The 56,334-nt window shown below is 61.8% G+C and carries 54 protein-coding genes and 1 pseudogene (1 of these 55 only partly in view); 29 read left to right on the top strand and 26 right to left on the bottom strand.

Features of this window, described 5'->3' with window-relative positions; genetic code table 11:
• Positions 1-182 (bottom strand): IS1634 family transposase N-terminal domain-related protein (locus BUB04_RS20405; protein ID WP_492215219.1); only part of this gene is annotated, 182 nt, incomplete at its 3' end.
• Positions 183-423: 241 nt separating this feature from the next.
• Here BUB04_RS20405 and BUB04_RS12450 point away from each other — a divergent pair.
• Positions 424-1,509, top strand: coding sequence for a serine/threonine-protein kinase (locus BUB04_RS12450; RefSeq protein WP_143156472.1), 1,086 nt, complete (start codon positions 424-426; stop codon positions 1,507-1,509).
• A 111-nt stretch (positions 1,510-1,620) separates the two neighbouring features.
• Here BUB04_RS12450 and BUB04_RS12455 read toward each other — a convergent pair whose 3' ends face one another.
• From BUB04_RS12455 to BUB04_RS12465, 3 genes are read right to left on the bottom strand one after another with little or no spacing between them, the layout of a single operon-like run.
• On the bottom strand, positions 1,621-2,184 hold the full coding sequence (locus tag BUB04_RS12455) for a GNAT family N-acetyltransferase (RefSeq protein WP_073039993.1): 564 nt from the start codon (positions 2,182-2,184) through the stop codon (positions 1,621-1,623).
• 50 nt (positions 2,185-2,234) lie between these two features.
• Positions 2,235-2,984: a metallophosphoesterase family protein gene (locus BUB04_RS12460; RefSeq protein WP_084076463.1), complete on the bottom strand. Its 750-nt coding sequence runs from the start codon at positions 2,982-2,984 to the stop codon at positions 2,235-2,237.
• Between the two features lie 12 nt (positions 2,985-2,996).
• A complete protein-coding gene (locus tag BUB04_RS12465; protein ID WP_143156473.1) occupies positions 2,997-5,711 on the bottom strand; it encodes a DEAD/DEAH box helicase in 2,715 nt (904 codons plus the stop codon).
• Between the two features lie 385 nt (positions 5,712-6,096).
• On the opposite strand from BUB04_RS12465, the gene BUB04_RS12470 reads away from it, so the two are divergent.
• Positions 6,097-6,543, top strand: coding sequence for an acyl-CoA thioesterase (locus BUB04_RS12470; protein WP_073039997.1), 447 nt, complete (start codon positions 6,097-6,099; stop codon positions 6,541-6,543).
• 488 nt (positions 6,544-7,031) lie between these two features.
• Here the strand turns inward: BUB04_RS12470 and BUB04_RS12475 are convergent, their stop codons facing one another.
• Complete coding sequence (locus BUB04_RS12475; RefSeq protein WP_073039999.1) at positions 7,032-7,781, bottom strand: hypothetical protein; 750 nt, start codon at positions 7,779-7,781, stop codon at positions 7,032-7,034.
• Between the two features lie 217 nt (positions 7,782-7,998).
• Here BUB04_RS12475 and BUB04_RS12480 point away from each other — a divergent pair, with 217 nt between their 5' ends.
• Entirely contained in the window at positions 7,999-9,474 is a 1,476-nt protein-coding gene (locus BUB04_RS12480; RefSeq protein WP_218588446.1) for a DEAD/DEAH box helicase, read from the top strand.
• A gap of 13 nt (positions 9,475-9,487) precedes the next feature.
• The gene (locus BUB04_RS12485; protein ID WP_073040101.1) at positions 9,488-10,450 is read left to right on the top strand and encodes a carbohydrate kinase family protein; all 963 of its coding nucleotides are present in this window, start codon (positions 9,488-9,490) and stop codon (positions 10,448-10,450) included.
• 487 nt (positions 10,451-10,937) lie between these two features.
• On the opposite strand, the gene uvrB is transcribed toward BUB04_RS12485, so the two are convergent.
• Complete coding sequence (gene uvrB, locus BUB04_RS12490) at positions 10,938-12,941, bottom strand: excinuclease ABC subunit UvrB (RefSeq protein ID WP_073040001.1); 2,004 nt, start codon at positions 12,939-12,941, stop codon at positions 10,938-10,940.
• A gap of 251 nt (positions 12,942-13,192) precedes the next feature.
• Between uvrB and BUB04_RS12495 the strand changes: the two genes are divergently transcribed.
• From BUB04_RS12495 to BUB04_RS12535, 9 genes are all read left to right on the top strand, one after another.
• The gene (locus tag BUB04_RS12495; protein WP_073040003.1) at positions 13,193-13,702 is read left to right on the top strand and encodes a type 1 glutamine amidotransferase domain-containing protein; all 510 of its coding nucleotides are present in this window, start codon (positions 13,193-13,195) and stop codon (positions 13,700-13,702) included.
• A 284-nt stretch (positions 13,703-13,986) separates the two neighbouring features.
• Entirely contained in the window at positions 13,987-14,817 is an 831-nt protein-coding gene (locus BUB04_RS12500; protein WP_073040005.1) for a 4Fe-4S dicluster domain-containing protein, read from the top strand.
• A 90-nt stretch (positions 14,818-14,907) separates the two neighbouring features.
• The gene (locus tag BUB04_RS12505) at positions 14,908-15,240 is read left to right on the top strand and encodes a hypothetical protein (protein WP_073040008.1); all 333 of its coding nucleotides are present in this window, start codon (positions 14,908-14,910) and stop codon (positions 15,238-15,240) included.
• A gap of 336 nt (positions 15,241-15,576) precedes the next feature.
• Positions 15,577-16,038, top strand: coding sequence for a MucR family transcriptional regulator (locus BUB04_RS12510; protein WP_073040010.1), 462 nt, complete (start codon positions 15,577-15,579; stop codon positions 16,036-16,038).
• Between the two features lie 55 nt (positions 16,039-16,093).
• A complete protein-coding gene (gene nth / locus BUB04_RS12515) occupies positions 16,094-16,729 on the top strand; it encodes an endonuclease III (protein ID WP_073040012.1) in 636 nt (211 codons plus the stop codon).
• A gap of 73 nt (positions 16,730-16,802) precedes the next feature.
• Positions 16,803-17,225 (top strand): (deoxy)nucleoside triphosphate pyrophosphohydrolase, encoded by a 423-nt coding sequence (locus BUB04_RS12520; protein ID WP_073040014.1) that lies wholly within the window; start codon positions 16,803-16,805, stop codon positions 17,223-17,225.
• A gap of 82 nt (positions 17,226-17,307) precedes the next feature.
• The gene (locus BUB04_RS12525; RefSeq protein WP_073040016.1) at positions 17,308-17,736 is read left to right on the top strand and encodes a cytochrome c3 family protein; all 429 of its coding nucleotides are present in this window, start codon (positions 17,308-17,310) and stop codon (positions 17,734-17,736) included.
• Positions 17,737-17,827: 91 nt separating this feature from the next.
• Positions 17,828-18,262, top strand: coding sequence for a hypothetical protein (locus tag BUB04_RS12530; RefSeq protein ID WP_073040018.1), 435 nt, complete (start codon positions 17,828-17,830; stop codon positions 18,260-18,262).
• Positions 18,263-18,370: 108 nt separating this feature from the next.
• A complete protein-coding gene (locus BUB04_RS12535; protein WP_073040021.1) occupies positions 18,371-19,036 on the top strand; it encodes a lysophospholipid acyltransferase family protein in 666 nt (221 codons plus the stop codon).
• 15 nt (positions 19,037-19,051) lie between these two features.
• Here the strand turns inward: BUB04_RS12535 and BUB04_RS12540 are convergent, their stop codons facing one another.
• A complete protein-coding gene (locus BUB04_RS12540) occupies positions 19,052-19,345 on the bottom strand; it encodes a hypothetical protein (RefSeq protein ID WP_073040023.1) in 294 nt (97 codons plus the stop codon).
• 234 nt (positions 19,346-19,579) lie between these two features.
• On the opposite strand from BUB04_RS12540, the gene BUB04_RS12545 reads away from it, so the two are divergent.
• From BUB04_RS12545 to BUB04_RS12555, 3 genes are read left to right on the top strand one after another with little or no spacing between them, the layout of a single operon-like run.
• The gene (locus tag BUB04_RS12545) at positions 19,580-20,161 is read left to right on the top strand and encodes a YkgJ family cysteine cluster protein (RefSeq protein ID WP_073040025.1); all 582 of its coding nucleotides are present in this window, start codon (positions 19,580-19,582) and stop codon (positions 20,159-20,161) included.
• A 2-nt stretch (positions 20,162-20,163) separates the two neighbouring features.
• Positions 20,164-20,385, top strand: coding sequence for a hypothetical protein (locus BUB04_RS12550; RefSeq protein ID WP_073040027.1), 222 nt, complete (start codon positions 20,164-20,166; stop codon positions 20,383-20,385).
• Between the two features lie 37 nt (positions 20,386-20,422).
• Positions 20,423-21,145, top strand: coding sequence for a hypothetical protein (locus BUB04_RS12555; protein WP_073040029.1), 723 nt, complete (start codon positions 20,423-20,425; stop codon positions 21,143-21,145).
• Positions 21,146-21,384: 239 nt separating this feature from the next.
• Here the strand turns inward: BUB04_RS12555 and BUB04_RS12560 are convergent, their stop codons facing one another.
• Entirely contained in the window at positions 21,385-22,245 is an 861-nt protein-coding gene (locus BUB04_RS12560; protein ID WP_073040031.1) for an HDOD domain-containing protein, read from the bottom strand.
• Positions 22,246-22,280: 35 nt separating this feature from the next.
• Positions 22,281-22,760 (bottom strand): hypothetical protein, encoded by a 480-nt coding sequence (locus BUB04_RS12565; RefSeq protein WP_073040033.1) that lies wholly within the window; start codon positions 22,758-22,760, stop codon positions 22,281-22,283.
• 191 nt (positions 22,761-22,951) lie between these two features.
• On the opposite strand from BUB04_RS12565, the gene BUB04_RS12570 reads away from it, so the two are divergent.
• Positions 22,952-23,314, top strand: a complete 363-nt coding sequence (locus tag BUB04_RS12570; RefSeq protein ID WP_073040036.1) for a DVU0772 family protein — start codon at positions 22,952-22,954, stop codon at positions 23,312-23,314.
• Positions 23,315-23,331: 17 nt separating this feature from the next.
• Here BUB04_RS12570 and BUB04_RS12575 read toward each other — a convergent pair whose 3' ends face one another.
• Positions 23,332-24,189 (bottom strand): aldo/keto reductase, encoded by an 858-nt coding sequence (locus BUB04_RS12575; protein WP_073040038.1) that lies wholly within the window; start codon positions 24,187-24,189, stop codon positions 23,332-23,334.
• 849 nt (positions 24,190-25,038) lie between these two features.
• Positions 25,039-25,488, bottom strand: coding sequence for a helix-turn-helix domain-containing protein (locus BUB04_RS12580; protein WP_143156474.1), 450 nt, complete (start codon positions 25,486-25,488; stop codon positions 25,039-25,041).
• A gap of 177 nt (positions 25,489-25,665) precedes the next feature.
• Here BUB04_RS12580 and BUB04_RS12585 point away from each other — a divergent pair, with 177 nt between their 5' ends.
• The 7 genes from BUB04_RS12585 (at position 25,666) to BUB04_RS12615 (ending at position 36,299) form a co-directional block, all read left to right on the top strand.
• Positions 25,666-26,481, top strand: a complete 816-nt coding sequence (locus BUB04_RS12585) for a CheR family methyltransferase (protein ID WP_073040042.1) — start codon at positions 25,666-25,668, stop codon at positions 26,479-26,481.
• Positions 26,482-26,489: 8 nt separating this feature from the next.
• The gene (locus BUB04_RS20120; RefSeq protein WP_073040045.1) at positions 26,490-30,173 is read left to right on the top strand and encodes a response regulator; all 3,684 of its coding nucleotides are present in this window, start codon (positions 26,490-26,492) and stop codon (positions 30,171-30,173) included.
• A gap of 450 nt (positions 30,174-30,623) precedes the next feature.
• Complete coding sequence (locus tag BUB04_RS12595) at positions 30,624-33,161, top strand: response regulator (protein ID WP_073040047.1); 2,538 nt, start codon at positions 30,624-30,626, stop codon at positions 33,159-33,161.
• A 320-nt stretch (positions 33,162-33,481) separates the two neighbouring features.
• Positions 33,482-34,411: a DUF1269 domain-containing protein gene (locus BUB04_RS18810; protein WP_178371984.1), complete on the top strand. Its 930-nt coding sequence runs from the start codon at positions 33,482-33,484 to the stop codon at positions 34,409-34,411.
• A gap of 28 nt (positions 34,412-34,439) precedes the next feature.
• Entirely contained in the window at positions 34,440-34,844 is a 405-nt protein-coding gene (locus BUB04_RS12605; RefSeq protein ID WP_073040049.1) for a hypothetical protein, read from the top strand.
• Complete coding sequence (locus BUB04_RS12610) at positions 34,838-36,055, top strand: ArsA family ATPase (RefSeq protein WP_218588447.1); 1,218 nt, start codon at positions 34,838-34,840, stop codon at positions 36,053-36,055. Before BUB04_RS12605 ends, BUB04_RS12610 begins: the two co-directional genes overlap by 7 nt.
• Complete coding sequence (locus tag BUB04_RS12615; RefSeq protein WP_073040051.1) at positions 36,042-36,299, top strand: hypothetical protein; 258 nt, start codon at positions 36,042-36,044, stop codon at positions 36,297-36,299. Before BUB04_RS12610 ends, BUB04_RS12615 begins: the two co-directional genes overlap by 14 nt.
• 24 nt (positions 36,300-36,323) lie before the next feature.
• Here BUB04_RS12615 and BUB04_RS12620 read toward each other — a convergent pair whose 3' ends face one another.
• The 7 genes from BUB04_RS12620 to iadA all read right to left on the bottom strand — a co-directional run bounded on the left by BUB04_RS12620 (position 36,324) and on the right by iadA (position 44,257).
• Entirely contained in the window at positions 36,324-36,887 is a 564-nt protein-coding gene (locus tag BUB04_RS12620) for a Uma2 family endonuclease (RefSeq protein WP_073040053.1), read from the bottom strand.
• 613 nt (positions 36,888-37,500) lie between these two features.
• Complete coding sequence (locus tag BUB04_RS12625; protein ID WP_073040055.1) at positions 37,501-38,382, bottom strand: ABC transporter permease; 882 nt, start codon at positions 38,380-38,382, stop codon at positions 37,501-37,503.
• Positions 38,375-39,340 carry an ABC transporter permease gene (locus BUB04_RS12630; RefSeq protein WP_073040057.1) on the bottom strand — a complete coding sequence of 322 codons (966 nt, stop codon included), beginning with the start codon at positions 39,338-39,340 and terminating at the stop codon, positions 38,375-38,377. The genes BUB04_RS12625 and BUB04_RS12630 overlap by 8 nt, the downstream gene beginning before the upstream one ends.
• Positions 39,341-39,398: 58 nt before the next feature.
• Entirely contained in the window at positions 39,399-40,931 is a 1,533-nt protein-coding gene (locus BUB04_RS12635) for an ABC transporter substrate-binding protein (RefSeq protein WP_073040059.1), read from the bottom strand.
• Positions 40,932-41,027: 96 nt separating this feature from the next.
• On the bottom strand, positions 41,028-41,993 hold the full coding sequence (locus BUB04_RS12640) for an ABC transporter ATP-binding protein (RefSeq protein ID WP_073040062.1): 966 nt from the start codon (positions 41,991-41,993) through the stop codon (positions 41,028-41,030).
• A gap of 15 nt (positions 41,994-42,008) precedes the next feature.
• Entirely contained in the window at positions 42,009-42,998 is a 990-nt protein-coding gene (locus tag BUB04_RS12645; protein ID WP_073040064.1) for an ABC transporter ATP-binding protein, read from the bottom strand.
• Positions 42,999-43,096: 98 nt separating this feature from the next.
• Complete coding sequence (gene iadA / locus BUB04_RS12650) at positions 43,097-44,257, bottom strand: beta-aspartyl-peptidase (RefSeq protein WP_073040066.1); 1,161 nt, start codon at positions 44,255-44,257, stop codon at positions 43,097-43,099.
• Positions 44,258-45,007: 750 nt separating this feature from the next.
• Between iadA and BUB04_RS12655 the strand changes: the two genes are divergently transcribed.
• On the top strand, positions 45,008-46,939 hold the full coding sequence (locus tag BUB04_RS12655) for a propionyl-CoA synthetase (RefSeq protein ID WP_073040069.1): 1,932 nt from the start codon (positions 45,008-45,010) through the stop codon (positions 46,937-46,939).
• 356 nt (positions 46,940-47,295) lie between these two features.
• On the opposite strand, the gene BUB04_RS12660 is transcribed toward BUB04_RS12655, so the two are convergent.
• Positions 47,296-48,480, bottom strand: a complete 1,185-nt coding sequence (locus BUB04_RS12660; RefSeq protein WP_073040071.1) for an MFS transporter — start codon at positions 48,478-48,480, stop codon at positions 47,296-47,298.
• Between the two features lie 226 nt (positions 48,481-48,706).
• Here BUB04_RS12660 and BUB04_RS12665 point away from each other — a divergent pair, with 226 nt between their 5' ends.
• Both BUB04_RS12665 and BUB04_RS12670 read left to right on the top strand, forming a co-directional pair.
• The gene (locus BUB04_RS12665; protein ID WP_073040073.1) at positions 48,707-50,014 is read left to right on the top strand and encodes an acetamidase/formamidase family protein; all 1,308 of its coding nucleotides are present in this window, start codon (positions 48,707-48,709) and stop codon (positions 50,012-50,014) included.
• A gap of 815 nt (positions 50,015-50,829) precedes the next feature.
• Positions 50,830-51,846 (top strand): glycoside hydrolase family 18 protein, encoded by a 1,017-nt coding sequence (locus BUB04_RS12670; protein ID WP_178371985.1) that lies wholly within the window; start codon positions 50,830-50,832, stop codon positions 51,844-51,846.
• Between the two features lie 552 nt (positions 51,847-52,398).
• On the opposite strand, the gene BUB04_RS12675 is transcribed toward BUB04_RS12670, so the two are convergent.
• The 7 genes and pseudogenes from BUB04_RS12675 to BUB04_RS20415 form a co-directional block, all read right to left on the bottom strand.
• Positions 52,399-52,770, bottom strand: coding sequence for a HepT-like ribonuclease domain-containing protein (locus BUB04_RS12675; protein WP_073040077.1), 372 nt, complete (start codon positions 52,768-52,770; stop codon positions 52,399-52,401).
• Positions 52,760-53,056, bottom strand: coding sequence for a nucleotidyltransferase family protein (locus BUB04_RS12680; protein ID WP_073040079.1), 297 nt, complete (start codon positions 53,054-53,056; stop codon positions 52,760-52,762). The genes BUB04_RS12675 and BUB04_RS12680 overlap by 11 nt, the downstream gene beginning before the upstream one ends.
• Before the next feature lie 436 nt (positions 53,057-53,492).
• Complete coding sequence (locus BUB04_RS12685) at positions 53,493-53,780, bottom strand: hypothetical protein (protein ID WP_143156475.1); 288 nt, start codon at positions 53,778-53,780, stop codon at positions 53,493-53,495.
• The gene (locus tag BUB04_RS20300; protein WP_084076467.1) at positions 53,755-54,135 is read right to left on the bottom strand and encodes a type IV toxin-antitoxin system AbiEi family antitoxin domain-containing protein; all 381 of its coding nucleotides are present in this window, start codon (positions 54,133-54,135) and stop codon (positions 53,755-53,757) included. The genes BUB04_RS12685 and BUB04_RS20300 overlap by 26 nt, the downstream gene beginning before the upstream one ends.
• Before the next feature lie 7 nt (positions 54,136-54,142).
• Positions 54,143-54,535, bottom strand: coding sequence for a hypothetical protein (locus BUB04_RS19900; protein WP_245795189.1), 393 nt, complete (start codon positions 54,533-54,535; stop codon positions 54,143-54,145).
• A gap of 340 nt (positions 54,536-54,875) precedes the next feature.
• Positions 54,876-55,295, bottom strand: a pseudogene (locus BUB04_RS20410) (relaxase/mobilization nuclease domain-containing protein); the annotation flags it as partial.
• Between the two features lie 17 nt (positions 55,296-55,312).
• Positions 55,313-55,687, bottom strand: coding sequence for a plasmid mobilization protein (locus BUB04_RS20415; RefSeq protein WP_073040085.1), 375 nt, complete (start codon positions 55,685-55,687; stop codon positions 55,313-55,315).
• A gap of 410 nt (positions 55,688-56,097) precedes the next feature.
• On the opposite strand from BUB04_RS20415, the gene BUB04_RS12705 reads away from it, so the two are divergent.
• Positions 56,098-56,322: a helix-turn-helix domain-containing protein gene (locus BUB04_RS12705; RefSeq protein WP_073040086.1), complete on the top strand. Its 225-nt coding sequence runs from the start codon at positions 56,098-56,100 to the stop codon at positions 56,320-56,322.
• A gap of 2 nt (positions 56,323-56,324) precedes the next feature.
• Positions 56,325-56,334, top strand: the start of a protein-coding gene (locus BUB04_RS12710) for a BrxE family protein (RefSeq protein ID WP_073040088.1). Its footprint extends 527 nt past the window's final position; 10 of the gene's 537 nt are visible here — the first part of the coding sequence; it begins with the start codon at positions 56,325-56,327; its stop codon lies off the right edge, out of view.

The following is a 56,334-nucleotide window of genomic DNA, read 5'->3' on the forward strand; positions in this document are numbered from 1 at the left end:
AGGATCTCTTCAATGCGATTTGCTAATCCTTTTAATTGTTTGGGCTCGAGGTCCAGCTTTCCCAAATTGAGAAGAGTCCTCTGCCTAGGCCCCTTGGGAGTCCTGTAGGACTCGACCAACTGGTGGTAGAAGTAGGTGGTTCCCGTTTGGTGATCTTTTTTTCTGACTCGTCGAATGAACATAGTAGCAGGACATTAGCATGAGGAGGGAAGGCGAGTCAATGCGGGCTGCCCTTTTTCTACCACTACACCGAATTTTCGGGGCCTCATCAACGACCTTTCAGATAGTTAGATGAGCAAAATCGGTACACTGTCGCACTATGCAGCATATAGATGACAAACTTGGGTGAAGGCGCCGGAAGGGGAAGGACGCCCGGAGATTGCGGTCCGACGCCTTCGAAACGCTCTGGGACCGGAGCCTCCCATGCTGGTCCTTCTTTCCGAGGGGCGGCTCCGCCGGGTCCGGGACATCCTTCGGGCAGGGGCCGACGACTACTGGATTCCTCCGTTGGAGGGCGCCCCCTTTGCCACGCGGCTCCAGTTGCTTCTGGATTGGCAGGAATCGGGACGGGGCGCCCGGAGAACCACCACCTGCGAAGACGAACCCCACTGGCTCCGCGTGTGCCGGCGGGGGCTGCGCCGGATCCGCGATTCCCTTTCCCTGTCCCGGGATGCGCAGCGGCCGGAGGCGGCGGAATCCGCCCGGTACCTGGGCCGGTGGGAAAAGGTGCGCCGGCTGGGATTTGGAAGCTTCGGGGAGGTCTGGCTCGTTCAGGAAAAGGACGGTGCCCGGGTGGCCGTGGCCAAAGTGCCTCACGAAGAGAAGATGAACCGGAAGTTTCTCATGGAGGCGGCGATCCTGCGGCGGCTGGCCGGGCATCCCAACGCGGTGGCGATCCTGGAAGTGATCAAGGTGGGCGGGAAGGTGGTGTTGATCCAGGAGTACGTTTCGGGAAGCACCCTGCAGGAGCTCCTGGACGCCGGGCTGGACCCTCAGGCCAAGGAGAACCTGTATATCCAACTGCTGGACGTGATGGCCTACGCGCATCGCCGCCATGTGATGCACCGGGACATCAAGCCGGAAAACATCCTGGTGACCCCGGCGGGGACCTTGAAGCTTCTCGATTTCGGAACCGCCAAGGACGTGACCCGCCGGTCCATCAGCAGCACGGTGATCGGATCCCGTCCCTACATGGCCCCGGAACAGATCCTGGGCCGGAGCCGTCAGGCCAGCGATGTGTGGGCGTTGGGCGTCGTGCTTTATGCCCTGGCCACGGAATACCTTCCGTTCTATTCGGAAAACGAAAAGGAACTGATGGACCTGATCCTGGAGTGTCCGCCGGAACCCCCCCGGGAACTGGAGCCGGATCTTCCCTCGGAGTTGGAAAAGATCATCCTCCGCTGTCTCGAAAAGGACTGGCAGAAACGCTACGCCCATGCAGAAGAGTTGCGGCAGGCCCTCATGGAGGCGTTTCCCGACTTCGGATCGGGCCACGTCCTTTCGTCGTAAGGCGTCAATCGTAAGGCGTCAGGCGGCGTGGTCCCGCCTCTGCTCCCCCTTTTCCAAAAGGGGGCCAGGGGGATTCCCCCTTAATCCTCCAATCCTTCAATCCTAGAATCCTTAATTCTTCGACCATCGGGGATCGTAGTGGGCGGTCACGTCGCAGACCATGATGAGGATGTCCACGTTCCGTTGGTGGATGTCCTTGACCAGACCCTCGATGACCGCTTTGCAGCCGAACCCGGCATTGCGGAAGGCCCGGATCGCCCCCACCGAATCCAGGGGGATTTCGGCCCAGAGCTTTTCCAGGCCGATTTCCGATGCCAGCTCCACCACCTCGTTGAGCATCATGGTGGCCAGTCCCCGGTTCTGGTACTTGGGAGACACCACGGTGCGCACTTCCCCGATGTGGCGCTTCCATCCATAGGGGATGCGGTGCAGGGTCACATCGGCGGCCACTTCTTCGTCGACCCAGGCCAGCAGGGGGATCACCCGGCTGTAGTCCAGTTCCTGCACCCAGTGGTGCACCACCTCCGGATCGCGCACATTGTGTCGGATGTAGAGGAGCAGTTCGTCGGGGAGGCCCTGGAAGAAGGCGAACAGGGCCGCCTCGTCTTCCACCGTCATGGGGCGGATGGTCACCTTCGTTCCGTCCTTGAGCCGGGCTTCTTTGCTTCCGAACATGGCTGCTCCTTTCTCCATAAGCGGTTGAAAGGCTTTCCTCCCACGGACTCCTAGATTCCGTCTTCCAGGCGAAGAGCCAGGTATTCGGGCAACCCGGCGCGGCGGATCTTTCGCTGCGCCGCCGCCACGTCGTATTCCACCGCTCGGAAGGTCACGGACGGGCGCTCCGTATCGAAGATCAGGAAGTGGGCCCGACGATCCTTTTGCCGGGGCTGTCCCACGCTGCCGGGATTGATGATGTACATGAGCTCCGGATCCAGCTCCATCTCCCGGGAGGAGATGTCCTGGGCCGTCACCTTGCCCCGTTGGTCCCGCACCCACAGCCTCTGCACGTGGGTGTGTCCGTGAAAGCAGATGCGCACCTGGGGGAATTTCTTCCGGAGCAGGTTGAAGATCCGCTTGGCCTGAAAGACGGTGAGGATGTAGGAGTGGGGAGTTTCCGGCGTGCCGTGACACAAGAGAACGCGTTGGTCCATCACCTGGTAGAGCGGCAGGGAGTACAGGTGGGACACGTGAGCGGAATGGAGCCTCGTGAGGGTATAGAGGAGGGCCTCGTGGGCCAGGACGTTGAAGGATTGGGCGATCTGCGGATCCACGGCCGCCAGGTCGTGGTTTCCCTGGACACCCACGGCGTTCCGGTCCCTCAGCATGTCCATGCATTGGTCGGGATCCGCGTTGTAGCCCACCAGGTCGCCCAGGTGCCAGACGGCGTCCACCCCCTCCCGGCGCGCCGCCTCCAGGACCGCCGTCAGGGCCTCCATGTTGCCGTGGATGTCGGAAAGCACGGCCGCTCGAGCCACGATCCCGCTCCCTCACACCACCAGCACCGGTTCCCGCAGGATCCGGTCGATGGCCTCCCGGGCCGAAGCGGCCAGTTCCGGGTGGCTTTCCGCAAGGGATTCCACCTGGCGCAGGTGGTCCGCGGTACGCAGCATCACCATGGCCAGATCCCCTTCGTCGATTCCCGTTAGATTCTTGACCACCTCCCAGGACTCCCCCTTCGCCCAGTGGTAGACGACCACCACTGTCCAGAAGGGAAGGGCGGGTGTTTCGAACCCTTCCTGACTCAACTTTTCCCGGAGACGATGGAGGGTTTTCATCATGGCGAAATAGGGTGTGGCCAGGTCCGGGTATTTCCAAATGAGGGCCGACAATTGCGACTCGCCCGGGCGATCGCGGTCCATGACGAACGGAGCGATGAGAGCGGCCAGGAGCGCCGGGTCCTTCTCGGGAAAGACCCGCCGGCGGATGCCTTCCGAGACGAGAAGCGGCTGGTCCAGGCGAAGCTTGGAGGCCCACAGTCCGTCCGACGTGAGATGCCCTTCTTCGGTCACGTAGCCCTCTTCCTTCAGGATGCGGAAGTGGTGTTGGAAGGAGCGCCACAAGGCTTCCTGGACCGACTGGATCTCCACGCGGTGGGCGAAGTAGCGCTGCACCAGCCGGGCAAAAGGATGCTTGGACGCCTTGTGGCAGGGCCCGAAGAGCTCGCAGCCCGTGCAGGGCAGCTGGGCCTTGCGCAGGGCGGTCTCGGCCAGGGTTCGCGTGGCCGACTGAAGGGCTTCGGGTCTTTCCACCGCGGAACCTTCCCCGAAAAGCGATCGGTAGCCCTCCCGCCGGCAATGTTCCATCAGATCCTGCCATCCCTTCTTGTCGTGGCGGTCCGGCAGGGAGGCCACCTTCCGGCCGATGTCCCGGATCTGGCGGGTTCGGACTCCGTGGGTGCGCACGGTGCCCCGGGACCACTGGAGCGGCGGCTGGAGCCGGACCGCCTCCACTTCCGGGGCGTCTTTTCCCGCAGGTTCGACCACCACGTAGAGCGTGCCGCGGCGGTTGAGAAAAAGTCGTCCCGGGGTGAGCAGACCCTGGGTGGACCATTCCAGGGCCTGCTTCCGGGCCAGTTTTTTGGCCTTTCTCTGTTCTTCCTGCAGGCGCATGAAGCGGGGCCGCACCTCGGCCAGGACGTCCATGGATCCACAGGCCATGTGGGGCTCCCACCGGGTCAGTTCCTGCTGAAAGGATCGGACCAGATCCCGAACGTGTTCCTCGCGGCTCAGGTTCTGATACGTGGCCAGGCTGCGGGCGAAAAGGGTTCGGATCTCCTCGGGTTCATGGGACAAGAGCAGGTTCAGGACCATGGAGAAATTCACCCGGATCTGGCTTTGGATGGCGTCCGGCGGGGAGCGGAGCAGATCGTGGATCAGCTCGGCCTTCTGGTACCGGCCGGGAACGACCAACACGAAGCCGATCTCGTCCATGCCCCGGCGTCCCGCCCGCCCGGTCATCTGGAGCAGATCCGTGGCGGAAAGGTCCACGAACTCCCGGCCGTTGAATCGATCGCTTTGGGGAACCACCACGGTTCGGGCCGGAAAGTTGACCCCGGCGGCCACGGTGGAAGTGGAGAAGATGGCCTCCAGGTAGCCTTCCTGCATGAGTTTTTCCAGCAGCAGCTTCCAGTGGGGCAGCTGTCCGGCGTGGTGAGCTCCCACCCGGCTTCTTCGCAGGATGGAGAGGTGTTTGTGGGTCTTGAGAAACGGCCACTGATCCAGTAGTTCCCGGAGGCGGCGGTCGAAATCGGCCCGTCTCTTGATCGCCGATTTCGGCACCGGCGGGCACAGGCCGATGGCCCGTTCGCAGTCCGCCCTGGACTTGAGAAAGAAGATGGCCGGCAGCAGGTCCGCCTGGCGAAGGGCCTCCAGGATGCGGGCGATGTCCGGAAAGTCCCTTCGTGAGAACTGGCGGGGATCCAAATCCCGGATGGGTCGGAAGAGGCCTCCCTTGCCGCCCAGCGGCGTCAGATCCCCGTGGGGGAACAGAAAGAGCGGGTAGAGTGGGACGGGTCTTTCCGTGGCGGCCACCCACAGGCATGGGGATTGCCTCAGCCATAGGAGCCAGTCGCAGATCTGCTGCGCGTTTCGGATGGTGGCTGACAAAAGGAGCAGCCGAACTCGTGCGGGAAGGTAGATGAGCACCTCTTCCCAGACCACCCCCCGGTCCGGGTCGCCCAGGTAGTGGGCTTCGTCCATCACCACCAGATCCACGGCCAGATCTTCTCCCCGGTGCATGGCATCGTAGAGCTGATTTCTCAGGATCTCCGTGGTTCCCACGATGATCGGCGCGTCGGGGTTTTCCTTTCGGTCGCCCGTTAGAATCCCCACGTTTTCCGGACCGAAAAGGGCGGAAAATTCTTCCAGCTTGGCGTTGGAAAGGGCCTTGAGGGGCGAGGCGTACCAGCTGCGGCCTCCCTTGCGAAACACTTCCCGGATGGCCTCGATGGCGATATAGGTCTTTCCCGCACCGGTGGGAGCGGTCACCAGCACGTCATGCCGGCGGACCTTTTCGATGGCCTCCACCTGGAAGGGATCGGGCACAAACGGGCGGGGTTCCGGAACCCCGATGCGGTCCAAGACCTTTCGCACCTTGGGGCTGATCTTGAGGCGGAATGTGTCCTGTCTCGATGGGTCTTTCGGAGGGGTCTTCTTTCGAGGGCCCCCGTGTCGGCGGCGCATCACACGCGTCGTTGTCTTCAAGTGAGGTTTGACTCCCTGGCTTTTAGATGGCGTTATGGATGGTCAGGTCATCCGCATCGTTGTATGGCTAACATGCCCGGGCGGCGACTTCAAGCGGAGAGGACCGAGGGGACGGATCCCTTTCAATCGGCATCCGGGGAGCTTGTGCGAAGGCGCTCCAGATGGCCGCGATTTTCGTGGCCCAGCCCTTCAGGGCCGCGGTGGAATCGTCACGTCCGGCGGGCTATCGTGTGTTGGCGGTCACTTCATCGGGGTGGGATGGGCCTTTCCGCAGGGCTGAAGCCCTGCGGCTACGAAGAGACCGGAAACGCCTTGGCCTCCGGAATGGGGGGCATTCTCGATCAAGCTCCCGGAGATCGTCGGGTGTTCAAAAACGGAGGCGAACATGGAAGAACTGGCGGTGCACGGGCCCTGGTTTCATCATAGCCTGCGGGTTCCCTTGTACGAGGTGGATCTGGGCCAGGGCGTCTATCACGGGAATTACTTTCACCTATTCGAGCTGGGCCGGGAGGCCTTCTTCAGAAGGCTGGGGTTCCCCTACAGGCGGCTCATGGAGCAAGGGCTTCACCTCACGGTGGCAGAACTTCAATGCACCTACCTCAAGCCGCTGCACTACGACGATCGGATCCAGGTGGGCATCGGCATTGTGCGAAGGGGACGCCGCAGCCTCTCGCTGGCTCACACCGTTGACCGGATCCTTGAGGACGAGAGCCGGGAGACGACCACCCGGGCGGTGCTGCACCTGGTGTGTGTGGGAAGGTCCGGCCCCATGCCGTTGCCCGACGCCTTGGCGGAAGTGCTGTCGCGGTGGATGGAGGGCCGGATTCCCTGATCGCACCCGTTCATCGCCGCTCCGGATCGCGGCCAGGGCCGCTCCTGCAAGGGAAGAGACGCATTGGCGTCTATTGGCGTTCATCCGCGGTTTTTTTCGCATGAACCCCGTGAAGGGGAGCCCGTGGCAACGAAGGATGAGGCGCACCGTTGGGAAGCAGACCCCTGTAGGGGCGAATGATTATTCGCCCCTACATGCCGCGCGCACGAACGCAACGAGCTCGCGTTTCACATCAAACTGATATGAAAGAGAACCGCGAATGAACGTAAATAGACGCAAATATGAAAGACTGGTATGTCGGAGCGGCGAAAGCCGCGATGAGAGTGGGCGGCCATTCAACAAGCCCGGTCACACAAAGCAAATCGCGCCTTGCGGCGCTCCCACAAAGGGCCCTTGACCCGGCCCACTCCTTCATCCATGCGGGGTGGCAGAAGGGGAGCCATGACTTGTTGGGTAGGGGCGGGGCCCCGTTCAGGCCGTTGTGGGGGTCACGGAGTGGCGGAGGCCAGCTCATAGCGTCGGATCTTGGGATCCGGCTGCAGGGTGGCCACCACCATGAAGAGCTTCTCCCGGAGGCCCAACTTGGCCGCCAGTTTCTTGGGGATTTCCAATTCCTGAACCTGGCAGGGCTGCTTTCGGAGCAGCCTGTCGCTTCCGTCATAAAGCAGCACATGGAACCGGCGATTCATGAGGTCCTGGGATCCGCTCAGCAGGTACTGGACCACCAGGACGGCTCCGTCGCCCTTGAGTTTCATCCATTCGGAAAATTCGCCTTTCGGGTGCACCGTGGTCCGGTACAGGCGCACCGAAGCCGCCACGGCCGGGGACCGTTCCGTCCCGCCCAGGAGAAGTGCGGCTTCCTCAGGGGACAAGGCCTCCAAGTCGGCCTGGGGCACAGCCTGGCGGACCAGCTGGACCATCGCCTCTTCTTCCTTGGTCCCTGCGTCCACATACAAGTCCGCCCGGGGGGTTGTCTCGTCCAAGGACATTTCCCGGCTCGCCAAGACCTCTTCGATCCGGGCGACCTGCGTCTTGGGAATCCCCGCAACTCCCCCCGGAATCTCAAAAAAGATCGTGGCTCCCTTCTCCCAGCAGTAGGGGACCTCTACCCGGTTTCCGTCCTTGAAGGTGATGCGGAAGGTGGCCGCCTCGGCATGCACGGCCCCGGCGAGACAAAGCGCCATGATCAAACAAGACGTGCCCAACCAAAGCATCCCCGTTCGTCTCAGCCCCTTCATGGATCCTGCCTCCTTCCTGTTGTCATGGGCCGCCCCCGCGTGTCCCGATCCCTGACCATGCGGGCCCATTTGCCGTATCATCCTTATTTTGCTATAGACAGTTTCACTTTTTGCGAATATGGACCTGAGTGTGCCAAATTCGGATCAAAAGGCCAACCTCAATGTGTAATAGGTCATCCGATACCATCCTTTCACCTTAACGGAGGAACACAAACGAGTGCTGAAGAGAATCATCCATTTTTTCCGCGATCTATTCCGGTCTCCGTCCCGGAACGTTGCCGTCGAACCGTCCGAACCAGTCCAATCGACCGATCCCGTCGAGCCGTCCGATCCCCCCGTCCTGCCTGAAGCCCGAAAGGCTCGCTCCGATGTGGGTCAGGGGCTTCCCTTTGCCGATCTGGATCTGGCGCCGGAAATTCTCAAGGGTTTGCACGAGGCGGGCTATGTCCGCTGCACCCCCATCCAGGAAAAGTCCCTTCCCATCACCCTGAAGGGAAAGGACATCGCCGCCCAGGCCCAGACGGGAAGCGGCAAGACGGCCGTTTTTCTCGTGACCATCTTCCAGAAGCTTTGCGGTCAAAAAGAGCTTGCGGATGCCTGCCACGCGCTGATCCTGGCCCCCACGCGGGAACTGGCCTTGCAGATTCAGGCGGATGCCGAGCTGCTCGGAAAATACCTTCCCCTGCGCACGGCGGCCATCTATGGGGGCGTGGGCTACCAGACCCAGATTGAGGCTCTCAAGCAGGGAGCCCACGTGGTGATCGCCACCCCGGGCCGGCTCATCGACCTGATGAAGCAGGGGCTCTTTCGTCCCCAGGATGTCTCCCTGCTGGTGATCGACGAGGCGGACCGCATGCTGGACATGGGTTTCGTCAAAGATCTGCGCTACATCATGGGCAAACTCCCTCCCTATAGTCGTCGGCAGACCATGCTTTTTTCTGCAACACTTTCTTTGCGGGTGCTGGAACTGACTTACCAGTACATGAACGTCCCCGAAGAGGTGGTGATCGACCCGGAAAAGCTGGTGGTGGAGACGATCCACCAGGAACTTTACCACGTGGGCCGGCCGGAAAAGTTCTCTCTCTTCCTGGGGCTGCTTCAGAAAGAAAAACCGGAACGCGCCTTGGTCTTTTGCAACACCAAGGTCCAGACCAGCTGGGTGGCCGATCGGTTGGTGGGAAACGGCTACCGTGCCAGGGCCATCACGGGGGATCTGCCGCAGGCCCGTCGCATCAAGCTGCTGGAGAGGTTCAAGGCCGGCGAGATCCAGATCCTGGTGGCCACCGATGTGGCCTCCCGGGGCCTGCACGTGGAGGACGTCACCCATGTGTTCAACTACGACGTGCCCCAGGATCCCGAGGAATTCGTTCACCGCATCGGTCGTACGGCGCGCGCCGGCAAGGAAGGAAGGGCCATCACGCTGTGTTGTGAAGACGACGTGTACGCCCTGGAAAACGTGGAAAAACTCCTGGGAAGCAAGATCCCGGTCGAATGGGCCGACGATGATCTGTTCGTTGCCGACAAGGCGAAGAAAAAACGAACACGACGGCCGCCTCGTAAAAGAAAAACCGGCTCCGGGCCTCCGGAAGCCAAGGCCGGCAAGGAAACCCCGACCGCTCCGAAGCGAAGACGGCGACGGCCTCGCAAGAATAAGAAGCGGAAAACGGAAACGGCCGCCGACGGCGGCAAGTGAGAGGGTGCGGATCATGAACATCTTTATTTCAGGATCCCTGGCCTACGACCGCATCATGGACTTTCCGGGCCATTTTGCGGATCACATCCTGCCTAATAAGATCCACATGCTGAACGTGTGCTTCAACATCAACGGGCTGGTGGAAAAGTTCGGCGGGACCGCCGGGAACATCGCCTACACCCTGGCGCTCTTGGGCGAAAAACCGTCCATTGTGGCCACGGCCGGAGAAGACTTCGACCGCTATGAAAGCTGGTTGGAGCGAAACGGCCTGCCCCGGAAGTGGATCAAAAGAATTCCCGGCGTCTTCACCGCGGGGGCCTACATCACCACCGACCTGGACGACAACCAGATCACGGCCTTCAATCCCGGGGCCATGGCCTTCGAGGCGGACCTTCCCGCCTTGGACGACGGTGCGCTGCCCGCCCTGGTGCACATCGGCCCCGGAAACAAGAACGACATGCAGGGGTTGGCCGAACGCTGCCGTCGGGCCCGGGTGCCCTTTGTCTTCGATCCGGGCCAGAGCCTCAACATCTGGACGGGAGAGGAGATCGCCCGGGCGGTCCGGGGGGCCCTCTGTTTCATTTCCAACGAGTACGAACTGAGTCATTTTCTCAAGATGACCGGCTGGCGGGTGGAAGAGCTTCGCCGGCAGGTGTCCATGGTGGTCACCACCCGGGGGCCGGAGGGCAGCGTGCTGCATCTGGAAGGTGAGGATACTTTCGTTCCGGCGGTGACTCCCGAGCAGGTGGTGGATCCCACGGGAGCCGGTGACGCCTACCGGGCGGGATTTCTGAAGGGATTGGCACTGGGAAGGGATGCCCTGGTGTGTTGCCAGATGGGCAGTGTGGCCGCCTCCTTTGCCGTGGAACGCCACGGCACCCAGGAACATTTCTTCCGTCTCCAGGATTTTCGCCGGCGCTATGAGGCTCACTTCGGCCCGCTGGATGGGCTTCTGTCCGAAGCCGCGACCCTTTAGACCCTTCATTTGGACGGGAGGCGCGGCGTCGTTCCGTTCGTGCACGGGGATTGACGGGGCGAACGATCTTCGCCCCTACCGTTTCCCACCCTGAATAGCCTGCTCAAAGCTGAATTGGACGATTCTTTCTCATGGAAAGGTCCTGAAGGGCGTGCGTAAAGCCCGCCCCCACAAAAAGGCACGGACCCTTTGGGTAGGGGCGGGGTTTATCCCCGCCCGCTCATCACGCGGTGTAAGAGACACCCGAAGAAAAGATCGCTCAGTTAAATGTGAAAGAACGGCCAATGAATGCAAATGGACGACAATGGCAATGACCGGTGTGTGGGAGCGGCGAAAGCCGCGACGCGGGTGGCCGGCCATTTCGTGGCGGTGAGCCCGCTCCCGGTTCATCGCGCCTTGCGGCGCTCCCACAGAAGGCCCTTGCCCCGGCCCACTCCTTCATCCATGCGGGGTGGCGCAAGGGGAGCCATGACTGTTAGGTCAAAGCTCACTGGGTCAGGAGCTGCCGGCGGCGCAACTCCTTGATCTGGTCCCTCAGGGCCGCGGCCTTCTCGAACTCCAGGGCCGCCGCCGCTTCCTTCATGTGCTTTTCGAGAACCGCGATGCGCTCGTCCAGGGAATCGCCTGCGCTCTCGAACAGCGCCCGGGCCTCTTCCGCCAGATCCTCGGAAACGAAAGCCTCGTCCCGGGGCCGGTATTCCGCCAGAATGTCCTGGATCTCCTTTCGGATCGTGTGGGGGGTGATTCCGTGGGCCTCGTTGTAGGCGAGCTGGATGGCCCGGCGCCGTTCCGTCTCGTCCACGGCCCGCCGGATGGAGTCGGTGATGTGATTGGCATAAAGGATCACCGTGCCGTCCACGTTCCGCGCCGCCCTCCCGGCCGTCTGGATGAGCGAGCGTTCCGAGCGTAGAAAGCCCTCGTTGTCCGCGTCCAGGACGGCCACCAGCGACACTTCGGGGATGTCCAGTCCCTCCCTTAACAAGTTGATGCCCACCAGAACGTCGTACTCACCCAGCCGAAGATCCCGCACCAGTTCGATCCGCTCCAGGGTGTCGATGTCCGAATGCATGTAACGCACGCGGATGTGGAGCTCGGACAGGTACTCGGTCAGGTCCTCCGCCATGCGCTTGGTGAGCGTGGTCACCAGAACCCGCTGGCCGACGGCCACCCGCTTGCGGATCTCCCCGATCAGGTCGTCCACCTGGTGATCGGCCGGACGGATCTCCACCTTCGGATCCACCAGACCCGTGGGGCGGATGATCTGTTCCACCACATGCTCGCCCGAGCGCTCCAGTTCATAGGGCCCCGGCGTGGCCGAGACATAGATCACTTGGCGCACCTTGGCTTCGAACTCCTCGAAGGAGAGCGGCCGGTTGTCCAAAGCCGACGGCAGGCGGAATCCGTACCGGACCAGCGTTTCCTTTCGGGACCGGTCGCCTCGATACATGCCCCTGAGTTGAGGCACGGTGATGTGGCTCTCGTCGATGAAGAGCAGAAAGTCGTCCGGGAAGTATTCGAGCAGGGTCGGAGGCGGCTCTCCCGGGCGGCGGCCTGTGAGGTGCCGGGAATAATTTTCGATTCCGGGGCAGTAGCCCAGCTCCTTGAGCATCTCCAGGTCCAGGCGCGTGCGTTCCTCCAGCCGCTGGGCTTCCACCAGTTTGCCCGCCGCCCGCAGTTCGTCCAGACGCAACGTGAGTTCTTCCTGGATGGACCGGAGGGCCCGTTCCAGAGTGGCCCGGTCCGTCACATAATGGCTGCCGGGGTAAATCGCCACTTCCTGCAGGGTTCTGAGGGTGCGGCCCGTGAGGGGATCGAATTCCTTGATCACGTCCACCTCGTCCCCGAAGAATTCGATCCGCACGGCCCGGTCCTCTTCATGGGCCGGAAAGACCTCCACCACGTCTCCCCTCACCCGGAAGGTTCCACGGTGGAAGTCCACATCGTTGCGTTCGTAATGGATCTCCACGAGCTTCCGCAGCACGGCGTCCCGGTCCGCCTCCATGCCCGTCTTGAGCCACAACAGCATGTCCCGGTAGGTTTCCGGTGCGCCCAGGCCGTAGATGCACGAAACGCTGGCCACGATGACCACATCCCGCCGTTCCAGCAGGGCCCGCGTGGCCGAATGGCGCATCTTGTCGATGGTCTCGTTGATGGAGGCGTCCTTGGCGATGTAGGTATCCGTCTGGGGCAGGTAGGCTTCCGGTTGATAGTAATCGTAGTAGGAGACAAAATACTCCACGGCGTTTTCGGGAAAGAAGGCCTTGAACTCGCCGTAGAGCTGAGCGGCCAGGGTCTTGTTGGGGGCGATCACCAGGGTGGGACGCTCGACCTTTTGGATCACATGCGCCATGGTGAACGTCTTTCCGGATCCCGTCACCCCCAGCAGGGTTTGATCCCGCACGCCCCGGCTCACGTTTCGGACCAGGGCCTCGATGGCCCGGGGCTGATCCCCGGTGGGATCCCAGTCGGCCTTCAATCGAAAAATGCTCATGAAAAAGCGGCTCCTTGCGGTTTGGGTCGAGGCATAAGTAAGGGCTCCCGGCGCAGGGTGTCAAGGCTCACGGGCTGTGACGAGTGATGGGAGTTAGTCCCCCCATTTTTCAAAGAGGGGCTTGCCCGGGACGAGAGGCGAGAGTAGCTTCAGTAGGCAGGGGATTCCGAAGAGGTTGCGGCACGGGTTGTGGTGGGGAGGGAGTGGCTTGATCAACGGAGAAGTTGGATTTGCTTGGAAGGAGGAAGAGAATGGAAGGCAAGAAAGCGCTGGTGTTGGTGGAAGATCTCTACCAGGAATTGGAGGTTTGGTATCCCTTGCTGAGGCTGCGGGAGGCCGGAGTGCAGGTGGCCACCGTGGCGCCGGAAAAGGGGAAGACCTACAAGAGCAAACTCGGCTATCCCGTGACGTCGGACCTGGCGGCCCACCAGGTGTCCGCCGCCGAGTGGGATGCGGTCATCATCCCGGGCGGCTATTCCCCGGATCTCATGCGCCGCCACACCCACATGGTGCGATTGGTCCGTGAGGCCTTCCAGGCGGGCAAGGTGGTGGCCGCCATTTGCCATGGCGGTTGGATGCTGGCTTCGGCGGACATCCTCAAGGGGAAAAAGGCCACCTGCTTTTTCGCCATCCGCGATGACCTGGTTCACGCGGGCGCGGAATACCTGGATCAGGAGGTGGTGGTGGATGGAAACCTCATCACCTCCCGCACTCCCGACGACCTGCCCGCGTTCATGAAGGCGGTTCTGGAAAAGATTTAACCGGGAGCGGGGGGCTTGCGGCCGGTGACTATTTTGGGATGTGGGGGCGGTTCGCGAACCGCCCCCACATGATGGAAGGGATCCCCAGAGGGCCAACGGTTTCTACGGCCAGCCTCCCAAGGCCGGTCGCGGTGTAAGGGGGAATGAGCTGTCTTGCCGAGGGCTTCGACCTTTCATGTGACGCAGGATGCAAAGTCACTTGAAAAATGTGCACGTCCTGTTTATGGATGAATCAGATTCATGGACGGGCGTAAGCGGAGTTCTTCCAAGAAAAAGGAGTTGCCATGAAACCAGCCGTCATCCTCCCGCGTGCTCTCGACCGAAAGGCCATCAACCAGGCGGTTCGCGCCGAAATCAACCTGTGCTACACGTGCGGCTCGTGCGCCATCGAATGCCCCGTCAACCGGGCCACCAACCGGCTCCATCCGCGCACCCTGGTGTGGATGGCCAACCTGGGGCTGACCGATGAGCTGCTGAGCCTGCCGGATATCTGGTTTTGCCTGGCATGCCGTAGGTGCTCCCATGTCTGCCCCATGACGGTCAAGCCGGCCATGCTTCTGGCTCATTTGCGGTGGGAAGCGGTGCGGCGGGGCGTAGTGCCTCCCCCATTCCCCGCCCGCTGGCGGGAGCTGCAGGTGGGACTCCACGAGGAGCGATACCGTGCTTTTTCTCGGCTCCTGGAAAAGGAGGAGTCCGGAAAGGGCGATGGAACCGCGATGGACGACCCGGCCATCCCCCTCTGGAAGAAAGCCTCCGTCTTCGACGGCTATCGGACGAACCTCACTTCCTGCTTTGCCTGCGGCGAATGCAGCAGCGCCTGTCCCGTCTGCCACGACCGGAAGATCTTCGACCCCCTCCATCTCTTCCGATCCGCCCTGCTGGGAGACCCCCGGTCGCTCCTCGAGTCCCCGGCCCTTTGGCTGTGTATTCAGTGCCAAAGCTGCAGCGAGGCCTGCAGCCAAAAGGTTCGGGGGCACCTGGTCATCCGCAGGCTGAGGCGACTGGCCGAAGAAGAGGGGGTGGTCTCGGCCGGATTTCTCGAGCAGTGGCGCCGTCAGGATCAGAGAATGCTGGTGGACCACGTGGCTCGAACGGAAGAACTCCTCCAGCGATGACGGCCCGACGGGTGCACGGGGGTTCCGCCGTGATTAAAGTATGGGGGAGACTGAAGAGGCCAACGGCCATTGCCAGAGGGGAGGAGCCCCATGAAAGACGAAGAGAAAAAAGAAGAACTTCTTCCGCTCCACGGCTGCACGCCGCCCGTGGACAGCGACGGCCATCCCTATACCTGTGAGGAGCGAAAAACCGTCCTGACGGTCAAGGAGCAGAAAGTGCTCCAAAGGATCCTTGCCGTGAAGGAAGAGGCCAGCCAATTGAAAACCCGGCTCAAGGAGCTGTCTCCGGACGTCCAGGAGCACGAGGAGCTGAGGGCTCAACTGGAAAAACGGCTCGAAGAGCTGAAGGCCTTCCGCAGGGAGCTGGAAAAGGAACGGGAGAAGGCGGCCCAAGAGAGGATGGAGCTCCTGGGACACGTATAGGTGGGAGCACCAGGGAGGAGTTTTCCTCAACCCCTGTAGGTATGGATCCCCGCAACGGCGGGGATTTTCTTTTTGTAGGTCTGACACGCCGCCGCCCAGGATATTTGCGGTGCTTCTCTTTCTTTGAGCCTCTTGAAGCTCACCTGGAGAATAGCTCCGGCACCTTGGAAGAAGGTGCTTCTTGTTTCCTTTGGCCATACCTGTGGCAGGCCGGACGCTCGGTTCTGAAAAGCGTGGTGTAGAGCAAAAATGTGTTGGAGTTAATAACCATTTGAGGTTATATACACGCAAAAGAACGTCTGAGCAGTTTGCGATGAAATCTCGGAGGGAAAGGTTATGGCTAAGAAGATCCTGGAAATGTGCGTTCAAATCGTTACGGCCCAGGCCTCGGCTGCCGTTATGTCTACGGAAGAAATCGAAGAGGCCCTGAAGAAAACCTTTCAGACCCTGCAGCAGCTCCAGGCCATAGAGGAATCGGAGGAGGCGGCCCCTCTGGGCCAGACGGCGGCCGGGGAGAAGGTGCCCGCCGTCGCAGCTCCCATGGACCCCAGGAGCTCCATCGGAGAAAACAGTGTGGTCTGCCTGGAATGCGGGGCCGAATTTCGCCAGATCACCGCCAACCACCTGCGCAGTCACGGCCTGACGCCTCGAGAATACAAGAAGAAGTGGGGATTCCGGCTGAAGGATTCACTGGCCGCCAAGGCCCTGACCCAGTCCCGCAGCCAGGCCGCCAAAAAGAGAGGGATCCCGGAAAAGCTCAAGGCCTACCATGAAACCCGGCGGAAGCAGAAAAAATAACTTCCGAATCCCTTCGCTTTCCAAGGGATGGGGGTGAAAAGTCAGGGGGCATGGTATGGGTGTATCCGGATCCGTGGAAAAGGTTGTGGAGGCGCTGAGGCGGATCTATCCGGAGGCCTCGTTGGAGCTCGTCTTCCACAACCCTTTTCAGCTCCTCATGGCCGTGATCCTTTCCGCCCAGTGCACGGATGAGCGGGTCAACCAGGCGACCCGCCTTCTCTTTTCCAGGTGCGCCGGCCCGCAAGACATCCTGGCTCTGCCGCCGGAGAAACTGGAGGAGATCCTGCGTCCCACCGGGTTCTTCCGGAACAAGGCCAAGGCGATCCGGGGATGCTGCAGGGAACTGGTGGAACGCTACGGCGGGCGCGTTCCGCAATCACTGGAGGAACTGGTCCGACTGCCGGGTGTGGGGCGCAAGACGGCGGCCATGGTTCTCGGCAATGCCTTCGGCATCCAGGAAGGGATCGCCGTGGACACCCACGTCCAGCGGGTGGCGCAACGCCTGGGGCTCACATCGGCCAAAACGCCGGAAAAGATCGAAACGGATCTCATGCGGCTCCTGCCCAAAGACGATTGGACCTGGTTCAGCAACGCCCTCATCCTCCACGGTCGAAGGGTCTGCAAGGCCCGAAAGCCGTCCTGTGGGGCCTGTGCGTTGTCCCCCTGGTGTCCGTACCCGGAAAAGGAATGAAGATCGGGCGTTCCACCGGTTTCCGGTTCCCGGCAACGCGGTTGTCGGGAACCTCCATCACGGAAATCCGCTCATGCAACCGCATAGGGAAGAGAGGGAACAAGCCAAGCGGGTGACGGCCGCCATCCTGATGCGGGGCCGGGAGGTCTTCATCGCCCAGCGGCCCGCGGGAGACCGTCTGGCGCTGCTGTGGGAATTTCCCGGAGGGGCTGTGGAAGAGGGCGAGACGCCCGAGGCGTGCCTCATGCGCGAGATGCATGAGGAGTTCGGCATCCGGGTGGAGGTGCTTTCCCTTTTTGGAAAGAGCCTTTATCGCTACGACCACGCCTTGATCGACCTGTGGGCCTACCGGGTCCGATGGACGGGAGGCCGCTTGCGGCCGCGGGTTCATGCGGCCGTTGCCTGGGTTCCCGTCCGGGAACTGGACCGCTACACTTTTTCGCCTGCCGATCTTCCCTTTGTGCACAGGCTGCGGTCGGAGCTTGACACCAAATGAAAATATTCACTAGAATGCGCCCTCACGACGGGCACGGCCCGTAAGATGCCCATGGCGAACATCCAGCGGGGGAGAAAACACAATGCGAAGTCAACTGGTCTTGTCTTTGGTTCTGGCGGTGGTACTGGCCTGCGGCGTCCAGTGGGTGAGGGCCCAGGAGGACGAATTCGTCATCGAATCGAGCATCTACGAACACACCATGCCCCTGGTCTATTTCAACCACCTGGCCCACATGGATGACTACGGCTACGACTGCACCGATTGTCACCACGTCTACCAGGGCGGCGAAAACGTCTGGTCGGATCCCGACAGCGATCCGGTCAAATGCGAGGAATGCCACAACGAGCCCACCACTAAGAACGAAAAACGCCTGCCCCTGCCCAAGCAGAAGCTGAACCTGAAGCTCGCCTACCACGGCAACTGTATCGGCTGTCACCGCACCTACAATCATGAAAACAACGTGCAGGCGGCTCCCATCACCTGCAAGGGCTGCCATACGGAAAAACCATAGAACCCTCCCCCCGAGGCCCCATCTGCCTCCTTAACCGGGCCGCCCCTCCGTGATATGGTTGCCACGAAGCCATGAAACGGGGAGGTGGCCCATGTGTTTGCATCAGAAAAGAGCGTGCGTTTGCGGTCGGGAAGAGGCCTTCCTCTTTCACCGCGACAACGTGCTCCCGGAAGAGGTCCTGCTGGCCCTCTACTGCCCCGTCTGCGCCCGGGAGGTGGATTTCGACCCCTCAACCATGGTCCGGGACGCGGGGTGGATCCTGGAATACGACATGGAGGCGGCGCTGTTCTACCTGGGCCGGGGCAAGGGACTGGTCGGGGCAAGCCCGGAGATGATCTTCGACGGCGATTATTGCAGTTGGTACGGGTTGAGTCCCCGGGATCTGGAGGAGAGCGCGCGCCTGAACCGGGAATTGGAGTCGCTCAAGAGGGAGGACCTCCGAAGGTACGTGGAGGAAGTCCGCCTTCGGAGAAGCCTCCGGGTGGAGGAGCTGAAAGCCCAGGGCTGGAGGAAGGCCCTGCGCTGAAGGCTTCCCGGTCCATGGGCGGGTGCCATTGCGCGACGAGAGTTCAAGGCGGGCCCACATCCTGCCGATTATATAGGGGAGAAGATCAACCCCCAGGAGGTGTGGGCCATGAAACCGCTCAATCCCTATCAGGTCGCCGCGTGGAAAGTCGTGCGGCATCCCTTCCGGTTTTTTCTGGATCCCCAGGTTCGAGGCAGGGAAAACGTCTTAAAGGCCGCGGACCTGATCCGCGAAACGGGCGCCGGGATGGTGATCCTGGCCAACCACGTCAGCGCGCTGGATCCGTTCTTCATCTGCGCGGCCATGCCCTTTGCACCCCTAAGGGAGATGGGGGCGATCACCTTTCTCGCCAAGAAGCAGCTCTTCGACAAGCCTTTCAAGCGGCTTGTCATGGAGAAGCTGGGGGCGGTGGACGTGCGGCAGAGGAGTGCGCTGAAGCGGGTCATCGGGCAGATCCGGAGCGGAGACGTGGTCTTTCTTTTTCCCGAAGGCAGGGTCTCTCCCGACGGAACCATGGGGGAGGACCAGGGAGCGCTGCGCTTTTTCGCCAAGTACACGTCCTTCGTGGCCCTGCCTGTTCTCATTCAGGGGATTTACGGGGGGTTCCGAAGGGAATGGAAGCCGGTTCTGGCCCGCCGCCGTCGTTTTCATGTGCACTTCGGGGAGCCCGTGTGGATAGAGAGAGGGTGTCATGGTTCCCTGGACGCCATGGACATGATCCGCCGGGTGACGGATGCCCCTTGGGAGACGCCGCGTCTTCGCCGAGCCGCCTGAACCGCTTCCTCTCCGTTACGGCTTTCCGAAGGGGCGTCCATGGATGGGGGGCGGCAGTGAGCTCTTTCGGCCTCCTTGCCTCTGGACGGTGAGCTCTTCCTTGTCCGGTCCGATCCGATCCAGCAGGGCATCTGTCCCGTAGGCCAGCCCCACGAGAAGAACCAGGGCGATGAGGATCCGCTTGACCCACAGGTCGAAGCGGATCTTCTCCTTGAATCGAACGATTCGGGGATGCCGGAGCCGTTTCAGCACGAGGACCAAAACCACCAGCGGCAACACCACCCGAAGCAAAAACAGTTTGGTGAACACCTTCCCTCCTTTTACCCTCCCGCTTGAGGCTTGCATGGATTCCTGAAGCATCCGCCGTCTGGAGAGGACTACGGTTGCGCGCCTTCATTAGAGACCAAACGGAGGGATCTGCCAAGCCCCGCTTTTCTCTGCCGCAGCGGCTATCCAGGAATAGAGGAAAAGACCTTGCGCGCGGTGCCTAAAGCTTGGATAAACAGGGAGGATGAGGAGACAAGAGAAACAGGAGGAGCGCCGGTGGACCTGGACCACAAGCTCGAGCGGTTGGAAAGGATCTACTGCACGTTCGAAAAGAAAGCCGCCGTCTACGTGTCCCAGGCGGTCTGTCAGCCTGGATGCGCCGAATGCTGCACCCACGTGGGGGAAATCTCGGTCACGACCCTGGAGGCCTACCGCATCCGCCTTTTTCTGGACGGCCTTTCCGTATTCGAAAGGCAGGCGATCACAAGAAAAATCCAGATCAATCGGGAAGAGAAGAGACGATCCGTCCTTCTCCCCTGTCCGTTTCTGGGACCGAATGGTCTGTGCTCCGTCTATGCCGTCCGCCCCTTCAGCTGCCGACGCCTCTATTCAGTGGAGCGTTGCGAGGTTCGGGGCCCGGTGGTGCACAAGGATCTGTGGCGGCTGGCGGAGCAAACCACCCGCTCCATCCAGAAGCTGGACGACGCGGGCTATTCCGGGCATTTGACCGCTGTTTTGGCATTGTTCGAGGATTCCTCTTTTGTGGAGGACTACGAACAAGGGCACTTTCGCCCCGAGCGGCTCGCGGAACGCCTCAGGGTGGATGACTTGATGATCAACCGCGCCATGGGGAAATGACCATGCGGTGGCAAGCCATCGTGTGCTGGCGCAGTGAGGCTGAGGGGGGAGGGGGCTGGCATTGGCGGGTCTTTCAACGCCCCGGCGATCCGGTGGCGGAGGGGGCCGCGTCTTCCCAGGAGGAGGGGCTGCGGATAATCCGGGAGAAGCTCTTGGCCCTGGGAGTGGACCCGGCCCGGGTTTCCATCGAGATCTGGGACGAGGGGGCATGGGACAAGTGCTGAATCGAAGACCGGCGGAACCCGACGTGGTGGATCGGCCATGAGCTTCTACTGCGTGTTGACCCTGTCCCGATGTGTGGTGCTGGCGGCGGACAACAAGCGGCGCATCCTGGAGCTGCGAGAAGAGCCGGGGCGGACGGCCGCCCTCCGGCAGGTGGTGCTTTCGGATGCGAGGAAAATCCATGCCGTTCCCGGCGGGTGGTGGATGACGGGCGTGGGCCTTTCGGATTTCCTTCAGCGTGTGCGCGAGGTGGTGGAGGGCCGTGTTGCCGTGGGCGTGGGGCCCGGGGAAGACGCCGCCCGGATCCTGCTCCAACATCTGGAAGGCGGTCGCGTCCTTGTCGATTGCTGGGGACGCCTGGTGGGGGAGGGGGAGGACCCCTGGCCGCAGGAGGCGCTGGAAGCCTTAAAGAGCGAAAGTCAGGAAGGGGTTCTGTCGCGATTCGATGCCGAAAAGGGGGCCTGTGTTGTCCGCTTTCGCGGCCGGGAGAAATTTGCTCCCCGGGTGAAGGAGGGGCCGGGCCACATCCTTTTTCCCGGTGACGATGCGCGAGGGGAGGCGTGGGTGGAAGAAACGGCGCGTTATCTGGCCGAGACGTGCCGTGCCCTTTGGGATCTTTCCGCCGCGGCCGCGGGCGACGGGGCGTGGGAGCGGATCCCGCCGCTCTTTCGCTGGCTCGCCAGGCTGCGGCCCGCCCAGATCGGTCCCACCGGCGACCTGGTGATCGTGGACGGCCGGGGACACCGCCGGCTCCTTTTCTAAGGGCTGGTGCGAAAACTTTATGGACGACCGTTTTTCCCGTAGCGCAGCCCTTCCAGGCTGGGGAAGGGTGCCGGGAGTCGGATGGGCCATCGGGTATATCCTTTCACATCATAGGGTACAAGGGGCTTCTCCCGCGGGGCTGAAGCCCCGCGGCTACGAAAAGAACAGGATTTCCCCGCCCCGTCACCTGCTATCCTCCTGAGCTTGCGGACATCTCATCACCCCTCACGGACCACGGATCAGGCGGTGAGGAAGCTCCGGGCGTCTTCCATGGCCTCGATGATCTTCACAAGGTAGGTGTCCAACATGGCGGGCGTGATGCCGAGTCTTCGGATCACATCGTCCGAGTCGGGCTGCAGAAAATCTCCGGCGCTGGCACCGACGCCGATGCTGTTTGCCAGCCGGTTGGCCACGTAGATAATGGCGGCCACGTCCTTGTGATGTTTGGCTTTGAGGGGATCGTGATGGTGACGGATGCCCGTCTGGACTTCGGGCGGGAAATGCCAGCGGTGAGCCACGATGGCTCCCAGATCCTGGTGGTTGATGCCGATAACCTCCTTTTCCGCCTCGAGAAAGGAAATCCTGCGCTCCTGGACCAGAAGGAAGATGGAATCGAAGTAGTCCGGCACCTGGCGGTCCAGGAGCGTCTTGCCGATGTCGTGGAGCAGTCCGGCCGTGTAGATGGCGAGCACGCGGTGCCGTCCCAGGTCCTCGGCGATGATCTCCGAGGCGATGGCCACGGCCACGGAATGGGCCCAAAGTTCCCCTTCCCTCAGGTCATAGGCGCGGTTGCGGCCCTTGAAGTAGTGGGCGGAGCAGGCCATGAGCAGGATCTGGACCAGTTGGCGCTGTCCCAGCACGATGATGGCGTCGCGCAGGGACCGGATCTTGTACCGCCGGGCATAGAAGGGGGAGCGGGCGATGGCCAGCACCCGGGCGGTGATGGCCTGGTCGTATTTGATGACGGCCTCGATCTTTTCCAGCGGAGCCATCTGGCGCAGCATGGGGATGACGCGCGTGACCACCTTGGGAAAGGGGGGAAGCGTGTCCACGGCTCTCAGTAAATCATCCAATGCGGGTTTGGTGATCAGAGCAGGCATGGGTTTGTCAAACTCCCTCCACCGAAGCACAACCCCTACAGCGGCGGCAGAAGACTGAATCCCTTACCATACTGGGCTTCTTCCAGTGCTTCCAGGTCTTCGATGATTTTCTGCACATCTTGGGGGGAATCCGCCAGATCTCTCGCTTTCTTCAGAAGCTGCACGGCCGCCTGGAGATAGATGCCCACCTTGGTGCGCCGCACATCGTGTTCGGTGCCGATCCAGATGGTATAGGAGCGGTCGTCCTGCTCCACGGTGAAGCTGCCCACGCCTTTGGCGAAACGGCCCAGGGCCTGGAGGACCGCTACCACCTTCTTGTGGGTCTGGGAATCGAGCACTCCCTCCATGTCGATGCGGAATTTGCCGGAATGCTCTTCAAAATCCACCACCTGAAGGGAATCGGATTCATCCAGGGACTGGGCCGTCTGACGGAGAAACCGAATGAACGGCACCAGTTCCTTGTTTCGCGACGGGTCCAGAAGGACCGATCCGTAATAGGATGCAAAAATTTCCATCGATCAGCACTCTCCCCTGATCTTTTCGGCCGATTTGCTTCGATACATGAGAAAATTCTGAAGGGCCTGCCCGATTGCGCCCACCGTATCCCTGGTTATCTTAAAGCCATTCGGGGATTTGTCTAAACTTTTCGGCCAGCCGGCCACGGGCTTCGAACCACCGAAGGGGTGGGCGTGAAGGGAGTCGCCACATGTTCGATCTGGAGCAATTGAAGGAAAGGCGGGATCTGGTGGACAACATCGACTGGGATATGACACCGGAAAAGGCCGTGGAGACTTATCTCGAGTGGGGTACCGGCTGGTCCCGCAAGGGCGAGGCCGCCACCGTGCCCGGTCAGGAATCCCTCTATTTCGTCATTTACGATTGGGAAGAGCCCCCGCAGGTGACCCTGGTTCGCCGCGATTCCCAGGGCATGGACGAAATCGCCAAGGTGCCGGTACCTCCGGATCTGATCCGCCGGGCGGTTTCGGAGGCCGGAAGGAAACCGGGTGTGGGGGTTTATGCCATCACGGATCCCATCCGGGCGTGGCTCAAGGAGCAACTGGGGGCGTGATTTCCCCTGCGCGGGAGCTAACGGCCTCGGTAGAAGGCGAGCTTCCGGGCGTAGGGGCGGAAGACGTCGAGGAGCGCCTCCTGTTCGTCGGGGGTCATGGGGCGGTGGTCCCTCACACAGGACGCCAGGGTCCGGACTTCCCGGGGATTTCCGCAGCCCACCACGGCAAGGGAAATGGGCTGGGACAGTGCGAAACGGATCAGGACCTCCGCCGTGACCCCGGCTCCGGGGGATAGATATTCCCCGCCTCCCAAGACCTTCATGCCCAGGATGGCCAGGCCCTTCTCCCGGGCCGCCTCCAGGGTGACATCCAGAAAGCCGCCCAAGACCGCTTCCACGGGATTGACGGGAAGGAGCACGGCGTCCACCGGCCAGTGCACCACGGCGTGAGTAAGGACCCGGGGATCGTGGTGGCCCGTGACACCGATGGCTCCCACCTTCCCTGAGGACCGTGCCTCCACGAAGGCCTCCAGAGCGCCCCCCGGCGCTTCGATGGCGCTCAGATCTTCCCGGGTGCGCAGGTCGTGGATCTGCCAGAGGTCCAGACGGTCCGTGCCCATCCGCTGGAGGCTGCGGTGCAAGTCGCGCAGGGCGCCTTCCCGGTCCCGGCTGGCCGATTTCCCGGCCACTACCACGCGGGCGCGTGCTTCGGGATGCCGGGGCCACACCCGGCCGTGGTAGTCTTCGCACTGAGCGTAGGCGGGGGCGCTGTCAAAATAGGTGATTCCTTCCGACAGGGCCGCCTCGATCACCTCCACGGCCTCGAGCGAGCGCCCGGAAGTGCGCAGGATGCCCTCGCCGCCCAGGCCGACCCGCGTGACGCGGGGGCCGTCCGGCCGGAAAGGAACGGTGCCCAACGGGGTCACTTCTTCCATTCAAGGTCTCCATTCCGCGTTAGGAGGCTGTCTGACAATGTGTCCGAAAGCCCTTTCCCCTGGGAGCGCGGGCCTCCGGCCCGCGCGAGAAGCGGGCGAGACGCTCGCGCTCCCAGGAAACCAACATTCTCGGGCAGCCTCCTACGAGCCTGTCTGAGAATGGGTTCTTTGCCTCGTTTTGTCTCCATCCGTCATCCCCGCGAAGCTTGTCCCCGGCTTGAACGGGGAGCGGGGATCCAGGATTTCCGGGAACCTACGGACTCTCGCTTGCGCGGGAGTGACGGTTTGCGGAGTTCTCGAACAGCCTTCTACAGCCTGTGGAATGTTTTTCCGGCTTAGAAGGCCGGGAACCCCCTTCTCATCGTAGCCGCGGGGCTTCAGCGGAAGGGGCCATGGTGAAGCCAGGAAGTGGCAGCAAGTCCGCGACTGCCCAACCGACGTCCGGGGGTTCTTCCGCAGCCCTACAGGGCGGCGCTACGGGAATAGCGGTCATCATTGGCGCTTTCGGACAGTCTCTTGGGACCCATGTGAAGCGGAACCGCGCGTGAACGCGAACAGGCGCCGATGAATCTTTTCCCTGATTGCCGCACAAAAAGGAAAAGGCCAAACGGTGGGGCTGTACCGTTCGGCCTTCTCGAGGAGGAAAGAGTTGGTTTCTCTTGCCCCCTATGCATAAGCAATCGATGTGCCACCCAGGAAAAAAATGTGTGATCGCCCGACCCACGGGCCTTTCCGCCGTTTCCATGCCCACCGGCCTTCCCGCCTTTATCCCTGAATGCCGCCACGGCGGCCTTGATCGCGCCACAATTCCGCCATAAATCCGCCATAACCCGACACGGACGGGTTCCTTCAGGCCAGGCTTCGAAACACCCGGCGCCACCACGGCCTCTTGAGAAACTCCAGTTCGGTTTCCAGCCGGGCGATCCGCGCTTCCTTTTCCATCAGGAGGGCGTCCTTTTCCGCCAGCTCGGCCCGAACCCGTTCCAGGAGGGAGGCCTGGTACCGAAGGCGGCCCAGCTCCTCCGCCAGGGAGGCGTCCTGTTGGGTGGCGGCGGCGGATGGTTGGGAGGGCGAAGGCGGTGGGGAAGCGGCTTCGGGTGGGGCGGCGTCTTCCTCTTGTGCCTCGTTTTCGGGGCGCCGGTGGCGTTCCATGAGGGCCCGAACCTCTTCGGCGGGGATGAAGACGCGCCGTCCCCGCCGGATTTCTTCCAGCTTTCCGGTCCGGGCCAGGTAATCTTCCAGAACCTCACAGGAAACGCCCAGGGCTTTTGCCGCCGCTTTGACCGTCATTCGAGCCATGGTCCCCCCTGCCGTTTGGGTTGGTTTCTAACCCTTGGGGCATCTTGGATCTCGCACCAGGAATTCCTTCCCCCAAGTCTTCCTTTTACCATCCATATTCACTATAAGAAAATACTTAGTGCACATCCAATCGGCCCGGTCCGTGGATGGTGACGGGGGCTGGTGAGGCGGGGAAGAATGAACACACAATGCGCCAGGCTCGTGGAGCTTCTGAGAGACCGGCGCGGTCTGGATTTCAGCGGCTACCGGTCGTCGGCCTTCGAAAGGCGTTGCCGGAGTCGTGCCGAAAAGCTGGGGTTTCAAGACCTGGGCGACTACGTGTCCCACGTGACGTCTCATCCGGAAGAGGTGGACGCCCTGCTGGATGCGCTCACCATCAACGTCACTTCCTTCTTTCGCGATCCCTGGGTTTTCGAACTGTTGGCGGAACGGATCCTTCCGGGCGTGGTACATGAAAAGGTGCGGCGCGGGGAACGCCTGTTTCGGGCCTGGTCCGCCGGGTGCGCCACGGGAGAGGAGGCCTACTCGCTGGCCATGATGCTGATGGAACATGCGGACATGGAATGTCTCGTTCTGGGTACGGACTTGGACGTCAAGGCCCTGGATGCCGCCAGAAAAGCCTTTTACGACGAGGGCTGCGTCCTCAACGTGCGCCTGGGGACTTTGAAAAAATATTTCGAAGCGGTGGAGGGTGGCTATCGGGTGGGAGAGCGTGTGCGGCGGCGCGTCACCTTCGCCGTGCACGACCTGTGCGATGAGCACCGGCTGGTGCCTTCCGAGGCGGTCTTCGGCGACTTCGACCTGGTGTCGTGTCGAAACGTGCTTATCTATTACGAAAAAGAGGCACAGGAAAAGATCGCGGCCAAGCTCCATCGGGCGCTCATGCCCGGAGGCCTTCTCGTGCTGGGGGAAGTGGAGACCGTTCCCAGCCCCTTCTCCAGATATTTCCTGCGTTTCACCACGTGGTGCCCCATCTACATGAAAGTCGTCTAGGAGGCGTCATGAATTTCCTCTTTCAATTCCGAAGCATGAAAATCCGGGTGGCCTTTTGGCTGGCGGTGATGGGGGTGATACCGGTCTTGGCCTTGGGCGCCGTCTGGTTTCACTCTTACGGCAGCCGGTACCGAGCGCAGGCGCTGGAGCGAGTGGCCGACGGCCACTTCCATCGGTCGGCCTCCCTGGATCGATGGGTGCACACCCTGTCGTCTTCCCTGTCGGCTCTGGCCGACGACCCCCTGTTGATCCAGTCTCAAAATTCGGGCATGGCCGCCCACCTTCTTTCCCTGAACGCCCGAACCCTTCCCGCCGTGGAAGACCTCTTTCTGGTGGATGTGGCAAGCGGATTGGTGTCCGTGTCGTCCAACCCGAAACGCCTGGGCCGGGACCTGTCCGGTGATCCGTGTGTGATCGAGCCCCTGAAGGCGCAAGGCCCCGTGATTGGTGCCTGGCATCAGAACGGTCTGGGAGACGTCCTGCACCTGGATGCCTCGGTTCCCGTGCAGGGTTCCGCGGAAAAAACCCCTTCCGCGGTGCTGGTGGCCACGGTCCGCCCGGGGTTTGTCTCCCGACTCGATGTTCCCGGAACCCGGAAGACTTCGGCCCCGGGACTGGTTTCCTTTGTGCGGATGGGGGAACGGTTCTACGACCTGGCGGAGGGGCTTCCCGTGCGTCTTCCGGTCTGGGCCGATGACGGGGCGATTGTGCCCGGATCCCTGGCAAAACGCCGGGACGTGGCAGGAGCGGCCTACTATGTGATGGAATCGCCCGTCGCGGGCACCGGCTGGACGCTTTTCACCCTGGCGGACGCGGCCGGGATCGACGGTCCCCTGGAGGCGTTTCGGTCCCGCATGCTGGCCGTGACGGCGGTGAGCATCCTCTTTCTCTTGGGAGCGGGGTTCGTGTTGGCCCGCCGGATCGCACGGCCCGTGGAGGCCATGGTCCGGGTGACCGGTCGTCTGCGGGAGGGGGATCTTTCGGCGCGCTGTGAGGCGGACCGTCCCGATGAGCTGGGTGTCCTGGCCCTCTCCCTCAACCAGGTGGTGGATTCCTTGAACAGCCGCATGCGGCGGCAAGCACACATGGCCGCCCTCCAGGAAACCATGGTGGCGGCCGTGGACCTGGAACAGTTCGCCGGTTCGGTGCTGGAGCGGCTCTTGGGCGTGACCGGCGCCCATGCGGGAGCCTGCTACGTGCGGGATGCCGACACCGGGCGTTTCCTGCCCCGGTCCTGGCTGGGCATGGATGGAGAACGCCTGGGAGCCTTCGACGCCGAGTCCGGAGAAGGCGAGATCGGCCGAGCCGTCACTTCCCGCGCCGTGGTGCACGTGACGGACCTGTCCCCCGATACCCGGTTCGTCTACAAGGCGGTGGCCGGGGACATGGTGCCCCGGGAGCTGCTGACGGTGCCGGTTTCCGGCAACGGCCGGGTCCATCTCGTCTTTTCCCTGGCCCGCACGGTGCCTTTCGCCGAGGAAACGCGGGCCTTGCTGGACGACATGCGGCACGCCTTCGATACGGCCTGTTCGCGACTGCTGGCGGTTCAGGAGATCCGGCATCTTACGGACACTCTTTCCGCCCGCAACGAAGAACTCCGGAACCAAAAGGAGGAGCTGGTAGTCCAGGCGGAAGAGCTTCAGACCCAATCGGAGGAGCTGATGGAGCAGGCCGAGGAGCTGAGGCTTCAGGCGGAAGAATTGCGGGAACAAAACGTGGAGCTGGAGCAGCAGCAGCGCCAGCTCAATGAGGCCAACCGGCTGAAGGACGAGTTCCTTTCCAACATGAGTCACGAATTGCGGACCCCGCTCAACTCCATCCTGGCCCTGTCCCGTGTGCTGGACAACCGCCTGGGCACCGAGCTTTCGGAGGAGCACCGGGGATTCCTGCACATCATCGAGCGCAACGGCCGGATTCTTTTGGATCTCATCAACGACATCCTGGATCTTTCCAAGGTGGAATCGGGGAACATGGACGTCTATCCCGAGGTCGTCTCCCTGTCTTCCTTGGTCAATACGGTGGTGGAAAACATCCGACCGCTGGCGGACAAGAAGGGGCTGACGGTGAAGACGGCCCTTTCCGGGGATCTGCCCGCGCTGGAAACGGACGGCAAGCGGCTCTACCAGATCCTCCAGAACCTGGTGGGCAATGCCGTGAAATTCACCGAGTCGGGCCATGTGGAGGTCGGAGCGCGCCGGGACGACGCCCAAGTGGTGGTGACGGTTCGGGACACGGGCATCGGCATCGCCGCCGAGGACCTCCCCCACATCTTCGACAAGTTCCGGCAGGTGGACGGAGGGGCGTCGCGTCGCTACGAGGGAACGGGGTTGGGGCTGGCCATCGCCCGGCGCCTGGCGGAACTTCTGGGCGGAGACCTTTCCGCCGAAAGCCGCCCCGGGGAAGGGTCGGTGTTCACTCTGCGGCTTCCTGTGGCCTGGCAGGGAGAGGGGCGCGTGATGGCTCCCGCTTCCTTCCTGAAGATCAACGGCGGAGAGCGTCCCGTGATCCTGGTGGTGGAGGACGAGGAAGAGGTTCGTCAAGAGATCTGCAGATGGCTGGAGGAGGCGGGCTATTCCGTGCGCGGGTGCGGATCGGCCCAGGAGGCTTTGGAGGAATGTGCCCGCCGGGTGCCCGCCGCCGTCCTCATGGATGTGGTCCTTCCCGGAATGGACGGCTACGAGGCCCTGCGCCGTCTGAGAAAGGCGCCGGAATGGAAGGGAGTTCCCGTCGTGCTCATGTCCGCGGCGCGGGACGACGGAACCGCCCGGCTGCTGGGCGCGGATGGATTTGTGGGAAAACCTGTCAACCGGGATCGCCTGCTCAGCCAGGTCCGCCGGATCCTGGAAAGCCGGAAGCGGGACTTTGATCCCGCCGGGAAACGGCTGCTGGTGGTGGAAGACAACGAGGCGGCCATCCTGCAGATTCGTTCCATCCTGGAAAGTGCGGGCTACCGCCCCGATGTGGCCCGCACGGGGGCGGAGGCCCTGGATTATGTGGACCGCATCCGGCCCGACGGCATCCTGCTGGATCTCATGATGCCCGACGTGGACGGGCTGACGGTGCTGGAAAAGATCCGGCAGCGGAGCGACATGGACCATGTGCCCGTCCTGGTGCTGACGGCCAAGGAGCTTACGGCCCGGGATAGGGAACGGCTTGCCAGCAACCACATCTTCCAGCTGGTTCACAAGGGGGACGTGAACCGAATGGAGCTGTTGGAAAAGATTCGAGCCATGCTTTCTGGTGGGTTGCCGAAGAAGGCAGGGGCCATGGACAAAGAGAGGCCCTCGCAGCACCCTGCGCCCCCCGGCGCCCGCCCGCGGATCCTGGTGGTGGAAGACAATCCTGACAACCGCGTTCTCCTTCACGCCATCCTGGACGACCACTACGAGGTGCGCGATGCCGACAACGGCCGGGAGGGGCTGGAGCTCATCGGCCGTTGGCGTCCGGATCTGGTGCTGCTGGACGTGTCGCTTCCGGAGATGGACGGCCTTGAAGTGGCCCGCCGGGCCAAGGCCGATCCGACCACCCGGCACATCCCGCTCATCGCCGTGACGGCCCACGCCATGGCGGGAGACCGGAACCGATGCGAAGAGGCCGGGTGCGACGACCACCTGTCCAAGCCGTTCCGGGTCGAGGATCTTTTGGCCACCGTCCGCAAGTGGATCGACCGGGCCGACCAAGAACCGCGCTGACACGTCCCGGTACGACATTCCGGGGTGGCTATCTCCTCATGGGACGATTTTTCCACATCGCGAGGTTCCGGCGGGCGGGCACAAAGCCCGCCGGTACCACACCTGGTGGACCCGTGAAGTAGGGGCGGGGTTTATCCCCGCCCGCTCATCGCGCGGAGCTAAGAAGAACAGGGCAAGAGAATCGCTCCGTTAATGTGAAAGAGAACCGCGAATGAACGCGAATAGACGCAAATCTTTTTGGTTGTAGGAACTGCGAAGGCCGCAATGAGGGTGCCCGGCAATGCACTGGGCGCGCAGTGACTCATAGAGAATGGCATATTGCGGCGTTCCGACAAATGCCCTTGCTCCGGCCCGCTCTTTCATCCATGCGAGGTGGCGCGAGGGGAGCCATGACTGTTCGGTGTCCGATGGACGGCTCTTTGGGTTTCTTCTCAGGAGGTGTCGCTTTCCATGGCCAGAATCCTCATTGTGGACGATGAGCCGGACAATCTGGTGAGCCTTCAGGCGATCCTCAACACCCACCTGCCCGACGGCCAGGTGCTGACGGCCTCTTCGGGCCGGCAGGCCATCGATCTGGCCAGGGACCATCTGCCGGACGTGATCCTCTTGGACGTCTTCATGCCGGGAATGGACGGTTACGAAGTCTGCCGACGCCTCAAGGAAGACCGGGCCACGGCACGGATCCCGGTGGTCATGCTCACGGCCGTCATGACCGAGACTCGGGACAAGGTGCGCGGTCTGGAATGCGGAGCCGACGCTTTTCTCACCAAGCCCGTGGAGCAGGCGGAGCTGGTGGCCCAGGTCCGGGTGGCGCTGCGCCTCAAGAGGGCCGAGGACGCCCTTCTTCGCGACATGGCTACGGTGGAAGACCAGTTGGTGGATCGCACCCGCGAGCTCCGGGAAAGTGAAAGGCGGCTCCAAGGAATCATGGACAACCTGTCCGGAGCGGCCTACCGCTGGCAGGTGGGGACGGACGGCGCCTACCGGCTGGTCTTTGTGAGTCGGGGATGTCTGGATTTGTTGGGCTACGAGCCCGAAAAGGTTCAGGGCTGGGAGGCGCTGGAGGTGTTTCGGCTGATCCATCCCGACGATCGCCCGCTGTTCGTGGAACTGTCCAACAGGGCTTTGGGAGCCAGGGTTCCCGGCGAGGTTTTCTGCCGGATGAAGGCGAAGTCCGGAGATTACCGGTGGGTGCACAACCGCTTCCAAGGGATAACGGGCCGGGACGGCCGGCTGACGGCGGTGGAGGGCATCATCCTGGACGCGTCCCAGATGAAGGAGGCGGAGAGGCTCATCCGGTGGGAGGTGTCCGTGAACCGCGATCTGGCCGACCTGGCCCGGACGCTGGTGGCGGAAAAGGATCCGGAGACGGTGGGCCGGAAGGTGGTTCGGGCGGCGCGGGATCTGACTGAAAGCGAACTGGGCATGATCGTCACCGTGAATCCCCATACCCGGGAACAGGACCAGGTCTATGCCACCGAGAACGTGCTGGAGCGGTGCCGGCTGTGGAGCGGAGGCGACCTCACCGTGTGCCGTTTGGGCCCCGGCGGGGATTATGAGGCACTGTGCGGCCACGGGCTCAACACCGGCGAGCCTTTTTGTACTAACGATCCGCCCGGGCATCCCCTGTGGAAGGGGCTGCCCCAAGGACACGTGGACGTCCGGCGCTTTCTTTCGGTTCCCATCTCCTTGAACGGAGATGTCATCGGCCAACTCATGCTGGCCAACCCTCCCCGCGACTACACCGACCGGGAGCTTCGGGTGGCCGGCTGGTTGGGGGACCTTTTCGCTCTGGCCGTCCACCGCCACCGTGAGGAGCTGGAGCGCAGACGGTTGGAGGACCAACTGCGTCAGGCCCAGAAGATGGAAGCCCTGGGGACGCTGGCGGGCGGCGTGGCCCATGACTTCAACAACATTCTCTCGGCCATCATCGGTTACGCCGAACTGGGGCTCATGGACCTGCCGGACCGGCATCCGGTGCGGGAGTGCCTGGAGGAGGTGATCCATTCCGGCAAAAGGGCTCGGGACGTGGTGCGCCAGATCCTCACCTTCAGTCGATCCCGGCCGGCGGAACGGGAACCGGTGGCGATCGGCCCCATCCTCAAGGAGACCCTCAAGTTTCTGCGGGCAAGCCTGCCCAGCACCATCGAGATTCGAAAGGATCTGTGCGATGAGGACGTCCTGGTGCGGGCCGATCCCGGCGAGATCCATCAGATACTCATGAACCTGGGCACCAATGCCGCCTACGCCATGCGGGACACGGGCGGAGTTCTCACGGTGCGCCTGGAGACGACCCCTAGCGCCCCTCCATCGCGAGACGCTCCCCATGTGGCCCCCGGGCCTTACGTGAAACTCACCGTGCAGGACACGGGGGAAGGCATGCTGCCGGAGATTCTGGAGCGGATCTTCGATCCCTACTTCACCACCAAGCCGGTGGGCGAAGGAACCGGCCTGGGACTCGCCGTGGTCCACGGCATCGTTCGCAGCGCTGGCGGGTGCATCGAGGTGGAGAGTGCACCCGGGCGGGGTGCCGTCTTCCGGATCTATCTTCCCCGGGTGGAGGTGCCGCCCGCAGAGGTTCGATCCGATCCGAAACGGGCCGTGTTGAGGGGGCAGGAACGGGTGATGGTGGTGGACGACGAACCGGCGTTGGTGCAGATGGTCAGGACCATGCTTTCGCGGTTCGGCTACCGGGTGGACGCGGTCGGATCTCCCGAAGAAGTCTTGCAGCGCCTGCGGGAAGATCCGGGCTGCTGCGATGTCCTGCTCACCGACCTCACCATGCCGGGCATGACCGGGCTGGCCTTGACCGAAAAGGCCTTGTCGATCCGTGGGGACCTTCCGGTGGTGCTCATGACCGGATTCGGAGACCGGGTGGACGAAGAGCGCCTCAAGCGGGCGGGCATTCACGCCGTTCTCGGAAAACCTTTCACCGTGAACAAGCTGACGGAAGCGCTTCGACGCGCGCTGGAGCGGGATGGCCGATAAGTCGGGACGGGCTTTGCCTCCGCCGTTTCAAGAACGCATTGCCGCCTTGGGTAGGGGCGGGGTTTATCCCCGCCCGCTCATCCCTTGGGGGATGGAGCAGTCTCATGGAGAAATCGCTCCGTTTTGCATGAAACGCGACCTTGTTCCGTTCGTGCGCGCGGCCTGTAGAGGCGAATAATCATTCGCCCCTACAGGGGCTTCCCAAAGGTTCGTTTCGTCCTTCGTTGTCACGGGATCCCCGTGATGGGGGTTTATTGGTTCGCTCTTTCATCCATGGGGGACGGCGCCTCTCCATGACCGTTAGAAAGGAAGGAATCGGGATGACGGACTTGGCCAAGCGATTTCGGAAGGAACTCGGGCTCCGAATCTCTCCTTGCTATGAAGCGTTGCTCAAGCATCATAATGAGCACTTGTCGTCGGACCCCCTCACGGAGCCCGGCTGGATTCCGGGCGTCGGCAACGCCGATTTCGCCATCGGGACCACCCAGACGTTCCGGTCTCTTTTCGAGGATTTCCCCGCCCCTTGGATTGTTATCGGCTATGGGGGCAAGAAGCTCATCGAAAAGATCGGGGAGGAGATCGACGTCTACCTGGCGCTGGACGTCACCGACGACAGCATCCACCGGGTGGATTCGCTGGGCAAGAGGAGCCCCGAAGCACCCCACTTCCGCCGGTGGTTGGCCCACAAGCTGGCACGGTCCCTGTGGGAACGGACCCACGAAAGCCATCTCTTCGTGGCCGGCGCTTCGTCGGAAAAGGCGGTCAAGGAACTGCGGGACCGCCTCATGCACCTGCACCGGGAGAAGGCTCTGGAACTGGAGGCTCTGGCGGTGCTCCGTCGAGATTCTTCGGGTGTGCTGGAAGTTCGGCACGTGCACCATGTGAGCGTGCGGGAGGCCGCCGCGGGCGGCGTGGCCGGATTTCTCCTGGGCTCCCTCCTGCTGCACCCGGTTCTGGGGGCCGCCATCGGAGCGGCGGCGGGTGCCGTTGCGGGGGAAGAGGAATTTTCCCTGCGGCATGCGGGGCTGGAGGACGATTTCATAAAGGAGCTGGCCTGCACGGTGCTTCCCGACACCTGGGCCTTGCTGGTGCTGGCCAAGGAGGTGAGGATCGGGCCCGTCCTGGAGGAGCTGAAAGGGGTCGGGGTGAAGGTGCTGGTCACGTCGCTGAGCAAGCGGGGCGAGGAACGGCTTCGAGAAGCCTTGGAGGGGAAAGAGGATGGTGGAAATCGCGACTCGGCGGGCGAGTGAGCGTCCGGTGTGTTCCAGGGAGGGATCGATGCGACGTCTTGTCTTCCTTTTCTTGTGTGGCGTCCTGCTGGCGGGGATGACGGGCTGCGGCAGCCGGGTGGGCGTTGTGGTCGGTGACGAAGTGAACGTGGGCAAGGGTGGAGGGCCGCCTCCGTGGGCGCCCGCCCACGGCTATCGGGCCAAGTACCGTTACCGCTACTATCCCGATGCAGCCGTTTACCTGGATGTGGGAAGAGGCCTCTATTTCTATTTGCAAAACGGCCGGTGGACGGTGGCGGCTTCCCTGCCCAGGGGAATCACCGTGGATCCGGGGCGGTACGTGGTTCTGGAGATGGACGTGAACAAGCCCTACCTTTATCATAAGGACGTGGTCCTGAAATATCCTCCCGGCCAGGCGAAAAAGGGGCGCAAGAACAAGAATAAGGCATGGTGAACTTGGCGATGGGCATGCGGATTCTTCTTTTTGCAGGCAAGGGCGGCGTGGGCAAGACCAGCGTGGCGGCCGGAACAGGGATTCTCCTGGCGGAAAGAGGGCTGAAGACGCTGGTGATGTCCCTGGACCCCGCCCACAGCCTGAGCGATGCCTTCGATCTGGACCGGCGCCTCATGGATGTGAACAAGGGTCGGCCGTTTGCCGTGGCTGAGCGTCTATGGATTCAGGAACTGGACGTACACGAGGAGATTCAAAAGCATTGGGGAGAGGTCTATCGGTATCTGAGCTTGCTGCTGAACGTGTCGGGGCTCGATGAGGTGCTGGCCGAGGAGCTGGCGGTCCTTCCGGGCATGGAAGAAGTGAGCGCGCTTCTCCATGTGAACCGGTATGCCCGCGAAAAGGCGTACGACGTCCTGATTCTGGATTGCGCTCCCACGGCCGAGTCCATCCGTTTCGTCAGCGTCCCCAAGGCGTTGGAGTGGTACATGGAAAAGATCTTCCGCATGGAGCGGAACCTTTTCCGGGCGGCCCGGCCGGTGGTGCGCCGTATCTCGGACGTCCCCCTCCCCGAGGATGCCTATTTCGCCTCCATCGAAAGACTTTTTCAAAAGCTGCGGGGGGTGGACGCCATCTTGACCGATCCGGGAACGACTTCGGTTCGACTGGTGACGAACCTGGAAAAGATGGTCATTCGGGAAACCCAGAGAAGCTTCATGTTCTTTTCCCTGCACCAGCTGGGCATCGACGCCGTCATCGTCAACCGGGTGCTCACCGAAGGAGCGGAAAGCGCTTTTCTCAAGGCCCTGATCCACCAGCAGCAATCCTATCTCCACCTGGTCACCTCGGCTTTCCGGCCTATCCCCGTATTCACGGCGCCCTATTTCGAGCACGAAACCCTGGGCTATGAGCGCCTGAAAAAGCTGGCCCGGGCCCTCTACGGCGACACCCCGCCCCATGGGATTCTCTATCGCCATCAGCCCGTGAAGTTCCTGTCGGAAAACGGACATCACAGGATTCTCGTCCACTTTCCTTTCGTCAGCCGCGACGAGATTTTACTCCACAAGGTGGGCGACGAATTGATCATCCGCATGGGAACCTTCAAGAAAAATCTGGTCCTTCCCCGAGCCTTCGCGCGGCTGAAGCCTGAGAAGGCCCGGCTGGAAGAGGACACCCTCACCATAAGCTTTGGAGGGGATCATGAGCCCGCATGAAGAACACAAAAAGGAATCGGAACATTCCGAGGGCGGTCGGTGCGATTGTCCCATGTGCCGCATGATGCATGCCCTGGGTGGCGCCAAAGGGCGGACCGGACCTTTCTGGGAACATCTGACCAACGCGCGTATCGAGGTTCTTCGGGCCGTGCGCAGCCTGGTCGACGAGCGGATCGATCACCTGGAAAAGAAGAAATCCGAAAAGGACCGGGGCAAGAAGGCCGTCAAGATCGATGTGGAATAACTCCGCGGCGGGGTCGGTCCGTCTTCACTCCAGCCACAGCACACCTAGATCCAACTCAAGCTGTTGGAAGGGTTCGGCGCGGACCTTGGCCGAGCCGGCATGGACGCCCGCCAGCACCCATCGACCTGCCTCCAGGACGAAGACCTCCAGGGTCTGAAGATCGGGGTCCAGGAGCCAGAGGTGTCGGACTTCATGCCGAGCGTAGATGGGCATCTTGTCCGCCCGGTCCCGGCGCGCCGTGGCGGGCGAGAGCACCTCGCAGATCCAGTCCGGGGCGACGGAAATCCAGTTGTGGGGTTCGTCCGTGGGGAACCGCTCCTTCTTCCAGCCGGCCAGGTCCGGCACCAGGATGTTCTCCCCGAAGGCCACTTCCGGCTCCAGGATGATCACCCAGCCTCCCGGACCGCCTCCCCTCCCGAAATCGAACGTCGGGCCAATCTCATATCCCATGCGCGAAGCGGCGACGGCGTGCTTGCGGGACGGCCGCGGGGCGGTCACCAGCTCCCCGCCGATGATCTCGCCCACCACGTTTTCCGGCAGGTCGTAGAGATCCTCGTACACCGCCCGTCTCTTGGCTGGTTCCCACATGGCGCCGTCCTTCCTGTAGATTTTTTCCAGCGATTATGAATAACTATCACCGCCCGCCCCGCTCGTGTCAAGAAGCCCAAAGTTCCGCCCGGCCGGTGTGTCCTCAGGCACGGCACCTTGTGCCTCCCGTCCCGCGGGCTGGAGGGGTGAGCCATCATTGGCTCTTACAGTGTTCTGCTTCGGAAGGTGCGTTCCATCCCTCGCAGGCGCGGACGTCCGCCCTGGAGGCTGGGAGCGTGGTCGAGACTCCGCTCATGAACGCTTTTTTCGTAGCGCAGCCCTTCAGGGCTGCGGAAGAGTCCCCTGACGTCTGATGGGTTATCGTGTACTGCCTGCCACTTCAAGGGGTTGCGATGGCCCTTTCCCGCGGGGCTGAAGCCCCGCGGCTACGAAAGGAACGGAAACTCCCCGCCATCTTACGCCGGAAAGCGTTTCTCGGACCACCCCTGGGAGGCTGTCCGAGAACTCCGCCACCCGTCACTCCCGCGCAAGCGGGAGTCCATAACTTATTGGAAAGACTGGATCCCCGCTTTCCGTTCAAGCCGGGGATAAGCCTCGCGGGGATGACGGATGGGCGTTGGAAGGGGCAAATGAGCCATTTTCGGACACGCCCCTAGCGTCCGATCTTGGGGTTGAGTTCCTCACGCAGCCAGTCGGCGAAAAGGTTGATGCCGACCACGAGCAGGATGAGCGCGGCGCCGGGAAAGACGACCATCCACCACATGCCGGCATAGATGTAGTTCTTGCCAATGGAGATCATCATGCCCAGGCTGGGCTCGGTGAGGGGCACGCCGACGCCGAGGAAGCTCAGGGTGGCTTCGAGCATGATGACCACGGCCAGATCCACGGCCACGACCACCAGGATGGGAGGGATGGCGTTGGGAAGGACATGGCGCACCAGCAGCCGGAAATCCCGGGCTCCGGTCGCCTTGGCGGCCATCACGTAGGCTTCTTCTTTGACTTCCAGCACGCTGCCGCGCATGGTGCGGGCGTAGCGCACCCAGTCGGCGATGGAGATGGCGGCAATGACGGTGACGATGCCGGTCTTTTTGAAGACGCCCAGCAAAAGGATGGCCAGGAGCGTGGTGGAAAAGGAAAAGACCGTGTCCGCGAGACGCATGGAGAAAACATCGATCCAGCCCCCGTAATAGCCGGCCAGGAGGCCCATGAGCACGCCGAACGTGCCGGCGATGAGCACCACGCTGAAGCCGACGATGAGCGACGTGCGGCAGCCGTAAATGATGGTGCTCAGGATGTCGCGGCCCTGGTCGTCGGTTCCCAGCACAAAGGGGGCTTCGCCTCCCTCCATCCAAATGGGAGGCTTGAGGAAGTGTTCCAGGCTCACCTGCTGAAGATCGTAGGGATTTTGCGGGGTGATCCAGGGGGCGCACAGGGCCGCCAGGACAAAGACCAGCAGGATCGCGCTGCCCGCCATGGCGGGCGGATCATGCAGAAAGCTGTGGAACATCTTGGATCGGGTTCGCGGCTTAGTCATAGCGTATCTTCGGGTTCAAAACGGCGTAAAGGATATCGACCACCATGTTGATGGTGATGATGAGAAACGCCGCCAGCATGATGTAGGTGACGATCACCGGCTGGTCCGTCTCGTAGATGGACTGGAGCAGCAGGTTGCCCATGCCCGGCCACTGGAAGATGGTTTCCGTGACGATGGAAAAGGCGATGAGTTCGCCGAACTGGAGACCGGCCATGGTGACCACGGGGATGAGCACGTTGCGCAGGGCGTGTTTGACGATCACCTTGCCCGGCGGGAGGCCCTTGGCCCAGGCGGTCTTGATGTACTCCTCCGCCAACACCTCGCGCATGCCGGCCCGGGTGAGCCGAAGCAGCACCGCCAACTGGTACATGGCCAGAGTGGTGGCGGGAAGCACCAGGTGCTTGAGGCCGTCCGCCGTGAGCAGACCGGTGCGCCAGAAACCGATCTGGACGGTTTCTCCGCGCCCGAAAGGCGGCAGAATGCCCATGTAGACGCCAAAGATCATGATGAGCAGCACGCCCGTGAGGAACGTGGGGATCGAGATGCCGCCGAGAGAGCCGGCCATGACGAGGCGGCTGGGCCAGGAAGAGGGATTGAGGCTCACCAGAACGCCCAAACCGACTCCCAGGGTCAGGGCGATGAGCATGGCCGTAAACGCCAGTTCGAAGGTGGCCGGGAAGCGCTCCAGGATCAGGCCCAAGGCCGGTACGCGGCTGACGTACGACTTGCCGAAGTTGCCGTGCAGAGCATTCCAGATGAAGCGCCCGTATTGCACGTGCGTGGGTTGATCCAGGCCGAAAGCGCGCCGCACTTCTTCGATCTCCTGCTGGGTCGCGTACTTGCCGGCCATGGTCAGGACCGGATCGCCCAGGTAGCGGAAGATGATGAAACAGATCATGGAGACGGCGAGCAGCACCACCACGCCCTGGATCAACCGTCTGAGAATGTAAGTGGTCATAGGCTTTTGGTTGAAGGCTCCCGCAAGCGGGAGCCGTCTTCATGGTTTCGGCAAAGGGCTATTTCACCCCGATTTCCTTGTACACCATCCAGCGGTCCGGACGCGGCTGGAAGACGATGCCCTTGTCCTTTTGCATGGCATACAGATCTTCCTGGTAATGGAGCGGGATCCAGACGATCTTCTCTTCCATGGCGTACTTGTTGAGCTCTTCCAGAGCCTTCTTGCGCTGGGCCGGATCCACCATGTCGGCGGTGGCTTCGAGCATCTGGTCCAGTTTGGGATCGCTGTAGGAGGTTCCGTTCAGACCGCCGTAGCCCTTCGCATCATCCCGAGTGTGAGCCAGCTTGAAGTAGGTGCGGCCCATGTCGAAGGTTCCGTCGAACCAGCCGATCAGGTAGAACTGAAGGCTGCCTTCGCTCACTTCCGGGAAGAAGATGGACTTGGGCTTCACGTCCAGTTTGACCTTGATGCCCACCTTGGCCAGGTACTTGGCCACGGCCTCGGCGATCTTTTCGTCCTGGACGTAGCGGTCGTTGGGTCCCGTCAGGGTGATTTCGAAGCCGTTCTCGTAGCCGGCTTCCTTGAGGAGCTTCCTGGCACCTTCCGGATCGTAGGGCAGCCGCTTGATGTCGGGGTTGTAGCCGATGGTGGGAGGATCCGGAATCTGAGCCGCCGGCGTGGCATGTCCGCGCATCACCTTCTCGATGATTTCGTCTTCGTTGATGGCCATGTACATGGCCTTCCGCACCCGGATATCCGCCCAGGGATCCCCCGGTTTGTTGCCCAGGGCCAGGAAGATGGATCGGCGAGCCGGACGGCTGATGACCTCCACCTTCGGGTTGGCCTTCACCTTTTCAAAGAGTTCCACCGGAACGCCGGTCATGATGTCCGCCTGGCCCGATACGAGGGCGGCGAAGCGGGTTGAGGACTCCGTGATCGGACGCACTTCCACCTTCTTGATGGCGGGAGCCCCTTCCCAGTAGTTTTCGTTGGCCTCCATGCGCACATAGGAGCCCTTGACCCATTCCACCAGCTTGTAGGCCCCGGTGCCGATGGGGTGGATCATGACGTCGCCGGGGTCGCGCTGTTCGGTGGACTCCTTGTCCATGATGAAGATCTGGTGCAGGTTGTTGGCGAACCAGGGAATGGGGGTCTTGGTTTTGATCTCAACGGTGTAATCGTCGATGATCGTGATGGAATCGATGGACTTGCCGGTGTTCAGAAATTCGGAGACCTCCGGGTTGCTCAGGCGTTCGAAGCTGAATTTCACGTCTTCGGCGTTGAAGGGATTGCCGTTGTGGAAGGTCACGCCCTTTCGCAGGTAGAACCTCCAGGTCAGCAGATCCGGATGTTCCCAGCGTTCCGCCAGGGCCGGAACGAGCTTCCCATCGGGGCCCTTGCGCTGCAAGAGGCCGTCGAAGAAGTTGGCCATGAACGACAGGCCGGCATCGGAGTCGTCCCCGTGCGGATTCATCATGCGCGGTGGCGTGTCCACCGCCACCACCAGAGAGGTCTCCGCCGCGGCCTGAGCCGCCGTCAGGAACCCCAGGGTCAGAAGGCCCACCAGCAGGATCGCCATCTTGCTTCTCATCGTCGCTCCCCCTTTCCTTTTTCTTGAGTTGACCAACACTGCCTTACGCGACCGGGGCTGATTCCCTCGGCCGCAGCCTCACCCTCCAAGGACTCATCAAGCATGGAGAAAGCATCTCACCTGATGGTCGCCGGTCAGCGACGTCAATGGCGGACGCTCCTTGTCGCAGATGTCCATGCGCTTCGGGCAGCGCGGATGAAAGTGGCAGCCCGCCGGCGGATGGATCGGACTGGGCACGTCGCCCTGGAGCAGGATCCTCCGGCGAGTGACTTTCGGGTCCGGAATGGGGACGGCGGAGAGCAGGGCTTCCGTATACGGATGTTTGGGATGGTTGTAGATCTGCTCGTAGGTGCCCATCTCCACGATCTTCCCGAGATACATGACCGCCACCCGGTCGCAGATGTATTCCACCACGGCCAGGTCGTGGGCGATCAAGAGGTAGGAAAGTCCGAACTCCCGCTGCAAGTCGAGAAGCAAATTGATGATCTGGGCCTGGATGGAGACGTCCAGAGCGGACACCGGCTCGTCTCCGATGACGATCTTGGGATCCAGGGCCAGGGCCCGTGCGATGCCGATCCGCTGCCGTTGGCCGCCGGAAAATTCGTGGGGGTAGCGCCGGCCGTGTTCAGGCGATAGCCCCACTTTTTCCAGCAGAAACGCAATGCGCTCACTGCGTTGGCGTCCCGGGTACAGCCCGAACGTGTCCATGGGGTCACCCAGGATCTGGTTCACGGTCATGCGCGGGTTGAGCGACGAATAGGGATCCTGGAAAATGATCTGCATTTCCCGGCGCAGTTCACGCATGCGTTGGGCTTTGACTCGTGCGATGTCTTCCCCGTTGTAGAGAATTCGACCGGAAGTGGTGGGAATCAGGCGCAGCACACCCAGGCCGGTGGTCGTCTTGCCGCAGCCGCTTTCGCCCACAAGCCCGAGGGTTTCCCCTTCCCTCAGGGTGAAGGACACGCCGTCCACGGCGTACACATAACCCACCGTGCGGCCCAGGAGGCCCTTTTTGATGGGGAAATGAACTTTTAATTCGTCAACCTGAAGCAGCGTCTTCACAGTGTTCCTCGATGGTCAGGTCCCGTACAGGAAGCAGCGGACCAGGCGGCCGGAACCCAGATCCTGCAATTCCGGTTCTCGCTCACGGCAAACGGCCATGGAATGGGGGCATCGGGGTTCGAAGCGGCAGCCGGGCGGCAGATCCAGCAGGCCGGGGACCATCCCGGGGATTTCCTCCAGGCGCAGGCGCCCTTTTTTCGAGCGCTCTCCCAGCTTGGGAATGGAGCGGAGGAGTCCCCGGGTGTAGGGGTGTTTCGGGTCTTCGAAGAGCGGCAGGGTGGCGGCCTGTTCCACCACCTTCCCCGCGTACATCACTACCACCCGCTGGGCGATCTCGGCAATGACGCCCAGGTCGTGGGTGATCATCATGACCGCGGTCTGAAAGTCCTCTTTGAGCTGTAGCATGAGGTCCAGGATCTGGGCCTGCACAGTGACATCCAGGGCCGTGGTGGGCTCGTCGGCGATGAGGATTTCCGGGTCGCAGGCAAGGGCCATGGCGATCATGGCCCGCTGGCGCATTCCGCCGGAAAGCTGATGCGGGTATTCGGACGCGCGCTTGTGTGGGGCGGGAATCTGCACCTTTTCCAGCATAGCCACGGCGTGTCGCCAGGCTTCACGGCGTCCCATGCCGCGATGCAGCTGGAACATCTCGGCGATCTGATCCCCGATGGTATAGACCGGATTGAGCGAGGTCATGGGCTCCTGGAAGATCATAGCGATGCGGTCCCCCCGGATGCGGCGCATGGCCGAGGGCTGCAGGGTCGTCAGGTCCATGCCGTCGAACCAGATGTGACCGCCGACGATCTTTCCGGGCGGCTCGGGGATGAGGCGCATGATCGATTGGGCCGTAACGCTCTTGCCGCACCCGCTTTCACCCACCACGCCCAGCACTTCCCCTCGGTCCAGGTGAAAGGAGACGTCGTCCACAGCCCGCGCCACCCCCTCAAAGGTGGTGAAATAGGTCTTGAGATGCTGAATCTCCAGCAGGTGTCGGCTTTCCGTCATCGCTTGTCCCATGGAAAGAGTTTGCGGCAAAGGCGCACCTCTATAGCATTTCCAAGCCCGGATCACAAGGCGGCGGGTCGCATGGCCTCTCCATGAGTTCAGGTTTCGAAGGTTCCCTTGACCCGCACCCGGCCGTCGGCCACCATGACCCGTCCGCGGGCCATGACCCAATCCACGTTCAGTTCCTCGTCCAGCAGCACGAGATCCGCATCCAGCCCCACCTCGATGCGTCCCTTGATCCGGTCGATGCCGAGCCGTCGGGCCGGATGGACGGTGACCAGCGGAAGGATCTCTTCCAGACCGAATCCGCTTCGGACCAGGTCACGGACTTCCTGGTGCAGGCTGCTGATGTCGGCCACGGCAAGGCGCAGCAGTTTTCCGTGTTCGTCGAAAAGGGGCAGGGAGCCGTTGGAGTCGGAACTCAGGGTGATTCGCTCCAGGGGAACCCCGGCGTCCAGGGCCCGGCGCAGGGCGCTTTCCACATCGGATGCAAAGCCGAGAGACTTGGGTGCCGCCGTGAGGTCGATGTTTCCTCCCCGCCGAGCGAATTCGATGGCCTGATCCAGCAATCTTTCGCCGCGGCTCACATGGGTCGGCAGAAACTGACCGATGGGAATCTCCGTTTCTTCCACCATGCGCAGTACCGCCTCCAGCCCGCGGGGGCCGTCCCCCATGTGGAGATGCACCAGCCCCGCCTTGCCGCCGATCATCCCGCCCACCCGGGCTTCGGCGGCCAGCCGGCACAGCTCCTCATAGGAAGGCTGGGACGAGCGATGGTCCGAGAGGGCAACTTCTCCGACGCCGATCACCTTGGGGATGAGCGCAATGTCTTTGCGAACACTGCCGGTGATGGTGGGCGGCGGGAACTGGTACGACCCCGTGTAGATGTAGGTGGAAACCCCTTCTTCGTCCAGTTGCATGGCTTTGGCCAGCAACGACTCCGGCCGACGGGTCACGTCATCGGTTCCCAGACAGCCCACCACCGTGGTCACGCCCGCGCGAACGATGGAAGACAATTGAATCTCGGGCGTGCGGGTCCGGAATCCGCCTTCGCCGCCTCCGCCCAGGAGATGGACATGGAGATCCACGAAACCGGGAACCAGGTATTTCCCCCGGGCGTCGATAGTCTCCACCGGGAGCCCTTCCGGAGCGGTCAGCCGTTCGGCGATCGCTGCGATCTTGCCCGCCGCCGTCAAGACATCCCGGATGCCCAAGGGATGGGGGGCGAACACCCGGGCATTCCGAATCAGTTTGAACATGAAACACCTCGCTGGAAAGGGTTCGTCCGCATCGGAGGACGCGAACAACATGGAGAAGACGGGCGGTTGAAGTCAAAGGATTTTTGGTGAACGGCAAACCGGGCGAAACCGCCGACGGTTCAGGGCAATCGCAGCAACGGCGGGTTTCTTCCCGGGAATTTGTCGCCGACGCCCATGAAAAACGAAGCGGGCCTTCCGGAGCCGGGAACCGTCGTGGCGAATGATTATTCGGCCCTGTATCTCTCGTGCCCGGAAGTCCCAATGCCATGCTCTATAAAAACACACCATGGGTCCTATTTTGAAGGCGGAGGTTTGTAGAAGTTGGTCGGGCTTATTGACAGGTGTTGAGAAAGAAAGTACAAGAAGATGGTTCTGCGGAGCGTAAAGTCTTCGTGCAATTACTTTCTCTCTGAGAGTCTTCATGCGGCAGCGTGACCGATTTGTCTCTTTCGGTCTGTTGATCTCACTCTCCATCGCCCTCTCATAGCCCGAACGCGCACTGGTTCCTATTCACTTTCCTTGCAGGTTTCCACCGCGATTGGAAAACTGCCCTGCGCCGGCTGTGCCGTGCCCGGGTGGGCCCGCACCGTCACCGCCCCGGGCCGCAGCTTTCCGGAAAGGGGGGGGCTTTGCGTTCCGAACCGTTCATCCCAAATTGAGGGAAAGGAGGGCGAGCTCATAGGATTTTTAAGCGAAGAGAGGCCGTTAGGGTGAGTGCTCAGGTGGTTGGATTTCGTGAGGAGGTTGGCGATGGAGCGGTACGGAGAGGTTCAGGCGGGTTCTAAATACGAGGCGGTTTACAAGGAATCCATTGAAAATCCATCAGCTTTTTGGGGAAGAGAGGCGGAAAGACTCGCTTGGTTCAAGAGGTGGGACACGGTCCTGGATGATTCCAACCCTCCCTTTTACCGTTGGTTTGTCGGAGGTGAGCTGAACACCTGCTACAATGCGGTGGACGTCCATGTGGAAAACGGGCGGGCGGATCAGGCGGCTCTCATTTACGACAGCCCCGTGACCGACACGGTGACTTCTTTCACTTACGGAGAACTTCAAGGGCAAGTGGCCAAACTTGCCGGGGCTCTGAAAAGCATGGGGGTGGAAAAAGGGGACACCGTCGTTATCTACATGCCCATGATCCCGGAGGCCGCCATGGCCATGCTGGCCTGTGCCAGGCTGGGGGCCATCCATTCGGTGGTTTTCGGAGGATTTGCGGCCCGCGAATTGGCTGTTCGGATCGACGACGCCAAGCCCAAGGCGATTCTTTCGGCCTCGTGCGGAATCGAGGTCAAGAAGGTCATCCCCTATAAGCCGCTTCTGGATGAAGCCATCCGGCAGGCGGCTCACAAGCCCGAGAAATGCCTCATCCTTCAAAGACCCCAGGCCACGGCGGAGCTCACCCCGGGGCGCGATCTGGATTGGCGTGAAGCGGTGGAAGGAGCCGAGCCCGCGGAGTGCGTTCCCGTCCAGGCCACGGATCCGCTCTACATCCTCTATACGTCCGGCACCACGGGCATGCCCAAGGGGGTGGTTCGCGACAACGGCGGCCACGCGGTGGCGCTGCGCTGGACCATGAAGCACATCTACGGGATCGAGCCCGGTCAGGTCTTCTGGGCGGCGTCCGACGTGGGCTGGGTGGTGGGCCATTCCTACATTGTTTACGGGCCTCTGCTCACGGGCGCCACGACGATCCTGTACGAAGGCAAACCCATCGGAACGCCGGATCCCGGTGCCTTCTGGCGGGTCATCTCCCAGCACAAGGTGAAGGCCCTCTTTTGCGCCCCCACGGCCTTTCGCGCCATCAAGCGGGAAGACCCCCAAGGCGAGTACTACAAGAAATACGATCTGACCGGTTTCGAGACCCTGTTTTTGGCCGGAGAGCGCACCGATCCGGACACCTACCACTGGGCGTCGGATCTGCTGGGGGTTCCCGTGATCGATCACTGGTGGCAGACGGAGACGGGTTGGGCCATCACGGGCAACTTCCGAGGCTTGGAATTCTTCCCCATCAAACCGGGATCGGCCGGAAAGCCCATGCCCGGCTACAACGTCAAGATTCTCAACCCCGACAACGGAAGGGAACTGGGCCCCGGACAAAGCGGTGTGATCGCGGTGAAACTTCCTCTGCCCCCGGGGACCCTCCCCACCCTCTGGAAGAACGACACCCGATTCAAGGAATCGTACATGGACATCTACCCCGGCTACTACTTCACGGGCGACGGGGGCCACATGGACGACGAAGGATACGTCTACGTCATGGGACGGGTGGACGACGTCATCAACGTGGCCGGCCATCGACTGTCCACGGGGGACATGGAAGAGGTGCTCGCCAGACACCCGGACGTGGCCGAGTGCGCGGTGCTGGGAGCCGCGGACGACCTGAAGGGGCAGGTCCCCATTGGGTTCGTGGTGCTCAAGGCGGGTGTGTCCCGGGATCCCCAGGAGATCGTCAAGGAACTGATCCAGATGGTGAGGCAGGACGTGGGGCCCATCGCCTGCTTCAAGAGCGCCGTGGTGGTGGACCGGCTGCCCAAGACCCGCTCCGGCAAGATCCTTCGCGGCACCATGCGCAAGATCGCCGACGGCGAACAGTACCGGGTGCCGTCCACCATCGACGATCCGGTGATCCTCGATGAGATCAAGCAGGCCGTGGCCCGCATGGGATACGGCCGCCGGGCTTCCTAAGAGCTTTTCTGAAAACGCCGGGGATGACCGTTTTTCTCGTAGCGCAGCCCTTCAGGGCTGTGGAGGAATCTCCGGAGGCCGGATGGACCATCGGCTATGACCTGTCGATTCATGGGCTTGTGATGGCCCCTTTCCGCGGGGCTTCTGCCCCGCGGCTACGAAAGGTCGGGGCGGGGGTTATCCCCGCCCGCTAAGCGCTCGAGCGACTCAACGATTCATCCACGCGTTCGACCGCCCTTCGCCCTCCACACCGCCCATCAACCATCACTCCCCCGGTTCCCCTTACATCCGGTCGTCTCTGCACATCCGCCCGAAAACACGAAGGCCCACGCTCCGCGCTCAAGGGCGAATTTCATTCAGGGGCGCGACGGCTGCGAGGGCCCGAGACCGGGCAGTTGGAGCGCAAAGGCGATGCCGGCGAGTCCCAGAACGGCGCTCAGCAGGTAGGTCCCCTTGAGTCCGATGAGATCGGCGATAAACCCCACGGCCACCACGATTCCGGACCGGGCCAGGAACGAGATCATCATGTAAAGTCCGTTGGCCGCGGCCGGGCTTTCCTTGGCATGTTCCTGGACCATGGCCAGCATGACGGGCGTGGTGGAAAGCACCGTCAGCCCGACCAACACCAGAGCCGGCAGGCGGTACCAGCCGGGAAGGACGCTAAACAATGCCACCGACAAGGGCGCACCCACCAGGGCCACCAGCAACACACGCCTCCGCCCGAACCGGTCGCTCAGGGCGCCGGCACTCAGAACGCCCGCGACGCCCGCGGCCTCATAGACGGTCAGGGAGATTCCGGCGAGCCACAGGCTTCCCGTTTCCATCTGGACAAACGTGGGCAGGAAGGTGGCCATGGCCGCGTGCATGAAGCCTCGGGCCACCAAGATCCCCGTAATCGGCAGAAGCAGGTACCTCAGCTGGTTCCAGGTTTCCCGCACCTTTCGATGCGCCGGTTTCCGACCCGTCGGCTCCGCCTCCCGGACGGTCCAGTAAAGCCATACCGATGCCAGAATGCCCACCATCATCACCGGGTAGAACCCCTCCAGGCCGAAGACCGAGACGGCACCGACGGCCGCCAAAGGTCCCACGGTCCGGGCGAATTCCCCGCCCGTCATGAAAAAGCTCATCCCCCGTCCCTTGTACGGCCCCGCCAGTTGTGAAACCATCACCGGAGCCGGCACATGGAAGAGGGCGACGCTGATTCCGGCGGTGAAAAGGAGCGAAAGGAGCACCCCGTAGCTGGGCGCCACCCCGATGAGGCTCATGGGGACCGCGGTCAGGGCCGGGGCCAGCACCACGAAAAGGCGCACGCTGATCCGGTCGGCCAGCGACCCGATGTGCGGATTCAGCAGAGCGGGAATCTGCATGACGGTGGACAAGAAACCCGCCTGGGTCAAACTGAGGGACAGTTTCTCAATGAGCAGGGGCAGAAGCGGGGATAAGAAACTGGAATAGACGTCGTGAACGAAGTGACAGACGGACAGGGCCAAAACCTGCCCCGTATGGAATCGTTCCTCTTTTCGAACGGCGGCTGCTTTCATCCTTTCCTTTCCCGGTATTCGGTCCCTTCACCTGCAGGCGGCGGATTCCAGCCTGGTCCCTAGAAGCAGGCAAGTCTGGCATGTCCCGGAGGAACGGCCATCCGTGCCGGGGGACTCGCTCCCTTTATGGGATTATGTTAGGCTCGATGCAAGAAATAAGCAGGTGCCGCGGTCGCAAGAGGAAGATTCCCCATCCTGAAACATCCGGAACAAGGAGGGAAAGCCGATGGCCTCACAATCGCCCCTATGCACCGTTTTTGTGGATCGATTCACCGATGGGATTCTCGACCCATCCAAACCCATGGCGGGACCCGTCAAAGACGGCGGGCACATCGTGGCCAACACGGCGCCGGGTTGTTGGGGCCCCATGATCACCCCGGAGCTCAAGGGCGGGCATGAGGTCACGGTGCCGGTGGCGGTAGAGGGCGCCCAGCCCGGCGACGCCATAGCCGTGCGTATCAAGGACATCACGGTGACGTCCGTGGCCACCGCTTCCGGAACGGACACCTGCCCGGATCCGAATCGCTTCAGGGGCGATCCCTATGTGGCCAAGCAGTGTCCGTCCTGCGGCGCCTACCACCCAACCTCGGTATGTCAAGGCATCGGACAAGGCGCCGTTCGGTGTGCATCGTGCGGTGCGGAGGTGTCTCCTTTTGCTTTTGTTCACGGCTATACGGTTGCGTTCGATCACGAGCGGGGCATGGCGGTTACGCTCGACAAGGCGGGTGCCGAAAGGGTCGCTCGGGATTCCCGGCGATATTCCGCCAAGCCGGACCATTCGGTGCAGCATCCCATCCTTACGTTCGCTCCGGCGGATCTGGTGGGAGTGGCGACCCGCCTGCGTCCCTTTCTGGGCCAGCTGGGAACAATGCCGGCGCTCCCTTTCCCGGATTCTCACAACGCAGGGGATTTCGCCACGTTCCTGGTGGGAGCGCCTCATGAATACGCCAAGACGGACGGCGAATTGGCGAGTCGAACCGACGGACACATGGACATCAACAAGGTCCGGGCCGGCGCCGTTGTGATTTGCCCGGTGAAGGTGGAGGGCGGGGGCGTTTACGTCGGCGACATGCATGCTTTTCAGGGCAACGGGGAGATTGCGGGACATACGGCGGACGTGGCGGGCCTGGTGACCCTCCAGGTCCACGTCATCAAGGGACTCCGCCTGGACGGCCCCATCCTGTTGCCCCTGGTGGAGGACCTCCCGCACTTGGCCAAACCCCTGAGCCCCGAGGAAAAGAAGAAAGCCCGATTGTTGGCCGCCCAATGGGGACTCCAGGGCATCGAGGAAGACGCCCCTGTCTGCTTCATCGGCACGGGACCGACCCTCAATGATGCCGTGAATTCCGGTTTGGAAAGGGCGGCCAAAGTCCTGGAAATGTCGGTGGAAGAGGTGAAGAACCGGGCCACCATCGCCGGCTCGGTCGATATCGGAAGGGCGCCGGGGGTGGTGACGGTGACGTTCCGATGCCCGGTGGACCGACTGGAAAAGATCGGCATCCTGCCGTTTGTGCGTGAACAGTATGGTCCCTGAAGAATCATGCGGGAGAAAACACCTGCGTCCTCCCGCCCTTTGGGATTCGCCGCGGTAGGTGAGGGAGGGGTGTCGGGGCCTTGCAGGCTCCCCGGGGACCCGTTTGGGCGATCCCTGCCTCCATCCCCCAGTCCCAAACAAAAAAGGACGCGAGCCTTTCGGCTGCGTCCTTTGGTTTCTGGTAGCGGGGGGAGGATTTGAACCTCCGACCTTCGGGTTATGAGTTTTCTCGTGAGTGCATAACTTATTGAAATCACATAGGCGGGTGGCCCGAAAAACCCGCCGTAATCGCGCCAATCCGCAACCTATCCGCAACCATTTTCCGGAAGATTACCTATCCGGCAAGGCCGAAGGGACTATCGGCGGGGATTGGGTGATCTTGGCACTACCATGCGATGGCTTCCGGCATCAAGCATCTGGAAAAGGCCGCCAACACCTTGGCGGCTAAAGTCACATCCCGGCAAAATGAATAGGTTACACAAAAATAGGAACTTTGGGTTTGGGGCTTGGCGGCTCGGGTGGTGGATCAAAGCCGGCAAGCGATGGGCCGAGAGTCTAGTCGGTGATCGGAGGTGTCTCATTGCCGTTGACACATTCCGAATGCTCATTTACTCGATGTTTACGTTTCCGCTTTACGTCCAGTAGGGATGTCGTTTGAAGACCTCAACCAGCCTGAACCAGTTGAAGCCGCGATGTACGAACTGTGCGCAGGGTGGAGGAGTGTGGGCGTTCGCGGGCCGCTTTGGCGAGAATACCCGCCTCGGCGGCGGCCGCTGATCCGCGGCGCCCGTTAGCCCCAAAGAACAATGAAAAGTTTGCGACAAAAGAAACGTCCGTGGCGCCCGCTTTTTCTGCTGATCGCCATCCTCGGTATGATGGGCCTGTCTTATCTGCTTTGGTCCCCGGGCAAGACCTTTCAGGATGGGAGACATGACCTGCGTTCCAACGGAATCTGGCTCCAGCATGGCTGGCTCGGGGATGATCAGTGGTTCCAGCGGAATCGGAAAGACAAAGCTCTCTTTCGGGATGAAGGAAAGATCAAGGCGCTTGCCGCTCTTCTGGCCAACCACGGGATGAAGTATGTCTTTCCCCATGCCTGCCCCTGCGACCCCAGCGGGAGGATCTCGCCCGTTGATCCGGTTCAGACAGAGCGATTTCTCGACCACTTCGAAGGCTTCCGGGTTCTCCCGTGGGTCGGCGGGGTCCTCGGCGTCCACTGCTCGCCGCAATCTCCGAAGTGGAGAGACAACTTTGTCTCCTCCGTGGTCGATCTCCTGCGCTTGCACCCACGGCTGGCAGGGGTCCATCTCAACATCGAGCCCCTGCCGTCGGGCAACAGGGATTTCTTGCTCCTATTGGATGAACTTCGACACACCATGCCTTCCGGGAAGATCCTCTCTGTGGCGGCGTATCCGCCGCCGACACGATGGCACCCGTTTCCCGATGTGCACTGGGACGAAGCCTATTTCCGGCAAGTTGCTCAACGGACTGAACAAGTTGTCCCCATGATGTACGACACAGCCATCAGGGTGCCGAAGGTGTATCGGTATCTGATGTCTTCGTGGACTTCAGAGGTTCTGGATTGGTCGGGGGATACACAAGTCCTTCTCGGCATCCCCGTTTACGATGATGCCGGAGTCGGCTACCATTTTCCCGCCGTGGAAAACCTGCAGAATGCCCTGTCGGGCATCCATGAAGGGTTGAACGCACGGAAGTCTCTGCCAAAGAATTACGCCGGCGTTGCCATCTACTGCGAATGGGAAATGGACCGGCAGGAGTGGGACTACTTCAGGAGGGAATTTGAGAGAGTCCCGGATGGGCCAAGGCGCTGAACGGTACCGCCGAAGCGGAAGGACCGTATGGGAGGGAAATCCAGCCGGGGTTCCTTCGCGCCGCGCGACAGAGCCAAATAGACCTCATGGGGAATTTGGGTCGTCAGATCATGAAAAGCCGGTGCCGAAATAAGGCAAACCACACTGCTGGGAATGCGCCTCCCCGCGATCAGGATGTCCGGGTTTTTGGGAGGAGAGCCGTCGGCGAGCCATGGAAAAGCCCGGCCTGCGGCGGCGCACTCCGCACGATATGCGCCGCACGGATGCCACGTTTAGGCTCAGCAAGGGCGATGCGCAACCTATCCGCAACCGGAAACAAAAAAGGACGCGAGCCTTTCGGCTGCGTCCTTTGCCTTCTGGTAGCGGGGGGAGGATTTAAACCTCCGACCTTCGGACTTTCTTTTATTGTGTTTACTGCAGCTCGTCAAAATCCACCAGCAGAGCCGTGATGCCGCCGCGCGACCTCACACGCTGTGGAGCTGGTCGGCGACGTTCTGGACCAGCCGACGCCCGCAGGCTGCGACGTTCCTGGCCGGCCGACCCCTCGTTTTTTTATGGAAGGCCATCGTCTTGGTTTCCCTGGGAAACATCGGCAAGGAGCCGCTCAAGCAGCGGGAGCAATTCCGGGATATTTTTCGTCGCCGTTTCCCACACGATCCGGCTGTTCACCCCAAAGTACTCGTGAACGACAATATTGCGCATCCCGCGTATTTCAAACCACGGGATATCCGACGTTCGGGAGACGATTTCCTCCGGCACATGGGTCGCCGCCTCACCCAATATGGTCAACTGGCGGATGACAGCATCAAAGGTTTTCTCATCCCGGGCAAAACCCTCGAATGTCAACCCCTCGACGTAAGCTACTATTTTCCTCGCCGCGTTCAGCATATCCTGAATGCGAAACCGCCACTTTCTAGGCGACATGAACGGCCTCCCTCAGGATGTCGTCCCTGAGCGCAGGGTGTAGAGCATCAGGCGTCCCCAAATCCACTTCCATGCCGAGCAATTCGCTCAGCTCACGTTTCAGCCTCATGAACTCAAACAGCCCGACGGCTGCACCCGGTTCAAACTCAACGAGAACGTCGATATCGCTGCTCGGCCCCACCTTCCCGCGCACCACCGAACCGAATACCGACAAGGAGCGCACATGATGCCGAGCCAGTAGCGGGCGATTATCACGAAGGATCTTGATGATCTTTTCCTTGTCCACGGCTACACCCCCTCTTGGGACGCGGTGAGATTGACCCGTTTGCCTGGGTTGAGAAGTCCGGCCGGCTTCTCCCGAATGCTGGCCGGCCAAGATCAAAATCCGCCGCCTTGGCGATCACGGCGGGTTCCACCAGATCGGCGGCTTCCACGACGGTCTCGGCCTCCAGCTCCCTCACCTCTGGCACATCTTTCTGTCCACCTTCCACTGACCGCTGCCCACTCAATCGAGCCGCGATCTCCCCGCGGTCCTGGTCAATACTGTTGACTCAAGGGGCGGCAGGAAAGCTGAAATTTGCGTAAAACACTGAAATAGGAAAGGTTTTCATTGTGCCTGCCCGACGGTTGTACGACAGTGCTCCGTGTCAAAGAGGGAAGCAAAACGTCAAGCTACACGAAAGAATTCGGAAAAAAATGAATATCATGGCACAGAACCTACCTTAAAAGTTTATCCCAAATTGCCCCCATCTTTGAAGTCTTTTGAGCCTTATTCCCAAAAACATTACCTCAGAAGCCGGGCGCTCCGCCGAAAATTTCACCTGCACTCGCAAGCTCCCTTTGTAGCGGTCATCTTCCGTGATTGCCGTCGCGGTGACCGTTCCAGCGTTCAACGCCATGCCGTCGGGATCTGCCGTTTGCATGCACGCTTCCTTCACAGCGGCCATGACGGCATCGGTGCTGTTGTTCAATTTACCCAGCAGGTCAATGTCTTTTGTGGGAAGGGACACCCGTGCCGTCCAGGCGGTGGATCGCGATGCCCTCGGTAAAGGATTTTCCGCCGAAGCGGGAGGACCGTACGGGAGGGAAATCCAGCCGGGGTTCCTTCGCACCGCGCCGCAGAGCCAAATAGACCTCATGGGGAATTTGGGTCGTCAGGTCATGAAAAGCCGGTGCCGAAATAAGGCAAATCACCCCGCTGGGAATGCGCCTCCACACGATCACGAGATCCGGGTTTTCGGGAAGAGAGCCGTCGGCGAGCCGGTATACCCCGCGGCTTATCTGCTCCAGTTTGCCTGTATCCCGCATTGCATGGAGGGTATCCGGGTGGATCCCCGCGCGAAGAGCATCCGCGGCTGATGGGATTTTCCGGTCATTGGCGAATCATCATGGCCAGGCGCCAAAGGTATTTCAAAACCTCCGGCTGCCGGAGTTCCAAGGCCACAAGAGTCGCGACGCCCGCAATCCAGCCCGTGAGGGCGGCACCCGCCACGGTCGTCCACTGAAGGTTCTCACCGACGGACTGGATCTTCCGGGCCGCCTCGGCCGCCTGCCCGGCGAAGCGCTCCAGGTTCCGCTGAGCCCGTTCGCTCTGTTGAGACGCTTCGATCTGTTGCCGTGAAAGACCTTGAAGGAGCTGAGTCATTTCGGCTAAACAGTGCATGAGCGCCTGTTGCACTTCCGCTTCGCTCCGCACGGCCCTTCGGGCCGCTTCGGTGCGTTCGCTCGCCAACCGCCGAACCCTTTCCGCTTTGGTCATGGTCATATCGTATTCCCCTCCGCTGCAGATTTTTCCATGTGTACCCCTTTCCCAGTTGAGAGCCCTTGAACCGGATTCCGTCGTATTGGAAAACCAAACCCAGGAGGCACCCGTCCGGCGTTGTGCGCGGATAAACGGTCACGGCCGCCCCTTTCAGCCGATCCACGAACGCCCGCAGCGTAACGGGGCCGTCTTCCAATGCCTGGTCGATAATGCCCTGGAGGGCCAGGCGGGCGGGTGCCTCCCCGGTTCGGAGGCACCGCTCGATCTCCGACTTGGAAGGATTCTTCCGGTGTCGGAGCGGGTCCAGGTCGTCCCACCCGGGTGTGATGGCGAGTCCGTGGGCCCGCTCCAGGGCTTGACATGCCTGGAGGGCCTTCCGCACTTCCCATCGGCCGTACCAGATGCCTCCCGAAAGGCTGATTCGGGAAGCGATGATATGAATGTGATCATGGGGCGTGTCCCTGTGCTGCACGGCGATCCATGGGGTGTCGGGAGGAAAATCCATTCGGGCCAGGAAGTCTTCGGCCACGGTCGCCCAACGCTCGGAATCCAGGCGTTCCCCGGGAGGCAGCGACAGGGCGCAGTGCCAGACGGGGCGGGTGACCGACGGGCGGAGCCGGCACACGACGGCGAACTCTGCGGTCAGTTCCCCGACAGCGGCACCGCCCATGTTGCCCCCTATGATTTCAGGTGTTTTTCGGGGATTCAGGGCATACGAGAGGATCCCGCGGAAATCGGATCCTCGGACGACCTTCGCTTTCATCGACGATCTTTCTCCTCTCAGAGTTGTCCCAAAAGTTCGATCCGCAGCCGAACGACTTGCCCGCGAAGATCCCGAACAAGCTCCGACAGCGCATCTCGCTCGGTAGATGGAACCTTCCCGGAGCTTATTGCCGAGGCAAGCCTATGGAAATCCTCGACCAGTCGTCCGAGCCCCATCCAGGCTTCGCGGTTGACGGCCGGGATAACTCTCGGCATGGGCCGCCCCATGGCGGCATGGCGGAGATATTCGCCTCGCCGCATCCCCGCCCGCTTTCGCGCCCGATCCAGCCACGCCAGTTCCTCCGGGGACAGCCGGACGCTGACACAATGCGTCCTGAGCCGCGATGGATCCCTGGGTTTCGGTCCTCTTCGCCGTCGATGTGCTCTCATCATGCCACCTCCTTCGTTCCTTTTTCCCCGGCCCTCCGCGTTGGAAGGGCTGTCCGGGGAAGCGCGGGTTACACCTTGCTCCACTCGCTCCACTCGAGTACGAACCTGTGCCCCTTCCGGGTCCGAGACCACTCGGACGAGAAGGGCTCTATGTCATAAGGGGAAATCTCGCGTCGAAATTCAGGAGCCCGGAAATGCACGTTAAGGACGGTGTGTATCCCGGAAAGGAACGCCTTCCGAGGCGAGCGGGGCGGCGATGGTTTCCCCGACGGTCGGATCTGTTTTGTCAAGGCCCCTTCGAAAAGATGGTGCGGTTGATCTTTCCCTTGTTCTTGATTCTTTCTTGCATGTGATATAAAAAACGTCACATAACTTGTCTCCGGCCTTCCCCTTTCGCCGTCGAGGAGACGCCCATGCATGGAAAAGAAAGAGATTACAGACTCTTCCTGAGAAGCGTGCGTGAACAGCTCGGTCTCAGCCAGGAAGATTTGGCGCGCGAGATCGGAGTCAGTTACGCAACGGTCAACCGTTGGGAAAACGGGCAATCCAAACCTTCAAAACTAGCCAGGACCCAGTTGGACGCTTTTTGTGAGAAGATGGTCAACAACGGCAGATTGGTGCTCCCCGAGGAAAGGTGAAGATGAAATCGA

This window comes from Desulfacinum infernum DSM 9756 (genome assembly GCF_900129305.1).
GTDB lineage: Bacteria > Desulfobacterota > Syntrophobacteria > Syntrophobacterales > DSM-9756 > Desulfacinum > Desulfacinum infernum.

What these genes read in the sequence shown, in the direction of transcription:
- BUB04_RS12580 (WP_143156474.1), bottom strand. Translation starts at nt 25,488, where the DNA reads ATGGCTCGAATGACGGTCAAAGCGGCGGCAAAAGCCCTGGGCGTTTCC.
- iadA (WP_073040066.1), bottom strand. Translation starts at nt 44,257, where the DNA reads ATGTTCAAACTGATTCGGAATGCCCGGGTGTTCGCCCCCCATCCCTTG.
- BUB04_RS12605 (WP_073040049.1), top strand. Translation starts at nt 34,440, where the DNA reads ATGCGACGTCTTGTCTTCCTTTTCTTGTGTGGCGTCCTGCTGGCGGGG.
- BUB04_RS12705 (WP_073040086.1), top strand. Translation starts at nt 56,098, where the DNA reads ATGCATGGAAAAGAAAGAGATTACAGACTCTTCCTGAGAAGCGTGCGT.
- BUB04_RS12550 (WP_073040027.1), top strand. Translation starts at nt 20,164, where the DNA reads ATGCGGTGGCAAGCCATCGTGTGCTGGCGCAGTGAGGCTGAGGGGGGA.
- nth (WP_073040012.1), top strand. Translation starts at nt 16,094, where the DNA reads ATGGGTGTATCCGGATCCGTGGAAAAGGTTGTGGAGGCGCTGAGGCGG.
- BUB04_RS12645 (WP_073040064.1), bottom strand. Translation starts at nt 42,998, where the DNA reads ATGACGGAAAGCCGACACCTGCTGGAGATTCAGCATCTCAAGACCTAT.
- BUB04_RS12635 (WP_073040059.1), bottom strand. Translation starts at nt 40,931, where the DNA reads ATGAGAAGCAAGATGGCGATCCTGCTGGTGGGCCTTCTGACCCTGGGG.
- BUB04_RS12570 (WP_073040036.1), top strand. Translation starts at nt 22,952, where the DNA reads ATGTTCGATCTGGAGCAATTGAAGGAAAGGCGGGATCTGGTGGACAAC.
- BUB04_RS12510 (WP_073040010.1), top strand. Translation starts at nt 15,577, where the DNA reads ATGGCTAAGAAGATCCTGGAAATGTGCGTTCAAATCGTTACGGCCCAG.
- BUB04_RS19900 (WP_245795189.1), bottom strand. Translation starts at nt 54,535, where the DNA reads ATGACCATGACCAAAGCGGAAAGGGTTCGGCGGTTGGCGAGCGAACGC.
- BUB04_RS12620 (WP_073040053.1), bottom strand. Translation starts at nt 36,887, where the DNA reads ATGTGGGAACCAGCCAAGAGACGGGCGGTGTACGAGGATCTCTACGAC.
- BUB04_RS12505 (WP_073040008.1), top strand. Translation starts at nt 14,908, where the DNA reads ATGAAAGACGAAGAGAAAAAAGAAGAACTTCTTCCGCTCCACGGCTGC.
- BUB04_RS12625 (WP_073040055.1), bottom strand. Translation starts at nt 38,382, where the DNA reads ATGACTAAGCCGCGAACCCGATCCAAGATGTTCCACAGCTTTCTGCAT.
- BUB04_RS12665 (WP_073040073.1), top strand. Translation starts at nt 48,707, where the DNA reads ATGGCCTCACAATCGCCCCTATGCACCGTTTTTGTGGATCGATTCACC.
- BUB04_RS12500 (WP_073040005.1), top strand. Translation starts at nt 13,987, where the DNA reads ATGAAACCAGCCGTCATCCTCCCGCGTGCTCTCGACCGAAAGGCCATC.
- BUB04_RS12525 (WP_073040016.1), top strand. Translation starts at nt 17,308, where the DNA reads ATGCGAAGTCAACTGGTCTTGTCTTTGGTTCTGGCGGTGGTACTGGCC.
- BUB04_RS12455 (WP_073039993.1), bottom strand. Translation starts at nt 2,184, where the DNA reads ATGTTCGGAAGCAAAGAAGCCCGGCTCAAGGACGGAACGAAGGTGACC.
- BUB04_RS12530 (WP_073040018.1), top strand. Translation starts at nt 17,828, where the DNA reads ATGTGTTTGCATCAGAAAAGAGCGTGCGTTTGCGGTCGGGAAGAGGCC.
- BUB04_RS12575 (WP_073040038.1), bottom strand. Translation starts at nt 24,189, where the DNA reads ATGGAAGAAGTGACCCCGTTGGGCACCGTTCCTTTCCGGCCGGACGGC.
- BUB04_RS18810 (WP_178371984.1), top strand. Translation starts at nt 33,482, where the DNA reads ATGACGGACTTGGCCAAGCGATTTCGGAAGGAACTCGGGCTCCGAATC.
- BUB04_RS12520 (WP_073040014.1), top strand. Translation starts at nt 16,803, where the DNA reads ATGCAACCGCATAGGGAAGAGAGGGAACAAGCCAAGCGGGTGACGGCC.
- BUB04_RS12450 (WP_143156472.1), top strand. Translation starts at nt 424, where the DNA reads ATGCTGGTCCTTCTTTCCGAGGGGCGGCTCCGCCGGGTCCGGGACATC.
- BUB04_RS20415 (WP_073040085.1), bottom strand. Translation starts at nt 55,687, where the DNA reads ATGATGAGAGCACATCGACGGCGAAGAGGACCGAAACCCAGGGATCCA.
- BUB04_RS12595 (WP_073040047.1), top strand. Translation starts at nt 30,624, where the DNA reads ATGGCCAGAATCCTCATTGTGGACGATGAGCCGGACAATCTGGTGAGC.
- BUB04_RS12555 (WP_073040029.1), top strand. Translation starts at nt 20,423, where the DNA reads ATGAGCTTCTACTGCGTGTTGACCCTGTCCCGATGTGTGGTGCTGGCG.
- BUB04_RS12560 (WP_073040031.1), bottom strand. Translation starts at nt 22,245, where the DNA reads ATGCCTGCTCTGATCACCAAACCCGCATTGGATGATTTACTGAGAGCC.
- BUB04_RS12585 (WP_073040042.1), top strand. Translation starts at nt 25,666, where the DNA reads ATGAACACACAATGCGCCAGGCTCGTGGAGCTTCTGAGAGACCGGCGC.
- BUB04_RS12535 (WP_073040021.1), top strand. Translation starts at nt 18,371, where the DNA reads ATGAAACCGCTCAATCCCTATCAGGTCGCCGCGTGGAAAGTCGTGCGG.
- BUB04_RS12660 (WP_073040071.1), bottom strand. Translation starts at nt 48,480, where the DNA reads ATGAAAGCAGCCGCCGTTCGAAAAGAGGAACGATTCCATACGGGGCAG.
- BUB04_RS12610 (WP_218588447.1), top strand. Translation starts at nt 34,838, where the DNA reads ATGGTGAACTTGGCGATGGGCATGCGGATTCTTCTTTTTGCAGGCAAG.
- BUB04_RS12675 (WP_073040077.1), bottom strand. Translation starts at nt 52,770, where the DNA reads ATGTCGCCTAGAAAGTGGCGGTTTCGCATTCAGGATATGCTGAACGCG.
- BUB04_RS12565 (WP_073040033.1), bottom strand. Translation starts at nt 22,760, where the DNA reads ATGGAAATTTTTGCATCCTATTACGGATCGGTCCTTCTGGACCCGTCG.
- BUB04_RS12485 (WP_073040101.1), top strand. Translation starts at nt 9,488, where the DNA reads ATGAACATCTTTATTTCAGGATCCCTGGCCTACGACCGCATCATGGAC.
- BUB04_RS12495 (WP_073040003.1), top strand. Translation starts at nt 13,193, where the DNA reads ATGGAAGGCAAGAAAGCGCTGGTGTTGGTGGAAGATCTCTACCAGGAA.
- uvrB (WP_073040001.1), bottom strand. Translation starts at nt 12,941, where the DNA reads ATGAGCATTTTTCGATTGAAGGCCGACTGGGATCCCACCGGGGATCAG.
- BUB04_RS12470 (WP_073039997.1), top strand. Translation starts at nt 6,097, where the DNA reads ATGGAAGAACTGGCGGTGCACGGGCCCTGGTTTCATCATAGCCTGCGG.
- BUB04_RS12615 (WP_073040051.1), top strand. Translation starts at nt 36,042, where the DNA reads ATGAGCCCGCATGAAGAACACAAAAAGGAATCGGAACATTCCGAGGGC.
- BUB04_RS20120 (WP_073040045.1), top strand. Translation starts at nt 26,490, where the DNA reads ATGAATTTCCTCTTTCAATTCCGAAGCATGAAAATCCGGGTGGCCTTT.
- BUB04_RS12475 (WP_073039999.1), bottom strand. Translation starts at nt 7,781, where the DNA reads ATGAAGGGGCTGAGACGAACGGGGATGCTTTGGTTGGGCACGTCTTGT.
- BUB04_RS12655 (WP_073040069.1), top strand. Translation starts at nt 45,008, where the DNA reads ATGGAGCGGTACGGAGAGGTTCAGGCGGGTTCTAAATACGAGGCGGTT.
- BUB04_RS12630 (WP_073040057.1), bottom strand. Translation starts at nt 39,340, where the DNA reads ATGACCACTTACATTCTCAGACGGTTGATCCAGGGCGTGGTGGTGCTG.